This is a genomic window from Flavobacterium ginsengisoli (assembly GCF_029625315.1).
Classification (GTDB): Bacteria; Bacteroidota; Bacteroidia; order Flavobacteriales; family Flavobacteriaceae; genus Flavobacterium; species Flavobacterium ginsengisoli.
Genome location: NZ_CP121110.1, coordinates 749,192 through 792,500 on the forward strand (window position 1 = coordinate 749,192; position 43,309 = coordinate 792,500).

A 43,309-nucleotide genomic window follows, 5' to 3' on the forward strand; every position below is an offset into this window, starting at 1 on the left:
GGAGTCTTGGCTGTTATATGTTTTATTGCGATTTGGCAGGAAGGATTTAGTATTGATCTGGACCAAAATGAATTTAGAATAAAAAACGGCTTGATTAATAAACCCGTTCTGATTCCGATTGCTAATTTTCTCAATTTTGAATTGGTCAAAGTGAAACATAATCTTATCACAACAAACGTTTCCTTAAATCTTTATTACAGAAAAGAAAACAAGGAGAAATGCACTGGAATTGCCCAAGGTTTTACAACTAGATCGATGCAGAATTTGATGAATGAAATTAATGAAATTTTAGATGAACATTCGAGATAGATATAACATCCAAGAAACGCTTCATTATTTTTCATTAAATCCGCAAAAAACATCAGTAACTCAATCCTGGTGGTTTTTGGCTGGAATAACGGCAGGAGTAATAGCTTTATTATTGTTTTTTAATTATCTAGGAGAAGAAATGCGTTGGGTAATAGGTATATTTCTAGTATACTTTTTGATTCATTTTTTATATGATATTCAAATAGCCTCTAAAATTCAGTTTACGTTTGATGCTCGTAACAATATCGTTTACAAAACAAGTCCGTTAATTTCAAAAAAGAAAATAATGAATCTGGATGAAGCCATAATTTTTGTTCAATCAGAAAGGGGAAGCTGGTATTATGCTGTAGGAGCAAGGAAAAGTCAGTTTATTAAGAATTATAGAATTAGTGAAGGATTTACTTCGGGAAGAAAAAGTGATGAAAGACAAGAGGCCTATGAGAATTTAATTTTAACTAAAATACGGGCGCTTTTAGAAAATGCAAATTCAAATATTAATAATTAATTCTGTACTAAAAATACAGTTATAAAAATTTAAGAATACAACGAATCAATTCTTATTGAATTGATTCGTTTTTTGTTTTATAAAAAAGTATAGCAGTATTGAAAGCTAGAAAGATAGTGTATGATTTTGACGATTTGACAGTAAAATGGGACATCGATATTGAAATAAACAAAATCAGTATTCCATATTTCTAAATTGTTAAAAGACCCTTTTTGCTAGTTTAAAAAGATGAAATCTTGAAGAATTTAAATTAAATTTGCTTCGTGCGAAAACAAATTGTCTACATATTCATTTTTCTAATAGCTTCAAACAGCAGTTTTGTACAGCAGTTTTACAAACTGCCAATCCTGATAGAACATTTTCAGGAGCATCAAAAGCTGCAAGGCGTAAGCTTTATAGATTTCTTGTCTATGCATTATTGGGGAGAAGATCTAGAAGACAATGACGGAGATAGAGACATGCGACTTCCTTTTAAAACAATTAGCACTAGCTCGGTTCACTTTGTTTTTATTTTAGAAGACAAAGACTTGCTTCCGGTTCCTTTCAATCCAGAATTACCACAATTAAAAATTCCAACTTACAGATCAGATCTTTTTTCAGATCCAAATCTGCTTTCTTTATTTAGACCTCCAATCGCATAATTAATTTTTAAATTTTTTATTGAAGTGGCTGAGACGTATCGTTTTCAGTCGCTCATTTATTATTTTTTAATTAATAAAATATGCTTAATAAAGTAATTCAGTTCTCAGTTAAGAACAAACTGGCAATTGGAATCTTTACACTGCTGTGGATTATCTACGGTGTGTATGAAGTTACCCAATTACCAATTGATGCTGTGCCAGACATCACTAATAATCAGGTGCAAATTATCACAACAGCCCCTTCGCTTGGCGCCGAAGATGTGGAAAGGTTAATTACTTTCCCAATCGAACAAGCGATAAGTAATATTCCAAATATAAAAGAAAGCAGAAGTATTTCTCGTTTCGGACTTTCTCTTGTAAGTGTCGTTTTTGACGACGATGCAGATGTATATTGGGCGCGTCAGCAAATTGCCGAAAGATTGCAACAGGTAGAAATTGATCGAAACGCCAATTCGCCTGAAATGGCACCTGTAACAACTGGTTTGGGAGAAATCTATCAATATGTTTTAAAACCAAAACCAGGTTACGAAGAAAAATATTCTCTAGAAGATTTAAGAACAATTCAAGACTGGACAATCAGAAGACAGCTTTTGGGAACGCAAGGAATTGCCGATGTTTCTACTTTTGGAGGAAAATTAAAACAGTATGAAATTGCGGTAAATCCTGCTAGATTAAAAGCCCAAAATTTAACGATTAGTGAAGTTTTTACGGCTTTGAATACTAGTAACGAAAACACTGGAGGAGCTTATATTGAGAAAGGTCCAACAGTTTCTTATATTAGAAGTACAGGTTTAGCCAAAAGCATTAAAGACATTGAAAACATTGTTGTTAAAAGTACGCAAGGAGGCCTTCCTATTTTAGTTAAAGATGTTGCCGATGTCAAGATTTCTTCTGCGATTCGTTACGGTGCTTTAACGACGGACGAATATGGAGAATCAGTTGGTGGAATTGTAATGATGCTGAAAGGTGAAAACGCCAATAATGTTATCGTCAATGTAAAAGACAAAATTGCTCAAATCGAGAAAATTCTTCCTGAAGGTTTAAAAATCGAACCTTTCTTAGACAGAACAAAAATGGTAGATAACGCCATTGGAACAGTAGAAAAAAACTTAATTGAAGGAGCTTTAATCGTTGTTCTAATTCTGGTTTTATTTTTAGGAAATCTTAGAGCAGGTTTTATTGTAGCTTCAGTAATTCCGTTAGCGATGCTTTTTGCCATTATTATGATGAATACTTTTGGCGTAAGCGGAAACTTAATGAGTCTTGGAGCATTAGACTTCGGATTAATTGTAGATGGAGCTGTAATTATTGTAGAAGCTATTCTGCATCATCTTCACAGTTCTAAAAAATATCAAGTAGTCGATACTATTTCGCAAGAAGAAATGGATAAAGAAGTGACAGGCTCTGCTGCGCGTATGATGAACGCGGCGGTGTTTGGACAAATTATCATTTTGATTGTGTATTTACCAATTCTTTCTCTTCAAGGAATAGAAGGTAAAATGTTTAAACCAATGGCGCAAACTGTTGCATTTGCCATTTTAGGAGCTTTCATTTTGTCATTGACTTATGTGCCAATGGTGAGCGCTTTATTCTTAAGTAAAAAAATCAGCCATAAAAAGAATCTTTCTGATCGTATAATGGGGAAACTAGAAAATGCTTACGAAGGTTGGCTGACGAAAGCTTTAGGAATTAGAAAATCGATTGTTATTGCGAGCATTTATACTTTTTGGAATCGCTGTTGTTTTATTCGGAAGAATGGGAGGAGAGTTTATTCCGCAATTAGAAGAAGGAGATTTTGCTGTTGAAACTCGATTATTGTTAGGAACAAATCTTTCTACGACGACCAAAACTATTGAGAAAATTTCAGCCGAATTAAAGAAAGAATATCCAGAAGTGCAACAAGTAGTTTCAAGAATTGGAAGCGCAGAAATTCCAACCGATCCAATGCCAATTGAAGGTGGAGATATGATTATTGTTTTAAAGGATAAATCAGAATGGACAAGCGCTTCTTCGTTTCCCGAATTAGCCGATAAAATGACTAAAACAGTAAAAAGAATTGCCCCTGGAGTTACAACAGGATTTCAATTTCCTGTTCAAATGCGTTTTAACGAATTGATGACGGGAGCGAAACAAGATTTGGTTTGTAAAATTTACGGAGAAGATCTTCAAAAGCTTTCTGAATACGCTGAAAAATTAGGAGCAATTAGTAAAACAGTTGAAGGCGCAGCCGATTTGTATGTAGAGAAAGTTACAGGAATGCCACAAATCGTAATTGATTACAATTGGGCAGAAATGGCGAAATACGGTTTACGCGTGGCTGATGTGAATGCAACGATTAATGCCGCATTCGCAGGAGCTGTTGCTGGAAGTATTTACGAAGGCGAAAAACGTTTCGATATGGTCGTTCGAGTAGAAGACAATGGAAGAAAAGGAATTGAAGATGTTAGAAATCTTTTGATTGCAACGCCATCGGGAATGCAAATTCCGCTTTACCAAGTGGCTAGTGTCGAAGAAGTTGAAGGCCCAAATCAGATTCAGCGTGAAAATGCTAAAAGAAGAATCATCGTTGGATTTAATGTTCGCGGAAGAGATGTTCAATCTATTGTAGAAGAATTGCGACAAAAAGTAAATCAGCAAATCAAATTTGATCCTGGTTATTATATTACTTATGGAGGAGCTTTTGAAAACCTTCAGCAAGCAAAAGCAAGATTAGGCGTTGCTGTTCCTGCGGCTTTATTAATGATTTTTGCCTTATTATATTTTGCTTTTAGATCATTTAAAGAAGGAATTATCATTTTTACGGCAATTCCATTATCAGCCATCGGCGGTGTATTTGCATTGGTAATGCGCGACATGCCTTTTAGTATTTCTGCCGGAGTTGGATTTATTGCGCTGTTCGGAGTCGCCGTTTTAAACGGAATTGTTTTAATATCCGAATTCAACCGAATTCAGAAACAAGGAGAAATTACAGATCCTTTCCAAATTATTTTATTAGGAACTAAAAACAGGTTGCGTCCAGTTTTAATGACAGCAGCTGTTGCTTCTCTCGGATTTCTTCCGATGGCATTGAGTAACGGAGCAGGAGCAGAAGTGCGGCGTCCATTAGCAACTGTAGTGATCGGCGGATTGGTAACCGCAACACTTTTAACGCTTTTTGTACTTCCTGCCATTTATTTAATGACGTATCACGCTAAAGTTTTCACTAAAAAAAGAAAAAGCATATGAATAATCTAACCATTTTATTGAGTATTCTTTTTATTGGTAACATGGCAAAAGCGCAAGAGTTGCCAATTTCGCTTGACGAATCTATTTCTATTGCGATTCAAAATAATCGAATAGTTAAATCGGCTAAATTAAACGAGCAGTCTAAAAGTTATTTGCAGAAAACGGCTTATAATATTCCGCAAACGCAAATAGATGCCGATTACGGACAATTTAATAGCTCGCAGAATGATACACGTTTTGGAATTAGCCAGACTTTTGCTTTTCCGACTGTTTATAGCAATCAGAAAAAAGCTTTAAAAGCCGATTTCAATAAAGCAAAAGCAGAAGTGCAATTGACTTCGCAAGAAATAAAAACTCGTGTTAGAAATATTTACTACGATTATTTGTGGCTCAACAGCAAAAAAGAACTTTTAGTTTACGCTGATTCAATCTACAGGATTATGGAGAAAAAATCAGATTTAAGGTTTAAAGCTGGAGAAGCAAATGTTTTAGAAAAAAGCGCTTCACAATCTGCAAGACAATTCTACAGCAATCAATTGGTAATGGTCAACCGTGATATTGAAATTGCTTTGAATTCGTTCAATGCTATTCTTCAAGATAAAGTGGAGCATACTCCAAAAAAGATGAATTTAAAAGCGGTTTTAAATCGTTCGTCTATCGAAAATTTAAAAGCAGAAAATCTTCCAGCAGTTCAGCGTTCACAGTTTGAATCGGAATCGGCTAAGTATAGATGGAAAACGGAAGGCGCTAAATTACTTCCTGAAATTACTTTAGGATATAACAATCTAAGCATTATCGGAAGTCAAACTAATGCTTCAGGTCAAGAAGTTTATTATGGTAGCGGACAAAGATTTAATTATGTTAATGCAGGTCTTTCGATTCCAATATTTTTCACTAGTCAATCAGAACGAAAAAGAGTCGCAAAAGCAGAATACGAAAGCTTTGTTGAACTTTCTGAAGCAACTAAAATCGAAGTGAAAACGAATATTGAAAATGCAGATCGCGAGCTAAAAAAGTTCCAAGAAAGTTTACAATACTATGAAACTGATGGATTAAAAAATGCTCAAACCATTATAGAAGCGTCAAGCAGTCAATTGCAAAATGGAGATATCGATTACTTGCAATGGGTTTTGGTGGTTAATCAAGCTATCACAATCAAAAGTGAATATTTAGACGCGCTTAATGCTTACAATAAAGCAGTTGTTACACTGCAAAATCTTAATAACATTTAAAAATGAAAAAATATATTGCGAGCGTTCATAGGCGCTATATTTCTTATTTCTTGTGGAAATAAGAAAAATGAAGAAACCAAAAGTGCTGAAACTAAAAGCATTGATATTATTAAATTAAGTCCTGAACAAGTTAAAAATGCAGGATTAGAAAGCGGTAATCCAACGGTGAAGAATGTAAAAGAGATTTTACAGCTTCAAGGTACAGTAACAGTTCCGCCAAAAAGCGTAATAAGTATTAGTATTCCGTTGGGAGGTTATGTAAAAAGCACTAATCTTATTGCCGGAATGAACGTTCAGAAAGGTCAGGTTTTGGCTGTTTTAGAAGATATGCAGTTTATAGAATTGCAACAAAATTATCTAATGGCGAAAGAGAAATTCGAATTGGCCCAAAACGAACACAAAAGGCAAAAAGAGTTAAATGCAAATAAAGCGGCGAGTGATAAAGTTTTAGAACAGATTACAACTGAAATGAGAACGCAACGCATTACAATGTCTTCTTTAGAGCAAAAATTAAATCTATTAGGAATTAATGCTAAAACGCTGAATGTTGGAAATATTAGCAAAACGATTCGAGTTGTTTCTCCAATTAATGGTCTGGTTTCTAAAGTAAATGTCAACATTGGAAAATATGTAAATCCGACAGATATGCTTTTTGAATTAATTGATAAAAAAGATATTGTTCTAACTTTAAACGCGTTCGAAAAAGACGTGACTTCGCTTTCAATTGGTCAGACTGTAATGGCTTATACCAATGCTTCTGATGCTAAAAAGTATGCGGCTAAAATCGCTTTTATCAATCAAAGCTTAAATGGAGATCGAGCGACAGAAATTATCTGTAATGTAAACGCTTATAATCCTGCACTTTTACCTGGTTTGTTTGTAAACGCCGAAGTTGAAATTGAAAATAAGAAAGCGTTAACTGTTCCAGAAGATGCAGTAGTACGTTGGCAAGGAAAATTTTATGTGTTTACAGCTATTGGAAATAACCAGTTTCAAATGAATGAAGTTAAATCTGGAGTCAAAAATGAGGGCTTTACTCAAATTACTTCTGATGCGATTTCTGACTCTTCAAAAGTGGTTGTCAAAAATGCATATACTTTATTGATGTCTGCCATGAATAATGACGAACAATAATGTTTATTTTCTGATTACAATTTAGAGTTAAACAAGAAAACCCAGTAAATTTAGTTTTACTGGGTTTTCAATTTTAACCGCAATATTATTCCAATTTCATTCCGCAAGAATAGCTTATTGATAAAATTAGAATTTGAACGTTTGATTGTTTGACTATATTTTTTTCGATAAAAAGCAGGTGTTCCTACAGGACACATTTCACAACAATATCATGATTTTTCACCGACCAAATATTCCTAACAGAATGTAATTTATTACTTTAGATAAAATGATTCAAATAGTTTTAAATTAATTATTCATAACTCGCAATTCACAATTCACAATTTAATCCTTAACCCCTTTTATCCAATCTTTAAATCGGTTTACCTGTTCTGAAATAAAAGATTCATGTTCTTCTTTATCTTCTTCAATTGGCGGCAAAACATGCTCAAAGTAAGTTCCTCTTAAAACTTTATGCAGAATACTTTCGCCTAAAAATGCTTTTCCGTCATTGAGCGTTCTTACTGCTTTTAGCAAATGACGAATATCATACTGAAGCGGATTAATATCGGGAACCTGTTTGTTTAAATTCAATAACTTATAAACCGCAATTCTAGCCGTTCTAATCGAACTTTCCATTGTGAAAACTACATCATTATTTGTTTCAACAAATTGTCCAATTAAACCAAGATTTTTGCGACCTTCAGGTACAACTCTAGGACGATCGCCTTTTGCTCGAGGCATAAACATAGAAGTAATGTAGGGCATAAAAGCACTTCGTAAAATTGTATTTTCAATTACATTGTCAAGTTTGTCGATTATTCCGAGATGAAAGCTTAATTCGGCTAAAATTTCGTCTCCTGTACATTCGGGCATTACTTTCTTAATATAATTTCCTGGTTTGTCCATAAACAATGAATAAACCCAAATTACCAAAATATCATCTGGCTGATCTGGAAAGTGGGGCTGTCTGTTACAAGTAAAACTCATTAGCCAATTAGAATCGGTAATCGTGATAATTCCGCCAGTCACTGTTTTTCCTGAGTATGGATCGTTTACCGAGTATTCTTTTAGTTTCTCTACAAAAGCAGAAGGTCGGCAAGTTAAAGTAACAGATTCCCAAGATGATTTTTCGATATTACTGCAGAACTTTTCAGGCTTGCCAAAAATAGGAGATTTTGTCGCAAGATTTTTCCACAACATCCATCCTGGACTTTTACCGCTTGTGGAGTTGTCGATACCAATAATTGGCGCTGTTTTATTGTCTCCATAAAAAGTATCTTCGGTCATAGAACCTGTTGTTACAATAACAAAATCATCCTTTCCGATAGGAGATCTTGATTCTTTTCCTTCATGCTCAGTAATAATTCCTTCAACAATTTTACCTTCAGTATTACTTTGAATAATTAGATCTTTTATAAGCGTATGAAATTTAATATTTACGCCTTTTTCTTCAAGAAATTTTCGAAGCGGAGTAATAAAAGTATCGTATTGATTGTATTTCGGAAAGACTAATGAAGAGAGATCATTTAGTCCGTCAATGGCGTGGAGAAAACGATGCATATAAAGTTTAAGTTCTAATAAACTATGCCAGTTTTCAAAAGCAAACATAGTTCTCCAAAATGTCCAAAAATTGCTTTCTAGAAACGTTGCGCTAAAATAATCTTCAATAGTAAGATCATCTAATTCGTCTTTTCTTTTAAGAAGTAATTTTACAATAGCAAGCTGATCTTTTTTGTTTAAACCAAATTTGCTAAAGTCTTTAATTTCGCCATTTTTATGAATTAAACGCGCTTTAGAATAATTAGAATCATTGTCATTGATTAATCGATATTCATCTAAAACGGTATATGGAGGCGGCATTTCTAGAGCGGGAATATCTTGGAAAATATCCCAAAGATTTTCATAAGTCATATCCATTTCGCGTCCTCCACGAATAATATATCCATCTTTCGGATTTCCTGCGCCGTCCAAAGAACCGCCGTCAATATGAAGTTGTTCTAAAAAAGTGATGTTTTTTGCTGGAATTCGGCCATCTCTTATAAAATAATAGGCCGCGGCCATTCCTGCAATTCCGCTTCCTACAATATAGATTTTACTGTTTTCGTGCGATTTGAGTGGAATTCCAATATTACGTTGGTAATTTCCAATTTGATCTGAAAACGGCATTGATTTTTCTGGGGTGTTTAATTGGGTTTCTGTACTCGAATCTGGTTCATGATTTACATTTCCGTAGGTCGTAGAATTGTTTAGAACTTTTTCAAATTTTGACGTAATATTCTTCATTTTCAAAGCTTTATAAGTTAATTCAACTAATGTAAGCTTAAAATTTGAAAGATAATTCTTTTATTTTTGTGAATAAATACGTATAATGTATTGATTGTTAAGAGGATGTGTTTTTAAGTTTGTTTATATGTTACGTTATTCTTTTTTAATTTGAACGACATCATTTCCTGCAATTGCGTAAACGGTATCTTCAGAATTGGGTTTTAGAAAATATTTTCCAGTAAATTCTCCAAAAGCGGGAAGAATCATTTGATTGGGTTTGCAAAAGAAACAACGAAGCTTTAAGGTCTGCAAACCCAAGCCACGCAAGACAATCCCGGATGAATATGTCCTGAAAAATTAAACAGATTTTCTTTTTCTGTAGGATGATGCGTGAAAAAAATGATTCAATTCTAAAAGTTCGGTAACGATCACACCAATTTTTTTATAATGAATTTCATCAATAATGTCATGGTTTCCAGTAATTAAATAAGTTTCTTGATCATGAATGGAAAGCCATTCTTCAAATAAATTCCATTCTGCATTTTTGACGCTGTGAAATAAATCGCCCAAGAAAATAATTTTTTCAGGCAGAAAATAATCCAAAACGGCTGTGATTTTTCTAAAATTTTCAGAAATGGCATTTTGCGGTATTGCGATTCCGTGTTTTCTAAAATGCGTAACTTTTCCTAAATGAACATCAGAAATGATAATTATTTTTTTAGATTCCCAAAAAACAGCTCCGCTTGGGTGAAGTATAAAGGTTTCATTTTGTATTTGAATTTTCATAAGTCGTTATTTCATATATGAAGCAGTCATTTTCTGAATTCTTTCAGCCAAAGTTTCGCTTGATAATTTTTCTCGTAAGCGATCGGTAATAATTGGAAAACTAAAAGGAGTTGGCTTTAAGCATTGTTTCCAAATGATTTTCTGATTGGCAATTCTTTCCAAAGCCATTATCAAACGTCCTTCTTCTAATTGATGTTCAAATGTTTCGCGATAGGCTTGATGCAGTAATAAATTATCAGGTTCAAAATCTCTAAAAACTTCAAATAACAATTGAGAACCACTTTGCAAATGTTTTGTTTTAACCATTTTTCCAGGAAAACCAGTAAAGACTAATCCTGAAATTACAGCAATGTCTCTAAATTTTCTTCGAGCCATTTCGGTTGAATTTAAGCTTTTCTGCAAATCATGATGCACATATTCTGTTGAAAAGAGATTATTGTCTAAAACGGCTTCAATATCAATTTCCTGATCTGAAAGCAATTCAAAACCATAATCATTATAAGCCAAAGAAAAGGTGATTGATTGTAATAAACTAATTCTAAAAGCCAATAAACTAGCCAAAGCTTCATGAACAAAGCGACCTTCAAAAGGATAAAAAATAGCATGAAATCCTTCTCGAGTTTTAAATGTTTCAATTAAAAATTCATCTGAACTCGGCACAATAGATTCTTTTCGCTGTCTTTGAAATAAAGGCTGTAAAGCTCTTAATTCAGGAGAAAGATTATCAGTATTGGCGCGATATAATTCTTTTCGAAGCAATTCGCTCATTTGAGAAGAAAGAGCCAAACGCCCACCCATCCAGCTCGCTATTTTAGATTCTTTCTTGGGATTCGCTTTTTTAACCAAAACCTGCATATTTCTAATTTTGAATAACTCCAATTTTTTTCCTCCGAAAATAAAAGTATCACCAGGTTTTAGCTTCGAAATAAACCATTCTTCAATTGTACCAATATAGCCACCGCTGATATATTTTACATTCATAACAGCATCACCAACGATTGTTCCAATCTGCATTCTGTGATGCATAGCAATCATTCGGCTGTTTATTTTATAACAGCCATTTTCATCAATTTCTACTTTTTTAAATTCGTCGTAGGCATGAAGACTCTGACTGCCTTGTGTAATAAAATTTGAAATCCAATTCCAGTTTTCTGATGAAATGGTTTGATAACTAAAAGTGCCTTGAATTTCTTTAAAAATTTCGTTGGGATAAAATCCATCAGAAACAGCTAAAGTATTGAGATATTGAACCAAAACATCCCAACTGTTTAAATACGGAACCCGATCTTCAATAACACTGTTTTCAACCGCTTTTTTTAATGCAGAAGCTTCAATAAGTTCAATAGCGTGAGTGGCTAGAAAATAAATAACACTTTCTTTTCCAGGTTGATGACCGCTTCGCCCGGCGCGTTGCATAAAACGGGCGACACCTTTTGGTCCACCAACCTGAATAATCGATTCGACTGGAGCAAAGTCAACTCCCAAATCTAAACTCGAAGTGCAGACTACTACTTTTAATTCTTCATTCCGAATTGCATTTTCTACCCAAATTCTCGTTTCTCTGTCGATACTTCCGTGATGCATTGCCATTTCTCCAGCAAATTCAGGATATTTTTCTAATAATCTTTGATACCAGATTTCGCATGCTGAGCGAACATTCGTAAAAATTAAAGTAGTTTTACTGGCTTTGATAATTTTAGTCGCTTCATCAATCAAATGTAACCCCATGTGTCCGCGCCACGGATACGTATCCATTTTCTCTGGAATGATAGAAACGACTTTTATTTTCTTATGAATTACGGCTTTGATTAAAATAGAATTGTTAAAAGCTTCAGAGTCAACTCCGAGTAAAACTTCTTGCGCTTGCTGAAGATTGCCAATTGTAGCTGAAATTCCCCAGATACGTAATTTTTTGGTAATCGTTTTTAATCGGGATAATGCCAATTCTATCTGAACGCCACGTTTGGTTCCTAGTAATTCATGCCATTCATCAATGACAATAGAACTGCAGTTTTTAAATGTATTGGCATAACCTTTTGTTGCCAAAAGCAATTGTAAGCTTTCTGGAGTTGTAATCAATAAATCGGGCATTTTGCCTTTTTGCTTGGCTCTTTCTGCCGAAGAAGTATCTCCAGAACGAATACCGACCGTCATAGGAACGTCTAGATCGTTTAAAACTCGTTCTGCTTGCTTGTTTGATTTCTATAGATAAAGAACGAAGCGGTGTGATCCAAATCGCTTTTAAACCTGGATGGTGTTTAGTTTTATAATTCGGATTTTCTTTAATGTAATTTAAAATAATCGGAAGCCAGAGCGCATAGGTTTTTCCGCTTCCAGTTGGCGCGTTCAATAAGCCATTTTTGCCTTGAAGAAAAGCAGTCCATGTCTGAGTTTGAAACGGAAAAGGTTTCCATCCCTGACTTTCAAACCAATTGTTAGCGATTGTAAATAACTGCTCTCTGTTCATTTATAAAATCATATTTTTTAAATCTTCTATCGAATTGGCTTCTTCAATTTTTTTATCGTGTCGCCATCTTAAAATGCGCGGGAAACGTGTTGCAACGCCACTTTTATGTCTTTTAGAAAGTGCAATTCCTTCAAACCCAATTTCAAAAACCAATTTAGGCGTAACACTTCTAACTGGACCAAATCGCTCTAAAGTATTCTTTTTAATAAAATCATCGACCATCCTGAATTCTGCATCGGTTAAACCAGAATACGCTTTCGCGAAAGTGACGAGTTCTCGTTCGTTGCTTTCATTTTCTTGCCAAAGAGCAAAAGTATAATCGGTAAATAGATTTGATCGTCTTCCGTGACCGCGCATAGCGTAGGTGAGGACGGCATCTATGGTTAAAGGCTCAATTTTCCATTTCCACCAATCTCCTTTTTTTCTTCCAACGAGATAAGGAGAATCTTTTCGTTTTAGCATTAAACCTTCGCTTTTCATTTCGCGAGATTTTAATCTTTCATTTGTAATTTCTTCCCAAGTAGAAAAATTAATTCGTTCTGAAAGCTGTAGTGGAATTTCTTTTCCTATTAAACTGGTAAACATTTCTTCGAATAAAGTACGGCGTTTTTCGTAAGGAAGATTCCGAATATCATTTCCCTGCCATTCCAATAAATCGTAAGCTTTAATGATGACAGGCGTATTTTTTAAAATAGAAGCAGATACATTTTTACGGCCAATTCGAGTTTGTAGATCATTAAAAGTTCCGATTTGATTGTTTATGAAAGGAAGAATCTCTCCGTCAATTACAGTTCCATTAGGGATTAGTCCAATAAAAGAATTAAATTCTGGATATTTATCGGTTACTAATTCTTCGCCACGGCTCCAGACGTAGATTTCGTTTTCACGAATAATCGTTTGAGAACGAATTCCGTCCCATTTATGTTCTGCACTCCAATCTTCGGGATTTCCTAAACTTTCCAATTCGCCTTCAATCGGATAAGCCAAATAAAACGGATAAGGTTTTGATAAATAATCACTGCTTTTTTCATCTAAAATCAATTCTTGAAATGTAATCGTATTCGGATTCCAATCGCCCATTAATTTGTACGCCAATGTATCTTCATCTATATTTTCAGCTTTAGAAAGCGCTCGCGTCATCAACTTCTGACTCAAACCAATCCTAAAACTTCCGGTAATTAATTTAGTAAAAACAAAACGTTCGTAATAATTTAGATTCAACCAATTGGTCTGTAAATATTCTTTTTTCTCTAAATCAGTTTTCTTTTTTAAAGCGATTATTTCCTGTAGAAATTCAGTCAGACTTTTGTCTGTATGCTCTTTTGTAGTCGGAATAACAAGCGCAATGGTTTCGGCCAAATCACCTACAATATGATAACTTTCTTCAAACAACCAAAGCGGTATATTAGCCAATTCGTTTGCCCATAAGCGCAATAAAGTGGTATTAACTGGTCGGGGAGGACGACGATGCGAAAGTATGGCAATGGTCCAGACTTTATCTTCATCGCTTGCTTTTAAGAAATAGTTTGTCAGCGCATCAACTTTTACCGATGTTTTATTAGAACTGTCTAAGGTTTTTATAAGCTCGGCAAAGTTTTTCATTTGATTATGAATTTTGAGTTTGAAATTAATAATTTACAATTCATCATTATTTGCGTCGTTCGTTTCTCCTTCATATTGCGTGTTGGCTGTTCTGGCATCGTAACCTAATTCTCTTAGATATCTTGAAAAAATATCTGAATAGCCATGAGTGCAGATTACTTTTTCTGCACCTGTTGCTTTTATGCTTTCTAGTAAACCTGTCCAATCACAATGATCGCTTAAAACAAAACCTCGGTCTACAGCTCGTCTGCGTCTTGCACCGCGAAAAGCCATCCAACCACTTGCTGTTCCCGTTACAAAAGGAGTCATTTTTCTAATCCAGGTACTTCCGTGAGCGCTTGGTGGTGCAATGACAATATTGCCTAATAAATCTTCTTTTTTAGTTTCTAAAGTAATTCTAGTAGTTTGCGGCAAATCAATTTGCGGACGAACAATATTAGTCATGTTTTCGATTGCGCCATGTGTGTAAATTTGCCCAATGCTGGTATCAAGATTTTTTAATAATCGTTGTGCTTTTCCTAAAGAATAGCCAAATAGAATAGAAGTTTTTCCTTCTGCACGGTTTTCTGCCCACCAATTATTGATATCAGTCATGACATTTGTTTGTGGTTCCCATTTAAAAGCTGGAAGTCCGAAAGTGCATTCTGTTATAAACGAATGGCATTTTACAACTTCATAAGGAACTGAGATTCCATCGTCTTCTGTTTTATAATCGCCAGTAAAAACCCAAATTTCACCTTTGTATTCAACTCTAATTTGTGCTGAACCAATAATATGGCCAGCAGGATGAAAAGAAAATTTCACGCCGTTTATAATAAAAGTTTCATTCCAGTCTTTGCCAGAAACATTTATTTCTCCTAGACGATATTTTATAATCGGAATATTTGAATAATGTGTAATATAGTTTTCATGCCCCCAACGCGCATGATCTGAATGTCCATGTGTAATTATCGCATTTTTCACTGGCCGCCACGGATCGAGATAAACATCGGCTTGCTGGCAGTATATTCCTTTATCGTTAAATTGTAATAATGGTGCATTCATTTTTTAATTGGATAATTAGAAAATTTGGCAATTAGATAATTATTCTTGTTCATTCTTTGATGATCAGCTATTCCGTTTTTTTTTTAGTATTCAAAATTACTATATGGCGGACAGCTGTATTTGTCATCTTCATTATCTAAATTATAACTGTCATAAGGATTGGTGGTGTCGTAAGTTGAAAAAGGAGTATTGTTTTCAGCTAAATTTAGTCCGCTTTCTATAATTTCGTAACAATCAGAATAGTCAGTAAACTGATTTCTATAATTATTATCTTCATTTTCTCCCGAAGTAAATTCATGATCCATTGCTTCATTTTCATGTGCGGTATCAATATGATCGGGTTTACTGCATTTAAAATCATTTAAGTTTGCAGTTTGTCGGCTGTTTGCATCTTTTCTCATGGCTGCTGTTTTAAATTAGTAAGTTCTCTAAATTTTTGATATATACAAATTTGAAAATTAGACGCTTAAAAAAATTATAGGATTTACATTTAATCTTACATGATTTGTTTATTGAGGCGTTTTAGCATAATTCTCATTTTGTAAAACTCAAGTATAATTCTGTAAAATAAGCACTTAGCTATTTTGCAACTTTGTATAACTAATAATTTAAAAAATTATAACATTATGGAAACTTCAAGAAAAGATTCGAAATCTGGAATGAAAGATTCTGGAAAAACTCAAAAATCAACAGCTGGTTCTAGAGCAAAAAGCACTACAACAAAATCTAATGATTCTAAAGGTAGAGCCGGACATTAATTTTTTTTAGTTTATTTAAGGACTAAATAATAAAAGCGTGCTGTTTAAATGTAGACAGCACGCTTTTACGTTTTTATAAGATTAAAGTTTTACTTTAAAACTTCTTGAATTGTTTTTACAAAAGTTTCAATTGGTTGAGCGCCAGAAACTGCATATTTACGATCAAATACAAAGAATGGAACTCCTTGAACGCCAATTTCGGCAGCTTCTTTGATATCTGCTTGAACTTCTTTAATAAATAAATCTTCGCTTTCCAGAACTTCTCTAATTTCATTTTCTTCTAAACCAGCCTGAATTCCCAATTTAATCAAAGTTTGACCATTGTTTAAATCTTCTCCGTCGGTAAAATAGGCTTTAAAGAAAATCTCTTCCATTCGATCGCCAATATTTTTTGTTTTAGCTAATTGAATGATTCGATGCGCGTTTAAAGAATTTGAGATAACAGCTTTATCAAAATTATAATCTAAACCAACACTTTTAGCACGTTCTGCGACACCTTTGTGCATTTCTTTAGATTGTTCAATTGACATGCCTTTTCTTTCTGCTAAGAACGTGTAAACGTCCATGTCTGGTTCTGCAGTTATGGTTGGATCAAGCTGAAAGCTTTTCCATTCAATTTCAAATTCATCATTTGGAAATACCGCAAGTGCAGTTTCCAATTGTCTTTTTCCGATATAACAAAACGGACACATGATGTCCGACCAAATTTCTATTTTCATTTTACAAAGATAAGGAAAAATGTTTTTTTAAGTTTTAAGTTTCAGATTTCAAGTTGATATGCTTTGTTTTTCTAACCGCAAAGTGCGCAAAGGTTACGCAAAGGTCACAAAGTTTTCTTTTTTACTAAAGTCTTTGTAAAGAGTATAAGTACACAAAGCTTTACGTTCTTAGCATTCTAAAACAATCCTAAGCAAGAATCTTAGCGAACTTTGCGTAAAACCTTTGGAAACTTTGCGGTAAAAATTATACGCATAGTATATCAACTTGAAACCTTAAACTCAAAATAAACCTAAATAAAAAACCGCAACTCTTTATGAGGAATTGCGGTTTCTAGGTATAAAAAATGGTTGGTTAATAGCGATATCTTTTTTTTACAATGATAAATCTTTTATTTAAAACTAAAAAATATCCCTGTAACAGAAAGAAACTTTAATGTTAACTATTTAACATTACAGGCATTACCAACATAGTAACAGTTTCTCCCTCTTCTAAACCATCAACTGGAGTTAAAATTCCAGCTCTGTTAGGTAAAGACATTTCAAGCATAATCATGTCTGACTGAAGGTTTGTAAGCATCTCTGTCAAGAAACGAGAGTTGAAACCAATTTGCAAATCATCACCTTGATAATCACAAGTCAATCTTTCTTCTGCTTTATTTGAGTAATCGATATCTTCTGCAGAAACGTTTAATTCAGCTCCAGCAATTTTCAAACGAATTTGGTGTGTAGTTTTGTTAGAGAAAATCGCAACACGACGAACAGAGCTTAAGAATAAAGAACGATCGATCATTAATTTGTTTGGATTTTCTTTTGGAATTACCGCTTCGTAATTAGGATATTTTCCGTCAATTAAACGACACATTAAAATATAATTATCAAATGAGAAAGTCGCATTTGAATCGTTGTATTCAATTTTTACTTCAGCGTCAGAAGTTCCTAAAATACTTTTTAAAATGTTTAAAGGTTTTTTAGGCATGATGAAATCTGCTACTTGAGAAGCTTTTACATCTGTACGAGAATATTTTACCAATTTGTGAGCATCTGTAGCAACAAAAATTAATCCTTCTGGCGAAAACTGGAAGAATACTCCAGACATTACTGGACGTAAGTCGTCGTTTCCAGCAGCGAAAATAGTTTTGCTTACCGCAGTTGCCAAAACTTCTGCAGGAACAAGCGTTACAGATGGATCTTCTAAACTTACCGCTTTAGGAAATTCTTCTCCTGCAGCATAAGCCAATGCATATTTACCAGAGTTAGAGCTAATTTCTACTGTGTTATTGTCTTCAACAGTAAAAGTTAATGGCTGCTCTGGGAAAGTTTTTAAAATTTCAAGCAAAAGTTTAGCAGGAACTGCTACGCTTCCTTTACTTGTAGAATCGATCGATAATGTAGCCGACATAGTCGTTTCAAGATCTGAAGCCGAAACGGTCAACTCATTGTTGTTTAGTTCAAATAAAAAGTTGTCTAAAATAGGCAACGTATTATTGCTATTGATTACACTACCTAAAACTTGTAATTGCTTTAATAAGTATGAACTCGATACTATAAATTTCATCTGTTTTGTTTTATTTTTTGATGCGCCTTTGAATAAATTAAGGTCTAAATATACGGATTACAAATATATCTTAAACTATCCAAAGTATTACATTTTTTTATTAACATCTATTTGCTGTACTTTTTCTTTCTGATAAAAGTAAATACTAGTCCAAAGATCAATAAAATTAGAATTGGAACTCCGATAGTTATGAATTGGGTCAAAGTATAACTTTCGTAAACTTTTTCTTTGTCCAACAAAGGCAATTCGACATCTTTACTTCTAATGTTAATAAGTCCAGTATCATCAAGAAGGTAATTGATACAATTCATGATAAAGTCTTTATTATCGTACAATTGGCCAGTTCTCTGGTCGTAACCTAATTCAACGGGCATCATATTTTTATCTAGCTGGTTTCTTGCAATATCTCCGTCAGCAACAACAATCATTTTGTTTGGTTTTCCTTGTGCTGTGAAAGAATTGTCTTTGAAAGGCAAAACTCTATTCTCAAAAGCCGAATGGAAAGAACCTTCCAATAAAACAGCAAGCGGTTTGTTTCCTTTATTCAAATAATCTTGCGGAGTTGTTTTTTCTGTAACCATGTTTAGGTTAACTTCTGTTGGCGTTCCAATTGTTTTAGAATATTGGGAAGATTGCAGTAATACTGTTTTCTTAATTCCGTTTTTCAAAGTGTCAATCGGATTTGCGAAATCGAATTTAATTCCGCCTAGATTTTTAACGATTGGATGCTGGCTTGTTGGATAAACTTGAGGAGCAAATTTCCAGATAAAATCTTGATATTGCGTTGCACTTCCTTGTTCGCCAGTAGCCAGTTTTATTGGACTTCCTTGTTCGTCTTTAATCAAATCAGGATTAATTCTGAACCCGTATTTGAAGAACATATCGTTCAGGTTTAAATCTCTAGGATAAGCCAAAGTCGCACCCATGTCATTGTACAAACTGTCCATGTCTGCAGCCGTCTGATCAATTAGCCAAAGCGTTTTTCCGCCATTCATAATAAATTGATCAAGAACTTCTTTTTCTTCGTCAGAGAATTTTTCTGTTGGTTTTGCAATAATTGCTAAATCGTATTTTTTAAGTTCGCTTAAAGTTCCACTCGGATTTTTTGAAACTGAATCTAATGTAAATGGACCTATAAGATAACTTTCGTGAATCTGTTTCAACATATTAGCAATATGCCTTTCTCTCAATTCGCCATTTCCTTTAATAATTGCAACCTTTTTCTGTTTGTCTTTTGTGACTTTATGGATTGCATCTGCAATAGAATATTCTAAATGCTGGATAGATCCGATAACTTTTTGCGTAGTCGAAGATCCCATGATATTTTTTAATAAAGGAATATTAACTTCTTTATTATTGTAAACGGCAACAGCCCAAGGAAAAACCATTGCTTGAGATTGTTTTCCTTTATCGTCAACTGTAATGTTTATTGGCGTTAATCCTTTTTGGAAAAGTGACTTTGTCAATTCGTCGCTTTCATCTGCATTTTCTAAAGGATCAACAAATTCAAAAACAATATTGCTGTTATAGGCCTGAAATTCTTCTAACAATTGTTTGGTTTCCTGTTGCAAACGTCTAAAATCTGCAGGAAGATCTCCTTCCATATAAATCTTAATAGAAAGAGGATTCTTTACTTGTTTTAGAATTCCTAATGAAGTTGGAGATAAAGTATAACGCTTGTCTTTTGTTAAATCAAAACGATGAAAAAAGATCGTTCCAAGTACATTTAAAACAACTAAAATAAAAATAGTGATGCTTAATGTCTTTAAATTATGTTTTGTAGATGGTTTCATTAAGCTTTATAAGATTTTAATTGATAAACAGTAAAAGACAAAAAAGCGGTTGCAATGCTTAAAAAATAAATAATATCGCGAGTATCAATTACACCTCGACTCATACTTTTAAAGTGATTTTGCATTCCTAAAGCTGAAACAAAACTATTTGATCCTGGAATTAATGAGCTCAATCCTTCAAAACCAAAATAGAAGAAAAAGCACAGGAAAACAGCAATAATAAAAGCCACAATCTGATTTTCTGAAAGGGTAGAAGTAAAGATTCCGATTGCTGAATAAGAAGCAATTAAAAACAATAGTCCGAAATAAGAACCAATAGTGCTTCCCATATCGATATTGCCTTCTGGTGAGCCTAAATCTGAAATGACTTTCACATAAATTAAAGTTGGAATGATTGCCAAAATGATCAGCAAAAAAGAACCGAAGAATTTACCATTTACGATTTCCCAAATAGATAAAGGTTTAGTCAATAATAACTCTAAAGTTCCTTGTTTTTTTTCGTCTGAAAAACTTCTCATGGTTACTGCTGGAATTAAGAAAATTAAAATCCAAGGAGCCAATGTGAAAAATGGAGTTAAGTCGGCATAACCTGTTTTTAGGATATTGTAGTCTCCTTCAAAGACCCATAAAAATAGTCCGTTGCTAATTAAGAAAATTGCAATGACCAAGTAGCCAATAGGAGAACCAAAAAAGGATTTTATTTCTCTTAAAATGATTGATTTCATTTGTTTGTTTTTGTTTTTGTATTGTTTCAAGTTTCATGCCCTTGAAACGACTTATAAATTATTTTCCGTGTGTAATTTTTATAATCTTCGAATTTCTAGCATCAATAATTATTAAAAATGTTCCTCCAACATAATTTTCAGGCAATGTTCCAGAAATAACCCAGTAATTTTCTAAGAGGTAAATTTCATATGGTCTTTGTTTTTCTATCTTTTCTTTTCCGTAAATATCAAATAAAATAGGTTCTACGATTTTAATTACAGTAGCACTATCTTTTATAACTAACTTGTTATTATCGATAACATTATGCTGTGACTTTTTAGACAAAGCAATTTTTAATTCTTCGTTTGCATTTTCAACCCCTAAAACTAAACGCTTGTTTTGTGCACAACTGCTAAGTGTAATTAGTAAAAGTGATAAGAAAAAATATTTCATAATTTAATTTTTATTTCATATTTCAAGTCGCACGTGTAACGTGAAACCTTGAAACCTGAACTAATTTAAGCTTACCAATTTATCCAAGCTCCAAGCTTCTGGTTTTGCATTGAATAGTTTTTTTGTAAAATCCCAAACGCTATTAAAGAGTTCAGAATTTCTATAATTTTCCAAATCTTCTTCGGTTTCCCAATAACTGTAGGTAAAAAAGACACCTTTATCATTTTTGTCCTGATACAATTCTAAAAAACGATTTCCTTCGGCATTTCGTATTTTCTCTTTCACTGATTCAAAATTCTCCAGAAAATCAGGGATTTTTTCTTCGTGAAAACTCATTTTTACTATTCGAACAAACATGTTTGTAATTTAAGATTTTAGACTGTTGATTTTAGATTTTTTGAATTGTCCAAAGTCTTACAGGTGCGCAAAAATACCAAATTTGATTGTTGTTTTAAATAAAAATTCAAATATTATAAAACGATATTTTTTAGAGTTCCAATAAGTAATAATATTTCAAATATAGCCCGCGGTTTCAACCGCGGGAGCATAATGCATATCACGCACACTATGTATTAGGATGTATATAAAATGCGTATCACAATCCGTTTCCTGTTGAAACTACGGGCTATGTTTATGTTGTGTGAGTAAATCTTCTTTACTAATGCAAACAAATAATAAATATGAATCTGCTCAATTAGCAAAATCTGCGAGAGAATTAATCTAAAATCTGAATTCTAAAAATCTAAAATTAATTTAGGAGAATTTAATAGTAATCACATCACGATAATTCAATCCTAACAAACTATTTGCAGAACCCACTTTAGAAGGATTGCTTCTGAAAATAGCAATTTCTAGAAAACCAGCTTCATTAAAAATGGCCAGTTTTTCTCCTTCATACGTTTTTATCGGATATTTATCTGAAGTAGCAATCGCAGAGTAATTTGGCAGAATCGTTTTGATGTTTTTTGGTTTCATCACAATTTCATACGGACGTCCGCGCGAAATTTCTAAGAATTGCTTTTTTAGAGATATTTGTAACCACGTTTCCAAAATGGTCAATGTAAATAATGTTTCCTTTTATAGAATTTCCATCATCTGCTACAAGAGCTTGCAATTCGGTAGCTTCTTTAATGGCAGGAATTTCTTTTCCAATTACATTCAGTAGACCTCCTTTAGATAAATGAGAAGCGACTTGAATAAAGATGTCCAAATCTGTTGCTTCAATCGGGAAACGATCGTGAATATTAATTGCCACAATTTTCTGCGGAACGATTTTCTGCGTAAGCATACTTAAAATACCATTATCAGCACAAATAAAGAAGTGATCGTTCCATTGCATAGCGATATGCTGGTTTTCTTTATTGCGCTCAATATCGACACCAATAAGATGAACGGTTCCTTTTGGAAAGCTCATATAAGTCGCTCCGATAATGTAACTCGCCTCTGCAGTATTAAAGGGATCAATGTCATGAGAAATGTCAATGATTTGAACCTCTGGATTTTCAGAAAGTATTTTACCCTTCAGCGACCCCACAAAGTGATCTTTCAAGCCGTAGTCTGTAGTAAGGGTAATTATTGACATAATTTTGTTTATAACTATTGATAGTATTTAAATCTAAATTTCATTAAATTTGAGAAATGCAAAGCTAGTAATAGTAAACACAAATTGAAAGAAAGAAAAGACAATTTGTATTTTTTAAAGTTTTTGCAAGTTACAGTATTTATATCCAGAAGATTAAGTTTGATTTAGAAAAAAACTGAAAACTGCGATCGAAAACTGAAACTAAAATAGACCCGACAACCCCTAAATAATAAAAGGAATTATTTAATTTAAAACTACTTCATTTGAACGAAAGAATAATCGAGCTAGTAGATATTGCACCAAAAGAATTTTGGGGCGCGCAGGACAGCCATTTAGAAATCATTAAAAAGTATTACCCAAAGCTTAAAATCGTAGCGCGAGGGACAACTTTAAAAGCATTTGGCGAAAAAGAAGTTTTAGACGAATTCGAAAAAGATTTCAAAGATTAATGCTTCATTTTACACGTTACAATAATATTGATGATAATGTAATTGAGCGTGTCATAATGAGTGATGGTCAAGAAGAAAAAAGAGCTTACGATCATGACAAAATCTTAGTTCATGGTGTTGGCGGTAAGATTATCAAAGCAATGACACCAAATCAGCAATTGCTGGTTGATACTATTAAGAAAAACGATATGGTCTTTGCTATTGGTCCTGCTGGAACCGGAAAAACGTATACCGGTGTCGCTATGGCGGTTAAAATGCTAAAAGATAAAGAAGTAAAAAGGATCATTCTGACGCGTCCTGCGGTAGAAGCCGGTGAAAATCTTGGTTTTCTTCCGGGTGATATGAAAGAAAAACTGGATCCTTATATGCAACCGCTCTACGATGCGTTGCGTGATATGCTTCCAAACGAAAAATTAGAGGATTATATTTTGAAAGGAATTATTCAGATTGCGCCACTTGCTTTTATGCGTGGACGTACGCTTGATAATGCTTTCGTAATCCTAGATGAAGCACAGAACACCACACACTCACAAATGAAAATGTTTTTGACCCGTATGGGAAAAAACGCAAAATTTATGATTACGGGTGATCCTGGACAGGTCGATTTACCAAGAAGAACAATTTCTGGTCTTAAAGAAGCAATTCTAGTTCTGAAAGACATTGAAGGTATCGGAATTATTTATTTGGATGATAAAGATATCGTACGTCACAGATTGGTTAAAAAGGTAATCGATGCTTACAAACAAATCGAGAATCACGATTAATTATAAATTTTAGTGGAATGTTAAATGTAAATCGTGAATTGTGTTTTAACATTTATTAATATTCGTTTTGTATGTTTTCTTTTGAAAAGTGCAAAACGAATATTTTTTTATTATCATTGAAAACGAATTATTCGATTAAAAAAGAATGGAAAGTAAAATTATTTTGATTGTTGGTTTTCTTTTTTTTGCGGTTAAGTTTTATGCTCAAAAAAGAGAAGAAAATAAAATAGAAAGAAAAATAAATAAATTAACGGGAAAGGAAATTGTTCAAGAATTAAACAGATTGAATTTTTTCAATTTAACAGATAAAAATGATTTGAAAATTACAAGAGATGAATTTGAAAAATCTTATAATCAATTGAATTTCTTTGAAGGTCAAATGAGAGAAGATTTAAGTTTTACAGATAATAGATTTTATTTTATTGATTCTGAAACATTGTTTGAAGGAGAAGGATTAATTCAATATTTAGAAACCTTTAAAGTTTTATTTGATAAGTTAAATCTAAAACTTGTAATCTCTGAAGAGTTTGAATCTCAAACTGATAAACATTTACTTCATAAGATAAAATTAAACGGAAAAGAATATATCGCTTTTGATAACAATTTTGGAAATTATGATTGGACAATAGCGTATTTGAATTTTATAGAAATGTTAAATGATCAGCTTGTAATACAAGAAAGTAATGAGCAATTTTATCCAATTAGTTGTGGTAATGATGGAAGAATTGTGTTATTAACTAAAAAACAGTTTGAATTTGTAAAATATAATTATCCAAATGATTATAATCATCCAAAAGAAATTGTTGATTGGAAAGACGGCTTAGAATATTGAATTTAATTTAGAAAAAATGAAAACTATTGATGATTTCTATTTAAATCAAGAAGACCCCATAAAAGGATTATTTCTAGCATTAAAAGAAATCATTCTAAAGCAAGACCAAGACATTACAAATACTTTAAAATACGGAATGCCCTTTTTTTCTTATAAAGGAAAAATGTTCTGTTATTTATGGATTCATAAAAAACTCAAAAGGCCTTATATTGGAATTGTAGAAGGAAAATATTTTGATGAAGATTTTCTGATTCAGGAAAATCGCTCACGAATGAAGATTATGATGTTTGATAATAATGAAGATTTGCCTTTGGAACAAATAGAAGCTATAATCCAAAAAGCGATAAATTTATACAAAACTGGAATTGTTAAGATTTAAAATGTTTAAACAGCAATATTTAACGGAATAGTTAAATAAATAATAAACTTACCTCAATTTTGGCTTTCAAAGCCTGTAATCTTTGTCTAACCGAGCTTAAAGCCGTAAATTTGCAATTCTAAATATTAGAATATTAATATGACAAAACTTAAAAATATAAAAGTTGTAGTAAGCGACCTTGATGGAACTTTACTCAACCCACAACACAGAATTTCAGATTATACTAAATCAATTTTTCAAGAACTTCATAATCAAGGTTACTTAATTATTGTAGCTACAGGACGTCATCATCTTGATGCAATGGCAATTATAGACACACTTGAAGTGCCAGTTTATCTTGTAAGTTCTAACGGTGGAAGAATCCATTCGCCAAATAGAGAAGAACTTTTTGCTTTTAATTTAGACAGCGATGTGGTTAAAGCGGCTTTGAATATAGAAATTGACCCAGATGTTACAGTTGTGTTATTCAAAGAAAATGTATGGCAGACTAATAAATGGAATGAAAGATTGAACTCTTTTCAAGCCGAATTAAAATACCGTCCAGAATTGGTAGATTATAAAACAATTGAAGATTTTAAAGCAATCAAAATTTTCTTTTCTTGCGATAATCACGAGAAATTGGTAAAAGTAAGAGATGCTGTTTTAGCTAATTCTTCAGAACATTTGCATCATGCTTTTAGCTTGCCAACTTGTTTAGAGTTTATGGATAAGTCTGTAGACAAGGCAGTTGCAATTGAAAAAGTATTAGAAAAAGAAGGTTTCACTTTGGATGAGGCAATTTCGTTTGGAGATGGTTTTAATGATTTGCAAATGTTGTCTGCAACCGGAAAAGGTTTGATTATGGGAAATGCGCCTTCAATTTTAAAAGATGCTTTACCTGATTTGGAAGTAATTAAAACAAATGCAGAAGACGGTGTTGCAAAATATATTGCATCTAAAATTTTAGATAAAGAGTTTGCAACAACTTAATTTAGAATGTTTTATATTCAGTTTTGTTGCTGAATGCTAAATAATGGTTATTTTTATAAGAGCTAATTCGCAGAGAGTTAGCTCTTATTTTTTTAACCTTAAATTTGTTTTAGCAATGAAAAGATTTTTACTTCAAGTTGAACGAAATTGTATTTCGGGAGCATTGGTTTTATTACCGCTTTTAGTTTTTTTTATTTTGTTAGAAAAAGTTTGGAAGTTCTTTCAGAATTATGGCGAAAAATTTGCACATTTTCTTCGTCTAGATCTTGTATTAGGAAAATATGCAACTGATATCGCAGGCGGAATTATTTTGTTAGCTCTAATTTATTTTAGCGGTTTTCTAATGCGATTATCTCTTTTAAAAAGATTTACAAAGTGGGTAGACGAGAAATTAATGATCTTTTTGCCAGGTTATGAAAAGAATAAAAAAGAAGCAGAAGAAAAATTACTAAAAAGAAATAAAGAACCTAAACCCATAACAGATTTACCTATTTTGTTTAAAAATGGAGATTTTTGGCAACCGGCCCATTTAATTGAAGAAGATAAAAATGGTTCAGCAGTCATTTTTGTTCCAAATGCGCCAGCTAAAGATCAAGGACAGATTCTAATTGTCAAATCAACCGATTTTAAAAAATTGACAGACACAACACTTTCAAGTTTAGACGAGTCAATAAAATCTTTTGGCAAAGGAATTTTGAACTTTAAATAATTTGCAAAAATTGAACTGATATTTTCTTTGTTTGCTCTGTCAAATAGTTTTAAATTTGCATTCATTAAAAACAACACAACTAAAAGGATAATGAGTAATACAATCACAACTACAGATTTTAATTTCCCGAATCAGAAATCAGTTTACCGCGGAAAAGTTAGAGAAGTTTATAATATTAATGATGAACTTTTAGTAATGGTGGCAACAGATAGACTTTCGGCTTTTGATGTAGTTTTGCCAAAAGGAATTCCGTACAAAGGACAAATCCTGAATCAGATTGCAACAAAATTTATGGAATTGACGCAAGATATCGTTCCAAACTGGCTGATTGCAACTCCAGATCCAAACGTTGCTGTTGGACATTTATGTGATCCTTTTAAAGTAGAAATGGTAATTCGTGGTTATTTGTCTGGTCACGCTGCTCGCGAATATGCTGCTGGTAGAAAACAAATTTGTGGCGTTACAATGGCAGAAGGTTTAAAGGAAAACGATAAATTTCCAGAACCTATTATTACGCCAACTACAAAAGCTGATAATGGTTCTCACGACGAAGATATTTCTCGTGAAGACATTTTAGCAAAAGGAATTGTTTCTGAAGAAGATTATTTAGTTTTAGAAAAATATACTCGCGCTTTATTTCAAAGAGGAACTGAAATCGCCGCAAAACGTGGATTGATTTTAGTGGATACCAAATACGAGTTCGGAAAAACAAAAGACGGTGTAATTGTTTTAATTGATGAAATACATACTCCAGATTCTTCTCGTTATTTCTACGCTGACGGTTATGCTGAAAGACAAGAAAAAGGAGAGGAGCAAAAACAATTATCTAAAGAGTTTGTTCGTCGTTGGTTAATCGAAAATGGTTTCCAAGGCAAAGACGGACAGCAGATTCCAAATATGACCGACGAATATATTGAGTCAGTTTCTGAAAGATATATCGAATTGTATGAGAATATTTTAGGAGAGAAATTTGTTAAAGCTGACATCGACAATATTGATCAACGTATTGAGAAAAACGTATTAGATTACCTTTCTTCAAAATAATAATTTCGATTTAAGCTAAAAAAATAAATATATAAAAAGCCTTGCTGAGATAAATTCAGCGAGGCTTTTTTTCGTTTAAATAGGTTTTCGATATGAAATCTAATCTGAAATTATCCCAATTTAATTATGCGAAAAGTGCAATTGAGCCTATCTGATTGCAGTTCTTTGTCTTTTTTAAGAAAAATTATCTTTTTTTTCATTTTTGATGCAACGTTTTATGCATAATGAGCGTCTAACAAGTAATCATCACAATCATTAATCATTAAACAAGTAATCAATCATGAAAAAGACAGTAATCATTCTAGGGACGGCTCTTGCCATATTTGTAAATTTTACAGCAGCTTCCAATCATAAGCTGGCAGTTAAAAATCAAATTGAAATTTCAGATTATTTCTCATCGCCTTTGCACATAGCTGTGTGTAATGGAGATGTTGAAACCGTAAAAAAAGTATTGAATATGGTGCGGATGTAAATAAAATTGTGCGAAATATGACGCCTTTAATGCTTGCGACTCGATTTAATAATGTAGAAATTGTGAAAATCTTACTAGCAAATGGAGCTAAACCTTCCATAGAAAACGAACATGGATTACGAGCATTAGATTATGCAAGATATTCAAAATCAACAGAGGCTGAAGCTGTTTTAAAAGGGCTGAAGTAAAAAATTTTAACGCAAGAAAAGAAAAGCATTATCTTTATTTTGATAATATTGGTCAACGTATTGAATAAAACGTATCAGATTGCCTTTCTTCAAAGTGATACTTTTGGGTTTAAACTAACTATTTAAGCCATGAAACTTATTACTAAAAAAAATGCCCTATTAGTTTGTCTTACTGTAGGGCATTTTCTTTTTGCGCAAATAGATAAAAATGCGACAAAAGAAACTAAAAACTTATATCAAAATCTAAAAATCATTTCAAAAAATCATATTCTTTTTGGACATCAGCATGCTCTTGAATATGGACATGGTTGGAGTAATGAGCCTAATCGTTCAGATGTAAAGTCGGTTACGGGGTCGCATCCGGCTGTTGTTGGTATAGATTTTAGCGATTTTTCGGGTCGTTCTAAAGAACAGATTGAAAAAACAAAAGAGGTTTTGCGAAAAAATGTAATCGATACTTATGAAAGAGGCGGAATTACAACAGTCTCTTGGCATTTTAATAATCCAGCGTCTGATGGCGGATTTTACTGGAAAGACGGAATCTCAACCGCTTCAATGTCTTTAATTAAACCTGGTGGCTCTAATAACGAACAGTATAAAGAAATTCTAAAAACTATTGCCGATTTTGCCCATTCTGTAAAAGCAAAGGACGGAAAGCTTTCTCCAATGATTTTTAGGCCTTTTCATGAATTTGATGGCGATTGGTTTTGGTGGGGAAAATCACATACTTCTAGAGAAGATTTTATTGCCGTTTGGCAGTTTACGATTTCTTATCTGAGAGATACTTTAGGAGTTCACAATTTTATTTATGCTTTTTCTCCCGATAATCGATTTAATTCTGAATCAGAATATTTAGAGCGTTATCCAGGCGATGAATTCGTTGATATTTTGGGCATGGATGATTATGCCGATTTTGGACGCGATGGAAAATATGATTTAGAAGCTGGTTTGAAAAAATTAAAAATATTTTCTGATTTGGCTGTAAAAAGGAAAAAAGTAGTCGCGTTTACAGAAACTGGTTTAGAATCAATTCCTAATGAAAATTGGTGGACAGAAGTTTTACTTAAAACTTTAAAATCTGAAAATCTGCAATTGGCTTACGTTTTAGTTTGGCGAAATGACACAACAAGTCCAACTCACTATTATGCGCCTTTTCCTGAACAAATTAGCGAAACCGATTTTATAAAATTTTATAACGATCCTTTTACATTATTTGAAAAGGATTTGAAGGATATATACAGCAAGAAGTTTAAGATATAATCTATTTTTGCATCAGTAAAGAAACGCAATTTTTGGTCTGCCTAAATTGCGTTTTTTTATTTTTCTCTTTATTCCTGCAACCTAATGCTCTTTTTAGTCGTCTAAATAGAAAATCATCATCATCATCAATCATTTAACAAACAATCATTATGAAAAAAGCAGTAATTATTTTAGGGCTAATTTTCATTTTTACAAATGAAATAAAAGCATCAAATTGTGAACTGAAAATTGAAAATCAAGCTAAATTTTCAATTTATTCGAACTCTCCATTTCATCTAGCAATTAGTAAAGGCGATATCGAAACGGTTAAGAGATTTATAAAGTATGGAGCCAATATCAATAAAATAGTAAATAACATGACTCCCTTGATGGTGGCCGCACGATTTAATCAAGTAGAGATTATTAAAATTTTACTCGAAAATGGGGCAGAACCTTCACTTGAAAATGAAAGAGGTTATACCGCTTTGCATTTCGCTGAGTTTGGAAAATCTGCAGAATCGATTGCTATTTTGAATAAAGCGAATATGGAAAAGAGTAGAAAACATAAATGAAATGAGAAAGAGCAATTCATTTATTTGAATTGCTCTTTTTTCTTTTAAAACTCTGAAAAATTATTCCATTATATCTTTAAGATTTTCTAGACCTTTTTGCAGATCATTTCCTATCAATTGGTCCATTTTTAGCATTGGAAGCATAATGTTTGTTGGATATGGAATTACACCGCTAATTCCCCATCTGACTTTTGTTTGATTATCTGAAATAGGTTCAGTAGACATAAATCCTACAGCATTATCTTCCATAGGCTTCTTAAAACGGAGCGCAAATTCGAGACGTCTGTTTTCTGTTATTTTTGTAATCTCTTCTTCACCAACACCAACTTCTTTCACATTGCTTTCCCAAGAAGAAATAGAACCTACAGCACCATCAGCTCCTTTATAATGAACTTTCATTTTTGGATCCATATTAGCCCAAACGCTAAATTCATTTTGATTTTTTAATGATCTGACATATTTGAAGATACTATCAGCTGGTTTGTTAATTGTAATTTCTCTTTTTACCGAATATTCTTTTGGCATAAAATAAGCCGCAATTAAGACAATTGAAATAAATAGAATTAGAATGACTAGTAATCTTTTAATAAAAATCATGGTTTTTGTTTTAAGGTTAGTAGTTTTTGAATTGTTTTTTTTCTTCTTAATAGAAGTTATAGGGCTTTGCAACTATACTTGTATGTTTTTGATTTTTAATCTCATAGTAAATTTAAAAAAATAATTGTGAGTTTTGAAATGATACCAATTTTAAAAAGATCAAAAAAAATAAGATTTATTGTAACATTTTTGTTTTTATGTAGTCTATTATAGTAAAACCTGTAATTTGGTAACGTTTGGGTTCTTTAATTATCGTTTTATTAAGTAAGTGTTAAGAATTGGTTAAAACATGGTACTTTGTAATGCATAATACGATAAAATAAATTACTTTTACATCAGAATTAAAATCATCATCAATCAATTAATAAACAATCAATCATTATGAAAAAATCAGTTATTTATTTAGGACTAGCCTTGGTAACATTTGGAAATGTAGCTATGGCTTCAAATGAAGTTTCAACTGCTAAAAATCCAGTTGAATTAGTAGAATATGCGACAAACCCTTTAAATGTTGCAATTAGTAAAGGGGATATCGTAGCTGTGCAAAAATTTATTGAGTACGGTGCAGATGTAAATTTAATGTCTGAAGAGCTTACGCCTTTAATGACTGCTGCACGTTACAACAAGTACGAAATCATTAAAGTTTTATTGGCAAATGGTGCAAAACCAAGTACAAAAAACGAAAGTGGATTTACTGCATTAAGATATGCAGAATTATCAAATGCTTCAGAATCAATTGCGCTTTTGAAAGATTTGAAATAACAGTTTAAAAGTTTTGAGTTAGTAAAAAGACCTTTCTGAGCAAAAGGTCTTTTTTTTGTTTTAAAATTAAATTTCTAAAACAAAAAAAGCATCATTACTAGAATGATGCTTCTTCCTTTTTAAATCCCAACAAATTGATTTAAAACTAAATATTTTTCTGCCTATTCAAGTGGCACATCTTTTTTTCTATTAAATACCCAAAATAATATAGGGAATACCAACAAGGTTAGGACTGTTGCTGTCATTAATCCGCCAATAATTACAATAGCAAGCGGTTTTTGAGATTCTGAACCAATTCCTGTAGAAATTGCCGCAGGCATAAGACCGATAGAAGCCATTAATGCTGTCATCACTACTGCTCTTGTTCTGGCTTTGACTCCTCTAAAAATAGATTCCTCCAGCGAGTATTTTGCTTTTAGATTATGATGGAATTCGGATATTAAGATTACTCCATTTTGTATACAAATTCCTAGAAGCGCAATAAATCCAACTCCAGCAGAAATTCCAAAATTCATTCCTGTAAGATGAAGCGCAATGATTCCACCAATAATTGCAAACGGTACGTTGGCTAAAACAAGAAGAGAATCTTTAAAGTTTCCGAACAAAATAAATAACAGAACAAAAATTCCAATTAAACTGATAGGGACAACTTGTGCCAAACGTGCACTGGCACGAACTTGGTTCTCAAATTCTCCAGTCCAACCTGTTGTATAACCTGCAGGAAGTTTCAATTTATTTACTTTAGATTGTGCTTCTGCAATTGTACTTCCTAAATCTCTATCACGAACAGAGAATTTAACTCCAATAAAACGTTTTGTATTATCTCTGTAAATAAATGCTGGACCGGTAATAGTTTTAATATCGCAGATTTCTTTTAAAGGGATTTTTATTCCGCTAATAGTTGGAACTTTAATTTCCTCTAAATCTTTCTCATCTTTTCTGTATTCTTTTGAAAAACGAACACGAACATCAAATTTCTTTTCGTCTTCATACTTTTCAGTTGCTGTTTTTCCTCCAAAAGCTAATTCTAAAACAGCTTGAGCATCGCTTAAAGTTACGCCGTAAGCGACCATTTTTTCTCGATCTAAAATAACGCTTATTTCTGGCTGGCCAACATTTCTTAAAATACCTGCATCTTTGATACCTGGAATATTTTTAATCTGAGCCAAAACTTCATTTGCCAACTGATCTAATTTATTTAAATCATCACCATAAATCTTAACCGCATTTGAGGCTTTAAATCCAGCTACCGATTCGGCTACGTTATCAATTACCGGCTGAGAATAGTTATAAGTGATTCCTTGATGAACTTTCAGTTTCTCATCCATTTCATTAATCAGATCGTCCATAGAAATTTTACGTTTCCATTGCTTTTGCGGAATTAAATCAACTTGTAACTGAATAAATCCAAAACCATTAGGATCGGTTCCGTCATTGCTTCGTCCGGTTTGAGACAATACTTTCTTTACTTCAGGAAAACTCTCTAAGTCTTTTCTAATTATTGCGACAGTCTTAACACTTTCAGGAAGAGAAGTACTCATAGGTAACTCGGCAGTAACCCATAGTGCGCCTTCATTTAATTGAGGTAAAAATTCTGTTCCTAAGAAACCTGCAGAAAAGAAAACAGCAACTAGTATTCCGATAGAAGCGATTAAAGTTTTTACTTTATGTTTAAATGTCCATGCAAAACCTTTAGAAACAATTCGATCCCAAAAATTAACAAACGGATTATGTTTTTCTTTCACATTTTTATTCAATAAAATATGCGATAGAACTGGAACTAAAGTTAATGTAAATATCAGTGCTCCCAATAATGCAAAACCTAATGTAAAGGCTAGGGGGGAGAACATTTTTCCTTCTACTTTCTGAAACGAGAAAATAGGCAGTAAAGCTGTAATAATGATTAGTTTTGAAAAGAAAATAGCTTTACCCATTTCTGTTCCTGTTCTCTTAATTAAGCTTCCTTTTGCAATTTTATTGAATTTTTCCATTCCCAATTGATGCGCTCGATGGTCTAGAACCACAAATAGCCCTTCGACCATTACGACGGCTCCATCAATGATAATTCCGAAATCGACAGCACCTAAACTTAATAAGTTAGCGCTCATTCCCATCATTTTCAAACATAAAAATGCAAATAAAAGTGAAAGCGGAATTACAATGGAAACTGTAAAAGTAGTTCTCCAGTCGGCCATAAAAAGAAATACGACAACAGTAACCAGAATAATACCTTCAAATAAGTTATGCATTACGGTTTCGGTCGTGAAATTCATCAGATTATCACGATCGTAGAAAGTTTCGATTTTAATGTCTTTAGGTAAAACATTATCATTAAGATCTTTGATTTTTGCTTTGATTAAAGCCAAAGTTTCCTGCGGATTTTCTCCTTTACGCATTACTACAATTCCTTCAACTTCGTCGTCGTTATCTCCAAGACCAGTTTGTCCAACTCTTGGCATTGCACTTTCGTAAACATCAGCTAGATTTTTTACCAAAATAGGATTTCCTCCTGCATCGTCAACGATAATATTTCCAATGTCTTCTTTAGATTTTAATAAACCTACACCACGAACTACAAAAGCTTGTCCGTTTTTCTCAATAACATCACCACCAACGTTTAAGTTTCCAGAATTTACAGCATTATAAACTTGTAATGGAGTAATATTATATTTAGCCAATTTAATTGGATCAACTCCAACTTCATAGGTTTTAGTTTGGCCTCCAAATACATTTAAATCGGCAACACCTGGAAGAGAGCGAAGCTGTTTATCAATTACCCAATTTTGGTAAGTCAATAATTCCCTACTGTCTCTGCTTTTACTTTTTACAATATATCTGAAAATTTCTCCTGTAGGTCCGTATGGCGGTTGTACGTCTGGTTCTACATCATCTGGAAGAGAAACATTCTTCAATAAATTGTTTACTTGAAAGCGAGCAAAAGTATCATCAACACCATCATCAAAAATAATTTTGATAACCGATAATCCAAACATTGTAATACTTCGAACGCTTGTTTTCTTTTGAACAGAATTCATTGAAATCTCAATTGGAGAAGTCACGAAGCGTTCTACTTCTTCGGCACTTTTTCCATTCCATTGTGTAATAATGATAATTTGCGTATTGGTAACGTCTGGAAAAGCATCAATAGGCATATTTTTGAATGAAATAAATCCAGCAACAGCCAATAATCCGACCCAAAAGAAGGTAAATGCTTTATTTTTTAAAGAGAAAGCAATAATATTTTTTATGAATTTGTTCATGTCTTAATTATTTAAAGCACCATAAATAAATAGCTGATTGTTTGTGATTACCTTTTCATTTTCTTTTAAACCACTTGAAATATAAGTTGTATCACCAACAACTCGATAAACTTCTACTTGTCTAGTTTCTATATTATTACGGTCTTTAAATACGACAACAAAGTTTTTGCTTTTGTCAAAAACAATAGCTTTACTAGGTACGGCTATCATCGATTGGTTTTCATTAAAAGATAATTTGATATTCGCATTCATATCAGGCTTTAACATGTAATCAGGATTGCTCAATTTGATTCTCGCCTGCATTGCTTTAGTTTCTGAATCAATTACGTTGTAGATTTTATCTACTTTTCCGTTAAACGTTTTATCTGGATAACTAAGGGTAGTAACAGCAGCAGCTGTTCCTAATTTTACTTTATTAATATCGATTTCATTAATATTAGCCATTGCCCAAACTTCGCTGATTTCTGCAATATCAAATATGTTCTCAGAACGGTCATTACGCAAAAGCATATCTTGATTAATGCTTTTTTGAATAATGAAACCACTTATTGGAGCTGTCACTTCATAAATAGAACCTGCTTTAATATTGTAAATTTTATAAGTTTCCTGAATTTTACTTAATTGTGACTGTGCTTTGTTTACTTCAGATTTTGCCTGTAGAACATCACTTTCAGAATTTAATTTGCCGTCAAATAATTCTTGCGCTACTTTTAAATTGTTTTTTGCAACAAGCAAATCACTTTTAGCATCTATAGATTGTTTTTCAAAATCGGCTACATCGGTACTTTTTATGGTTGCCAGAACTTGTCCTTTTTTTACATAATCACCAAGTTCAACATTTACTTTCATAACATTTCCGCCGACCAACGGGTAAACGTCAATCATTTTATTATTATCAGCCGTAATTTTTCCATAAAAACTAAGTTCGTTCTTTAATGGTTGGGTCGTTGCTTCGGCTGTTGTAGTAGTTTTTAGCATAGTATCACTTAAAACAAAAGATGTATTTGTTTCAGGATTCTCTACTTCTTTTTTGCAGCCTGTTAGAGATAGAGTTGCAACTGCGATTCCTATGAATAATGTATGTTTCATTTCTTTACTGTTTTAAAATAAATCTTTGTTGATGGTACTATTTAACTCTTCACCTGCTAATACTACTTTTTTCTTTAATTCGTTTAACTGAATTATTGCCTGATTGTAGCTTTCCATAAAGTCGGTAAATTCTAAAAGGCTTACATTTCGTTTTTGAAAATTAGTTAGCATTCCGTTGTAAACTGCTTCAAAATCTGAATTTACAGTTGGTTTAATCACACTGTAGTTTTGTCTTGATTCATCCCATTTTGTCCAGGCTGAAGTAATTTCAGTTTGCAGCTGTAGTTCAAAATTTTGTTTTTCAACTTTAGATTGTTCTAAAATAGTTTGAGCATATTTAATGTTTCCTTTGTTTTTATTCCATAACGGTAGCGGAATACCAAGGCTAACATTAGATTCTTTATTAAAAGCTCCACTTCGCTGATCGTAATTTGCACCTAAAGTAAGATCTGGAATTGCAAGCGATTTCTGCCATTTTACATTTATTTCATTAGCCTCTATTTCTTTTTGTTTTGCTAAATAATCAGGTCGATTTGCAATCGCTTGTTCTTCGAAACTTTTAATATCTAAAGGAATAATTTTTAAATATTTATTCGAATCATCTTTACTTACAACTGGAATTACATTTTCAGTTTCATTCATTAAAAGCTTTAGATTTGCTTGCTCTTCTATATTGTTATTTACAACTTCTAGTCGTTCATTTTTGAAATTAAGATATAAAGATTGCAAACGAACAACATCTTTTAAAGGAATATTGCCTTTTTGAGCCTGAACAGAATAAGAATTGATTAAATCTTCGATATGAGCCAATTGTTTATCCGTGTTTTCAAGATTTTTACTGTTGTAGTAGACAGTATAAAAACTTTTACGAAGTTGTAGTTTTAAGGTGCGCATTAAATCATTAAATGATAATTCTGCCAATTGAGCATTAGTTTGTGCGAGTTTAACTTCGTTACGTTTTTTACCGCCAAGATAAATCAGCTGTTCGATACCAAATGCTTTTTGCCCTTCTTTCCCGATGTCAAAAAACTTGTCTCTTTCAGGGTTATACGCATTAAGTTCGGCAGTGATGGTTGGGTTGTCCCAAATTCGGGCTTGAATGGCTAGAGCTTTTGAAGCATCAATATTGTACTGTGACGCTAAGAGAAATAAATTCTTTTTTAAGAATTGGCTTTCACAGTCTTCTAAGGTAGCTGTTTTTTGGGCTATTGCAGCTTGATTTAGAACTGCAAATAACAGCAATGCGAATAACTTTTTCATTGTATTGTTTTTGGATTATACAAATATGCTATCAACAGGCTTTAGGGGAGCTTAAAATCTACCTTAAAAATAGCTTAAAAAAGTTTATAATTCGAAAAATAATTGAAATAAATTCGTGTTAATATTTGGAGTTGAGTAGATTATGTTGGCTTTATGAACTGTCAAAATGCGATGGACAATTCTTAGACCAAGACCGAATCCAGAAGTTCTTTTTGAATTTTGCCCACGCATAAAAGGTTCAAAAAGACTTTTTTGTTCTTCTTCGCTAAGAGTGTTTCCAGTATTTGATACTGAAATTATAAGATGATAATGATCAGTGCTTATTTTTACTTTTGCCTGTTTGTTATCGGAGTAGATGTAGGCATTCTTTAAAATGTTGGTTAAAGCAATTTCTAGAAGATTTTTATTTCCTTTTATTTCTAAAGCGGTATCCAAATCATCACTTTCTTCCATTTCAAAAAGAATAGCAAAATCTGGAAATGTTTTGTTGATTTTTTCTATCGAAGAGAATAAAATCTCATCTATACGCTGAGTTTCATTGTTTTCTGTTCTTCTATTATCAATTTTAGAAAGAATCAATAGAGAATTAATCAACTCTCCTAAATGATTAACATCGGCTAATATATTATTTAGAAAAGAACTGTTTTTTGGTTTTATATCAGGATCGGCAATAGCATTTTCGATCTGCGAAGTCATTCTAGAAAGAGGCGTCCTTAATTCGTGCGAGGCATGAGCAGTAAATTCTTTTTGTTTTTGATAGGAAACTTCTATTCGATCCATCATAAAGTTAAACTCATCAGCAAGGAGATCAACTTCGTTCTTCGTGCTATTAGATGCAATTCTGGTATCGAGATTGTTTTCGTTTATGTTTTTTATTTTCTGATGAAAAGCAAGAAGCGGATCCATTGCTTTTCTAACCATAAAAGAAGTTAATAGCCAGCAGATTGTGGTAAAGAAAATGTACGAAACAACTAATGTGTATCTTAAAAAAAGAAGTTTCTTTTTTCCGTAATCATCTGTCGCAGAAATTAGAGCATAAAAATCTTTATCGTTCGTATCGTAAAAAACGCCATAAACTTCGTAATCTCCTTGCTGTTTAAAAAAGGTTTTATTCTTTTTTAAATATTTTAAATCTTCAACAGACCAATTGATTTTTGCATCATCGATACTGCTATAAATAAGTTTATAATTAGAATCAAAAACTAAGGTTTTCTCATCATAAAGTTTATTAATAGAGTTCTGGTCTATTATTTTTAAAAGCTGATTGTCGACTTGTTTGACATTTACCAATAATTTAATATTCGATAAAGCCTTAATTTCTAATCGATCTCTAAACTCTTCTTTTCTATAATTAGAATACAAAATGAATATCACTGTAGATGCCAGTCCAAAAAGAATGGTAAACAGTAAACTGACTAAAAGTGATATTCTATTTTTTAATGTCATTCTTGATCGCTTAGATAGTAACCGTAACCAACTTTGGTGTGAATAAGTTTTATTTCGTGATCCTTGTCGATTTTCTTTCTTAAAAAGTTGATATAAACTTCAATTGTATTTTGATTAGTTTCGATATGATAATCCCAAAGTTTTTCTGCAATAAATTGTTTAGAAAGTACTTTTCCTTTGGCATGAGCCAAAATTAAAATCAATTTAAACTCTTTAGGAGTAAGTTTTATTTCTTCGCCAGATCTAAAAACTTTCATGTCTTCTTCGTAAATTTCTAAATCTTTGACCACAATTTTGCTCTCTATCTGTTGCGGAACTTCCTTTCGTCTTAAAAGAGATTGTACTCTAGCATATAATTCTTCAAAATGAAATGGTTTTACTAGATAATCGTCTGCGCCATTATCAAAAGAAGATAATTTGTCTTCAATTTCACTAAAAGCGGTCAACATTATTATTGGCGTTTTAATATCAATTTTACGAATGTCTTTGCACACCTCTATTCCGTTTAATCCAGGAACATTGATGTCAAGAATAATCAAATCATATTCGTACGGAAAATACTTTTTCAGCAACAATGAGCCATCATAATATGGAACACACTCGAACTTCTTTGAGGTAAAGAAGGCAGAGATTTCTTTAGACAAAGTAAAATCGTCTTCGAGCAGTAATATTTTCATTCTGGGGAGATTTAAAAATTCGACCATTTGATGAAATAGCGGAATTTAGTGTGGTATTGTTTTTTTAATTAAAGTAAGAGAACGTCTCGTTGTTCTCGATTTTCAGTAGTGACTCATAAATTAGCTTAATAACATTTTCAACATCATCTCTATGAACCATTTCTACTGTTGTATGCATATAACGCAAAGGAAGCGAAATTAATGCAGAGGGAACACCGCCATTGCTATAAGCAAAAGCATCAGTATCTGTTCCAGTTGCACGTGAAGTAGCGTGTCTCTGAAAAGGAATTTTATTTTCTGAAGCTACGTCTACAATCAAATCACGTAATTTATTCTGAATTGCTGGTGAATAGCCAATAACAGGACCTTTGCCCATTTTAAGATCACCTTCTACCTTTTTATCAATCATTGGGGTAGTGGTGTCATGGCAAACATCAGTAACAATCGCTACATTTGGTTTTATTCTGTGCGCAATCATTTCAGCTCCACGGAGACCAATTTCTTCCTGAACAGAATTCACAATATACAAACCAAAAGGAAGCTTTTTATTGTTTTCTTTTAATAAACGAGCAACTTCAGCAATCATAAAACCGCCCATTCTATTATCGATAGCGCGACAGACAAATTTGTTTTCGTTTAAGATTATAAATTCATCAGGATACGTAATCACACATCCAACATGAACACCTAAAGCTTCAACTTGCTCTTTGTTTTCGCAACCTAAATCAATAAAAATATTACTTAGTTTAGGAATTTCTTCTTTGTCGCGTAAACGAGTATGAATTGCTGGCCATCCAAAAACGCCTTTTACGATTCCATTTTTAGTATGAATATTAACTCTTTTAGAAGGAGCAATCTGATGATCTGAACCACCATTTCGTATTACATATACTAAACCATCTTCTGTAATGTAGTTTACATACCAAGAAATTTCATCCGCATGCCCTTCAATAACAACTTTATACGGTGCGTCAGGATTAATTACTCCAACAGCAGTTCCGTAAGTATCAGTAATAAAGGTGTCAATATAAGGTTTTAAATAGTTCATCCAAAGTTTCTGGCCTTCACTTTCGTAACCAGTAGGGGAAGCGTTATTTAGGTAGCTTTCTAAGAATGCTAGAGAAGTATCGTTTAAGATAGAATTTGTGCTCATAAAAATATTTTTCCGCTAAAATATAAATTTGGTATCAGAGTTGTGTATAAATATATAATTTTACACTTAAATTATGATTCAATGAGATTAACCACCTTTTTATTTTTACTCTTAGTTTGTTTTTCTTCCAAAGCCCAAGTTACTCCTAAAGAGAACGAGCAAATGGGATATATATTAACAGAAAGAGATTCTATTTTAGGCGATACTATTCAGCTTCCAGAAATAATTATTTCAAAAGGACAAAAGATGAGTCCTGAGGAAATGAAACAATTTCAAATTCTTCAAAATAGAGTGTATAAAGTATATCCATATGCTAAGCTGGCAGCAGAGCGATTAACGGCTTTGAATAATGGAATGTCACGTTTAAAAACGAGTCGAGAAAAAAAGAAGTATTTTAAAATCGTCGAAGATTATTTAAATAACGAATTCGAAGAAAGACTTAAAAAGCTTTCTAGAAAACAAGGTCAGATTTTAGTAAAGCTTGTTCATCGTCAAACAGGAATTACAACTTATGAACTAATCAAAACATTAAAAAGCGGATTCAAAGCTTTTGTTTCTAATACAACCGCCAATTTGTTTGACATTAGTTTAAAAGAAGAATATAAGCCATACGATGTAAACGAAGACTATCTAATAGAAACAATATTAGTTCGAGCATTTGAATCTGGCCGATTAATAAATCAAAAACCAGCCACTCCGATAGATTATGAAGATCTATCAGAAAAATGGCAACAGAAAGCCAAAGACTTAAATAAAAAATAATACTATATATAAAGGACTACTATATATAATGTAAGACCCGGCAGTTTTTTGAAAACCTGTCGGGTTTGCTTTTTATATGCATATAATATAAGTATGGAATATGGTGCCGGGCAGATGTGAAGTATTAAGCTTTAATGATAAATGGGATCCGTTTCCCGCTATGCGCTTCAATCTTTTTGTTCCGAATGCCTGCAAAAAAGGATTTCCGCTTCCATCGGAGCCATGGAGGAGCTTTTCTGGAATGCATTTTTACGTAAATCGCCCCTTTAAGAATATAAGAAGCCGCGCAAAAAGGGCGGCAAATGGCGGAACCCCCGCAAAAGCGGCATTCCAAAACCCCGATGAAACGGCAAAACCGCACTGCAGCTCAGAAAAACCCCACAAGCCATCAAAAAAAAAGCAGAGCGTAAAGGGTGTGTTATGAGACAGTTAAGAAAAAGATTGAAAAAAGATTGAAAAAAGCGGACAAAAAAGCTTGGAAAAGCGGAAAAAGGTTCTACTTTTGCACCCGCAACAGCGAAACGCTCATCGAAATGCCGGCAAGGGAATAAGAATTAAAAAGGAAAGAAATTTTCTAAAAAAAAAGATTCGAAAAAGCTTGCGAGATTTGAAAAAGCGATTTACATTTGCACCCCGCAAAACACGGAAAGCTCTTTGATAGACTGGGAAGGAAAAAAGAAAAATGGAGGCGAAAATAAAGCTTCAAAATTTTTCAAATTTTTTCTTGCAGGTTTAAAAAATTAGTTTTAGTTTTGCACCCGCTTTGAAACACAAGCGATGAAGAAATAGAGACACGTTCGTAGACATATTGAATTGACAGCCGTTCTGAAAGAGATTTCAGAACATAAAGAATAAGAGCATTAGAATCGAGAGATTCGATAAAGAACCGCTAAGTTTAGCGCATCGCAATATAATATTAAAATATACGATGAAGAGTTTGATCCTGGCTCAGGATGAACGCTAGCGGCAGGCTTAACACATGCAAGTCGAGGGGTAGAGCACTTCGGTGCTTGAGACCGGCGCACGGGTGCGTAACGCGTATGCAATCTGCCTTTCACAGAGGGATAGCCCAGAGAAATTTGGATTAATACCTCATAGCATACTAAGTTGGCATCAACCTAGTATTAAAGTCACAACGGTGAAAGATGAGCATGCGTCCCATTAGCTAGTTGGTAAGGTAACGGCTTACCAAGGCGACGATGGGTAGGGGTCCTGAGAGGGAGATCCCCCACACTGGTACTGAGACACGGACCAGACTCCTACGGGAGGCAGCAGTGAGGAATATTGGTCAATGGGCGCAAGCCTGAACCAGCCATGCCGCGTGCAGGATGACGGTCCTATGGATTGTAAACTGCTTTTGTACGGGAAGAAACACTCCTTCGTGAAGGAGCTTGACGGTACCGTAAGAATAAGGATCGGCTAACTCCGTGCCAGCAGCCGCGGTAATACGGAGGATCCAAGCGTTATCCGGAATCATTGGGTTTAAAGGGTCCGTAGGCGGTCTTGTAAGTCAGTGGTGAAAGCCCATCGCTCAACGGTGGAACGGCCATTGATACTGCAGGACTTGAATTATTGGGAAGTAACTAGAATATGTAGTGTAGCGGTGAAATGCTTAGAGATTACATGGAATACCAATTGCGAAGGCAGGTTACTACCAATTTATTGACGCTGATGGACGAAAGCGTGGGTAGCGAACAGGATTAGATACCCTGGTAGTCCACGCCGTAAACGATGGATACTAGCTGTTGGGGGCAACTTCAGTGGCTAAGCGAAAGTGATAAGTATCCCACCTGGGGAGTACGTTCGCAAGAATGAAACTCAAAGGAATTGACGGGGGCCCGCACAAGCGGTGGAGCATGTGGTTTAATTCGATGATACGCGAGGAACCTTACCAAGGCTTAAATGCAGACTGACCGATTTGGAAACAGA

The 43,309-nt window shown here is 33.2% G+C and carries 34 protein-coding genes, 1 rRNA gene and 4 pseudogenes (2 of these 39 cut by a window edge); 19 read left to right on the forward strand and 20 right to left on the reverse strand.

Translation table 11 applies throughout. The features are described from left to right. The 5 genes and pseudogenes from P5P87_RS03235 to P5P87_RS03255 form a co-directional block, all read left to right on the forward strand. On the forward strand, window positions 1–309 hold the 3' portion of the coding sequence (locus P5P87_RS03235) for a hypothetical protein (RefSeq protein WP_278021561.1). 159 nt of this gene lie to the left of the window's left edge; the window shows 309 of its 468 coding nt (coding positions 160–468); the start codon falls outside the window, past its left edge; its stop codon occupies window positions 307–309. Then, window positions 293–814, forward strand: a complete 522-nt coding sequence (locus tag P5P87_RS03240; protein WP_278021562.1) for a hypothetical protein — start codon at window positions 293–295, stop codon at window positions 812–814. Before P5P87_RS03235 ends, P5P87_RS03240 begins: the two co-directional genes overlap by 17 nt. A 263-nt stretch (window positions 815–1,077) precedes the next feature. After that, window positions 1,078–1,455, forward strand: a complete 378-nt coding sequence (locus P5P87_RS03245; protein WP_278021563.1) for a hypothetical protein — start codon at window positions 1,078–1,080, stop codon at window positions 1,453–1,455. Window positions 1,456–1,535: 80 nt separating this feature from the next. Further along, window positions 1,536–5,912 (forward strand): annotated as a pseudogene (locus P5P87_RS03250) (CusA/CzcA family heavy metal efflux RND transporter). A gap of 15 nt (window positions 5,913–5,927) precedes the next feature. Then, window positions 5,928–7,046, forward strand: coding sequence for an efflux RND transporter periplasmic adaptor subunit (locus tag P5P87_RS03255; protein WP_278021564.1), 1,119 nt, complete (start codon window positions 5,928–5,930; stop codon window positions 7,044–7,046). 324 nt (window positions 7,047–7,370) lie between these two features. Here P5P87_RS03255 and P5P87_RS03260 read toward each other — a convergent pair whose 3' ends face one another. The 6 genes and pseudogenes from P5P87_RS03260 to P5P87_RS03285 all read right to left on the reverse strand — a co-directional run bounded on the left by P5P87_RS03260 (window position 7,371) and on the right by P5P87_RS03285 (window position 15,593). Continuing rightward, a complete protein-coding gene (locus P5P87_RS03260) occupies window positions 7,371–9,311 on the reverse strand; it encodes an oleate hydratase (protein ID WP_278021565.1) in 1,941 nt (646 codons plus the stop codon). A gap of 339 nt (window positions 9,312–9,650) precedes the next feature. Continuing rightward, window positions 9,651–10,079 carry a metallophosphoesterase gene (locus P5P87_RS03265; RefSeq protein ID WP_340696631.1) on the reverse strand — a complete coding sequence of 143 codons (429 nt, stop codon included), beginning with the start codon at window positions 10,077–10,079 and terminating at the stop codon, window positions 9,651–9,653. Between the two features lie 6 nt (window positions 10,080–10,085). Further along, a pseudogene (locus tag P5P87_RS03270) lies at window positions 10,086–12,546 on the reverse strand (ligase-associated DNA damage response DEXH box helicase). Then, on the reverse strand, window positions 12,547–14,148 hold the full coding sequence (locus tag P5P87_RS03275) for an ATP-dependent DNA ligase (RefSeq protein ID WP_278021566.1): 1,602 nt from the start codon (window positions 14,146–14,148) through the stop codon (window positions 12,547–12,549). A 33-nt stretch (window positions 14,149–14,181) separates the two neighbouring features. Continuing rightward, window positions 14,182–15,192: a ligase-associated DNA damage response exonuclease gene (locus tag P5P87_RS03280; protein WP_198858102.1), complete on the reverse strand. Its 1,011-nt coding sequence runs from the start codon at window positions 15,190–15,192 to the stop codon at window positions 14,182–14,184. An 83-nt stretch (window positions 15,193–15,275) separates the two neighbouring features. Next, window positions 15,276–15,593, reverse strand: a complete 318-nt coding sequence (locus P5P87_RS03285) for a hypothetical protein (protein ID WP_198858103.1) — start codon at window positions 15,591–15,593, stop codon at window positions 15,276–15,278. Window positions 15,594–15,818: 225 nt separating this feature from the next. On the opposite strand from P5P87_RS03285, the gene P5P87_RS03290 reads away from it, so the two are divergent. Then, window positions 15,819–15,950, forward strand: a complete 132-nt coding sequence (locus P5P87_RS03290; RefSeq protein WP_255562403.1) for a hypothetical protein — start codon at window positions 15,819–15,821, stop codon at window positions 15,948–15,950. An 89-nt stretch (window positions 15,951–16,039) separates the two neighbouring features. Here P5P87_RS03290 and P5P87_RS03295 read toward each other — a convergent pair whose 3' ends face one another. The 7 genes and pseudogenes from P5P87_RS03295 to P5P87_RS03325 form a co-directional block, all read right to left on the reverse strand. Beyond that, window positions 16,040–16,669 (reverse strand): DsbA family oxidoreductase, encoded by a 630-nt coding sequence (locus tag P5P87_RS03295; RefSeq protein ID WP_278021567.1) that lies wholly within the window; start codon window positions 16,667–16,669, stop codon window positions 16,040–16,042. Between the two features lie 436 nt (window positions 16,670–17,105). Then, window positions 17,106–18,224 (reverse strand): DNA polymerase III subunit beta, encoded by a 1,119-nt coding sequence (gene dnaN / locus P5P87_RS03300; RefSeq protein WP_095930019.1) that lies wholly within the window; start codon window positions 18,222–18,224, stop codon window positions 17,106–17,108. A gap of 107 nt (window positions 18,225–18,331) precedes the next feature. After that, the gene (gldG, locus tag P5P87_RS03305; protein ID WP_278021568.1) at window positions 18,332–20,017 is read right to left on the reverse strand and encodes a gliding motility-associated ABC transporter substrate-binding protein GldG; all 1,686 of its coding nucleotides are present in this window, start codon (window positions 20,015–20,017) and stop codon (window positions 18,332–18,334) included. Then, the gene (gldF, locus tag P5P87_RS03310) at window positions 20,017–20,742 is read right to left on the reverse strand and encodes a gliding motility-associated ABC transporter permease subunit GldF (protein WP_278021569.1); all 726 of its coding nucleotides are present in this window, start codon (window positions 20,740–20,742) and stop codon (window positions 20,017–20,019) included. Before gldF ends, gldG begins: the two co-directional genes overlap by 1 nt. 58 nt (window positions 20,743–20,800) lie before the next feature. Then, window positions 20,801–21,175, reverse strand: a complete 375-nt coding sequence (locus P5P87_RS03315; RefSeq protein WP_198858107.1) for a YbbC/YhhH family protein — start codon at window positions 21,173–21,175, stop codon at window positions 20,801–20,803. Between the two features lie 60 nt (window positions 21,176–21,235). Beyond that, a complete protein-coding gene (locus tag P5P87_RS03320) occupies window positions 21,236–21,532 on the reverse strand; it encodes a putative quinol monooxygenase (protein WP_198858108.1) in 297 nt (98 codons plus the stop codon). Window positions 21,533–21,928: 396 nt separating this feature from the next. Next, window positions 21,929–22,757 (reverse strand): annotated as a pseudogene (locus P5P87_RS03325) (SAM hydrolase/SAM-dependent halogenase family protein). A 263-nt stretch (window positions 22,758–23,020) separates the two neighbouring features. Here P5P87_RS03325 and P5P87_RS03330 point away from each other — a divergent pair. The 10 genes and pseudogenes from P5P87_RS03330 to P5P87_RS03375 all read left to right on the forward strand — a co-directional run bounded on the left by P5P87_RS03330 (window position 23,021) and on the right by P5P87_RS03375 (window position 30,374). Continuing rightward, a pseudogene (locus P5P87_RS03330) lies at window positions 23,021–23,970 on the forward strand (PhoH family protein). A gap of 145 nt (window positions 23,971–24,115) precedes the next feature. Further along, window positions 24,116–24,802, forward strand: a complete 687-nt coding sequence (locus tag P5P87_RS03335; RefSeq protein ID WP_278021570.1) for a hypothetical protein — start codon at window positions 24,116–24,118, stop codon at window positions 24,800–24,802. A gap of 16 nt (window positions 24,803–24,818) precedes the next feature. Then, a complete protein-coding gene (locus P5P87_RS03340) occupies window positions 24,819–25,181 on the forward strand; it encodes a DUF1801 domain-containing protein (RefSeq protein WP_278021571.1) in 363 nt (120 codons plus the stop codon). A gap of 138 nt (window positions 25,182–25,319) precedes the next feature. Next, window positions 25,320–26,150 carry a Cof-type HAD-IIB family hydrolase gene (locus P5P87_RS03345; protein WP_198858111.1) on the forward strand — a complete coding sequence of 277 codons (831 nt, stop codon included), beginning with the start codon at window positions 25,320–25,322 and terminating at the stop codon, window positions 26,148–26,150. Between the two features lie 115 nt (window positions 26,151–26,265). Further along, window positions 26,266–26,859 (forward strand): hypothetical protein, encoded by a 594-nt coding sequence (locus P5P87_RS03350; RefSeq protein WP_198858112.1) that lies wholly within the window; start codon window positions 26,266–26,268, stop codon window positions 26,857–26,859. Window positions 26,860–26,949: 90 nt separating this feature from the next. Further along, a complete protein-coding gene (locus P5P87_RS03355; RefSeq protein ID WP_198858113.1) occupies window positions 26,950–27,903 on the forward strand; it encodes a phosphoribosylaminoimidazolesuccinocarboxamide synthase in 954 nt (317 codons plus the stop codon). A 280-nt stretch (window positions 27,904–28,183) separates the two neighbouring features. Beyond that, on the forward strand, window positions 28,184–28,375 hold the full coding sequence (locus tag P5P87_RS03360; RefSeq protein ID WP_278021572.1) for a hypothetical protein: 192 nt from the start codon (window positions 28,184–28,186) through the stop codon (window positions 28,373–28,375). Window positions 28,376–28,404: 29 nt separating this feature from the next. Beyond that, on the forward strand, window positions 28,405–28,563 hold the full coding sequence (locus P5P87_RS03365; protein WP_278021573.1) for a hypothetical protein: 159 nt from the start codon (window positions 28,405–28,407) through the stop codon (window positions 28,561–28,563). 129 nt (window positions 28,564–28,692) lie between these two features. After that, window positions 28,693–29,823 (forward strand): glycoside hydrolase family 26 protein, encoded by a 1,131-nt coding sequence (locus P5P87_RS03370; protein WP_278021574.1) that lies wholly within the window; start codon window positions 28,693–28,695, stop codon window positions 29,821–29,823. Between the two features lie 149 nt (window positions 29,824–29,972). Further along, entirely contained in the window at window positions 29,973–30,374 is a 402-nt protein-coding gene (locus P5P87_RS03375) for an ankyrin repeat domain-containing protein (RefSeq protein WP_278021575.1), read from the forward strand. Between the two features lie 60 nt (window positions 30,375–30,434). On the opposite strand, the gene P5P87_RS03380 is transcribed toward P5P87_RS03375, so the two are convergent. Beyond that, window positions 30,435–30,971 (reverse strand): SRPBCC family protein, encoded by a 537-nt coding sequence (locus tag P5P87_RS03380; RefSeq protein WP_278021576.1) that lies wholly within the window; start codon window positions 30,969–30,971, stop codon window positions 30,435–30,437. Window positions 30,972–31,352: 381 nt separating this feature from the next. Between P5P87_RS03380 and P5P87_RS03385 the strand changes: the two genes are divergently transcribed. Then, on the forward strand, window positions 31,353–31,733 hold the full coding sequence (locus tag P5P87_RS03385) for an ankyrin repeat domain-containing protein (RefSeq protein WP_278021577.1): 381 nt from the start codon (window positions 31,353–31,355) through the stop codon (window positions 31,731–31,733). 161 nt (window positions 31,734–31,894) lie between these two features. On the opposite strand, the gene P5P87_RS03390 is transcribed toward P5P87_RS03385, so the two are convergent. From P5P87_RS03390 to P5P87_RS03415, 6 genes are all read right to left on the reverse strand, one after another. Further along, complete coding sequence (locus P5P87_RS03390) at window positions 31,895–34,993, reverse strand: efflux RND transporter permease subunit (RefSeq protein ID WP_278021578.1); 3,099 nt, start codon at window positions 34,991–34,993, stop codon at window positions 31,895–31,897. A 3-nt stretch (window positions 34,994–34,996) separates the two neighbouring features. After that, window positions 34,997–36,082, reverse strand: a complete 1,086-nt coding sequence (locus P5P87_RS03395; RefSeq protein WP_278021579.1) for an efflux RND transporter periplasmic adaptor subunit — start codon at window positions 36,080–36,082, stop codon at window positions 34,997–34,999. Between the two features lie 12 nt (window positions 36,083–36,094). After that, a complete protein-coding gene (locus tag P5P87_RS03400; RefSeq protein ID WP_278021580.1) occupies window positions 36,095–37,342 on the reverse strand; it encodes a TolC family protein in 1,248 nt (415 codons plus the stop codon). An 84-nt stretch (window positions 37,343–37,426) separates the two neighbouring features. Further along, entirely contained in the window at window positions 37,427–38,788 is a 1,362-nt protein-coding gene (locus P5P87_RS03405) for a HAMP domain-containing sensor histidine kinase (RefSeq protein WP_278021581.1), read from the reverse strand. After that, window positions 38,785–39,465, reverse strand: a complete 681-nt coding sequence (locus P5P87_RS03410; protein WP_278021582.1) for a response regulator transcription factor — start codon at window positions 39,463–39,465, stop codon at window positions 38,785–38,787. The genes P5P87_RS03405 and P5P87_RS03410 overlap by 4 nt, the downstream gene beginning before the upstream one ends. A 64-nt stretch (window positions 39,466–39,529) precedes the next feature. Continuing rightward, on the reverse strand, window positions 39,530–40,618 hold the full coding sequence (locus P5P87_RS03415; RefSeq protein WP_278021583.1) for a M42 family metallopeptidase: 1,089 nt from the start codon (window positions 40,616–40,618) through the stop codon (window positions 39,530–39,532). Between the two features lie 81 nt (window positions 40,619–40,699). Between P5P87_RS03415 and P5P87_RS03420 the strand changes: the two genes are divergently transcribed. Both P5P87_RS03420 and P5P87_RS03425 read left to right on the forward strand, forming a co-directional pair. Next, window positions 40,700–41,380: a DUF4294 domain-containing protein gene (locus P5P87_RS03420; RefSeq protein ID WP_198858131.1), complete on the forward strand. Its 681-nt coding sequence runs from the start codon at window positions 40,700–40,702 to the stop codon at window positions 41,378–41,380. Window positions 41,381–42,305: 925 nt separating this feature from the next. Beyond that, window positions 42,306–43,309 (forward strand): 16S ribosomal RNA (locus P5P87_RS03425); it runs 510 nt beyond the window's last position.

Bases quoted from the DNA above. Each gene is read 5' to 3' on its own strand.
- P5P87_RS03350 (WP_198858112.1), top strand. From the start codon at position 26,266: ATGAAAAGATTTTTACTTCAAGTTGAACGAAATTGTATTTCGGGAGCA.
- P5P87_RS03285 (WP_198858103.1), bottom strand. From the start codon at position 15,593: ATGAGAAAAGATGCAAACAGCCGACAAACTGCAAACTTAAATGATTTT.
- P5P87_RS03385 (WP_278021577.1), top strand. From the start codon at position 31,353: ATGAAAAAATCAGTTATTTATTTAGGACTAGCCTTGGTAACATTTGGA.
- P5P87_RS03345 (WP_198858111.1), top strand. From the start codon at position 25,320: ATGACAAAACTTAAAAATATAAAAGTTGTAGTAAGCGACCTTGATGGA.
- P5P87_RS03375 (WP_278021575.1), top strand. From the start codon at position 29,973: ATGAAAAAAGCAGTAATTATTTTAGGGCTAATTTTCATTTTTACAAAT.
- P5P87_RS03280 (WP_198858102.1), bottom strand. From the start codon at position 15,192: ATGAATGCACCATTATTACAATTTAACGATAAAGGAATATACTGCCAG.
- P5P87_RS03395 (WP_278021579.1), bottom strand. From the start codon at position 36,082: ATGAAACATACATTATTCATAGGAATCGCAGTTGCAACTCTATCTCTA.
- P5P87_RS03405 (WP_278021581.1), bottom strand. From the start codon at position 38,788: ATGACATTAAAAAATAGAATATCACTTTTAGTCAGTTTACTGTTTACC.
- P5P87_RS03315 (WP_198858107.1), bottom strand. From the start codon at position 21,175: ATGAAATATTTTTTCTTATCACTTTTACTAATTACACTTAGCAGTTGT.
- P5P87_RS03265 (WP_340696631.1), bottom strand. From the start codon at position 10,079: ATGAAAATTCAAATACAAAATGAAACCTTTATACTTCACCCAAGCGGA.
- P5P87_RS03260 (WP_278021565.1), bottom strand. From the start codon at position 9,311: ATGAAGAATATTACGTCAAAATTTGAAAAAGTTCTAAACAATTCTACG.
- P5P87_RS03240 (WP_278021562.1), top strand. From the start codon at position 293: ATGAACATTCGAGATAGATATAACATCCAAGAAACGCTTCATTATTTT.
- P5P87_RS03340 (WP_278021571.1), top strand. From the start codon at position 24,819: ATGAAAACTATTGATGATTTCTATTTAAATCAAGAAGACCCCATAAAA.
- P5P87_RS03360 (WP_278021572.1), top strand. From the start codon at position 28,184: ATGAAAAAGACAGTAATCATTCTAGGGACGGCTCTTGCCATATTTGTA.
- gldG (WP_278021568.1), bottom strand. From the start codon at position 20,017: ATGAAACCATCTACAAAACATAATTTAAAGACATTAAGCATCACTATT.
- P5P87_RS03355 (WP_198858113.1), top strand. From the start codon at position 26,950: ATGAGTAATACAATCACAACTACAGATTTTAATTTCCCGAATCAGAAA.
- P5P87_RS03400 (WP_278021580.1), bottom strand. From the start codon at position 37,342: ATGAAAAAGTTATTCGCATTGCTGTTATTTGCAGTTCTAAATCAAGCT.
- dnaN (WP_095930019.1), bottom strand. From the start codon at position 18,224: ATGAAATTTATAGTATCGAGTTCATACTTATTAAAGCAATTACAAGTT.
- P5P87_RS03415 (WP_278021583.1), bottom strand. From the start codon at position 40,618: ATGAGCACAAATTCTATCTTAAACGATACTTCTCTAGCATTCTTAGAA.
- P5P87_RS03275 (WP_278021566.1), bottom strand. From the start codon at position 14,148: ATGAAAAACTTTGCCGAGCTTATAAAAACCTTAGACAGTTCTAATAAA.
- P5P87_RS03380 (WP_278021576.1), bottom strand. From the start codon at position 30,971: ATGATTTTTATTAAAAGATTACTAGTCATTCTAATTCTATTTATTTCA.
- P5P87_RS03370 (WP_278021574.1), top strand. From the start codon at position 28,693: ATGAAACTTATTACTAAAAAAAATGCCCTATTAGTTTGTCTTACTGTA.
- P5P87_RS03290 (WP_255562403.1), top strand. From the start codon at position 15,819: ATGGAAACTTCAAGAAAAGATTCGAAATCTGGAATGAAAGATTCTGGA.
- P5P87_RS03365 (WP_278021573.1), top strand. From the start codon at position 28,405: ATGCTTGCGACTCGATTTAATAATGTAGAAATTGTGAAAATCTTACTA.
- P5P87_RS03320 (WP_198858108.1), bottom strand. From the start codon at position 21,532: ATGTTTGTTCGAATAGTAAAAATGAGTTTTCACGAAGAAAAAATCCCT.
- P5P87_RS03335 (WP_278021570.1), top strand. From the start codon at position 24,116: ATGGAAAGTAAAATTATTTTGATTGTTGGTTTTCTTTTTTTTGCGGTT.
- P5P87_RS03410 (WP_278021582.1), bottom strand. From the start codon at position 39,465: ATGAAAATATTACTGCTCGAAGACGATTTTACTTTGTCTAAAGAAATC.
- gldF (WP_278021569.1), bottom strand. From the start codon at position 20,742: ATGAAATCAATCATTTTAAGAGAAATAAAATCCTTTTTTGGTTCTCCT.
- P5P87_RS03420 (WP_198858131.1), top strand. From the start codon at position 40,700: ATGAGATTAACCACCTTTTTATTTTTACTCTTAGTTTGTTTTTCTTCC.
- P5P87_RS03390 (WP_278021578.1), bottom strand. From the start codon at position 34,993: ATGAACAAATTCATAAAAAATATTATTGCTTTCTCTTTAAAAAATAAA.
- P5P87_RS03295 (WP_278021567.1), bottom strand. From the start codon at position 16,669: ATGAAAATAGAAATTTGGTCGGACATCATGTGTCCGTTTTGTTATATC.